Source organism: Micromonospora sp. WMMA1363 (assembly GCF_030345795.1).
Taxonomy (GTDB): domain Bacteria; phylum Actinomycetota; class Actinomycetes; order Mycobacteriales; family Micromonosporaceae; genus Micromonospora.
On the sequence record NZ_JAUALB010000001.1, the window covers coordinates 1,930,378 to 1,988,048 of the forward strand.

The following is a 57,671-nucleotide window of genomic DNA, read 5'->3' on the forward strand; positions in this document are numbered from 1 at the left end:
GGGCGGCACGGTGAGCGCGACGCTGTTCCCGCTCGGGCACACCATCCGGAGTCACCGCGGCGGTCGCGGACCGGGCCAGCGCGGCCAGGTGCCCGTACCCGACGCCGGTCAGCACGCCCGGATCAACCCTGGCGTAGGCGTCACGCAGGGTCCGCTCGTCAGGAACCCGGTACCGGCCGGTCAACGGGTTGAACGGGCAACCCAGCCGGGCCAGTTCCCGCTGTTCACAGCGTCGGACCCACTCCGCGATCGCGGTCAGCGAGTTGTGGCCGGCCGCGCTCATCGCGCACACCCCGATCGCCAGCAACGTCGCCAACCGGTACCGCACACCACGAGGATCACGAGGGTCGGCGACCTGCGCCAACCGGTCCAGCAAGCCCGCAGACGGTGAATCGGCACCGATGGCGGCAGCCGCGGCGTGCCCCGCCCCGGCGATGAGCGATGATGACACAGCGAGCACGACACCCTTGGTGAGTCTTGAAGCGTAGACAACTTCATGATCCACAGGTGTCGTGCTCGCTCCTCATCCGGTCACGTCCCTCAGGACAACGTCAGGCCAAAAGGGACATTCGCGGACTACTCCGGGGCCCTGGCCGTCATGCCGGCCCCGGGTTCCAGGATGCCGTCCGGTGACCTTGCGCGCAGGTCACCTACTGGTGGTCGACGTCAATGGTGGACTTGTCCCGTGCATGCGCCTTCCCCGCGGACCTGCCGGGAGGAGTCGCCGCGCGTCGGGCCGACAAGCCGCACCTGATGCTCGGCCCGAGTTGGCCCGAGTAGTTGACGGTGACATTCTTGGCGGTGATGGTGCCGCACCGCCAGCCGGTCGTCTGGCCGGACCGGCACACCGCGGCGCCCACCGCCGCCTCCTGAGAACCTGTCACGGTGACCGTGCCACCGTTGTAGGTGGACACCCACGGCCGTGATGTCCAGTTGGCGTTGGTTTTTACCCAAGCGTAGTCGTCACCGGGGAATGACGAGCCACGGACGGTCCCCTGCGGGGCGCCATAGCCGGTAGTGGTCGCGCCGACACCGCCGCAGTGTCCGGCAGTGACGAACCCGCCAGCGACGGCGAAGCCAACCGAACAGATGGCCCGATTGTCGATGACGTACCGGTCACCGCCGCGGATGTCGTCCACCGGGCGATAGGCCTCGTCGCTCACGACCACGGACACCGCGTCGTCGGGCAACCCCGCGGTGCGGGCGAAGCCGGTCGCCGTCGCAGCGCTGGCGGCCCGAATCGTGACGGTGTTGCTGGCCGGCGCGACGTACCACGCGTGCACCCCCGCGCCAGCCGCCGCCCGGCGGTTCAGTGCAGCGGTGAGCCGCTCCAGTTCGGCAAGGCTGCGGACGACCTTCCGGGGCTCCGCTCCGGAAGGTCGGACGCGGTTGGCTTGCGCTGGATCGGTCACACCCACCACCACGGTACGCCCGTCAGCGGCGATCCAGGTTCCGGCGTATGCGTCGGCCAGTTCGTCCCGCATCTGCCGCTCGATCGATGGTGCGGTGGCCTCGACCGCGAGGCGCGCGGTCAACGTGTTGGCGTCGAGGTCGAGGTCTCGACGAAGTGCAGCGAGTTGACCCGCCGGGAGTGTTGTCGGATCAGTGACGACCAATGCGGCGGGTGGCTCCGCGGCGGTGAGCGTTCCGGAAGGTGTCAACCTTTTTGGGGCGGTCGGTTCAGGGGTTCGTTGACTGAGTCGTGGTGTCCTCGGGCTTGTTGATCCACGCGGTGGTGGGCAGGGCGGGTGGTTGCGGGATGCCGCGGACGAATCGTTCGGGGTTGCGGGTGTAGGCGGCGGTCAGGACGTCGGCGCGGACATCGCGGACCTGCCGGGCGTGGCCGTGGTGGACGTCGTGTGGGGTGTGCCAGCCGATGCCGGAGTGCCGGTGGATGGTGTTGTACCAGGTGAAGAAGGCGCGGCAGTGAGCTCGGGCGTCCTGGACGCTGCCGAAGCGGTCGGGGAAGTCGGGCCGGTACTTCAGGGTCTTGAACTGGGCCTCGGAGAACGGGTTGTCGTTGCTGCACCTGGGCCGGGAGTGGGACTTGGTCACGCCGAGGTCGGCCATCATCTGCGCGACCGTCTTGGACGCCATTGAGGTGCCGCGGTCGGCGTGGATGGTCAACTGCTCACGCGCGACGCCCTGCTTGGTGATCGCGTCGGACAGCAGCCGTTCGGCCAGGGCGGCGTCCTCGCGCTCGGCGAGCAGCCACGCGACGGTGTAACGGCTGTAGATGTCGATCACGCTGTAGAGGTGGTAGAAGTCCCGCTTGGCCGGGCCGCGCAGCTTGGTGATGTCCCACGACCACACGCGATTGGGGGCGTCGGCGATCAGTTCGGGCTTGACCTTCGGCGGGTGCACCGCGTGACGGCGGCGCTCCCTGACTTCGCCGTGGGCACGCAGGATCCGGTACATGCTCGACACCGACGCCACGTACACGCCCTCGTCGAGGAGGGTGTGGTAGACGGCCGCGGGGGCCATGTCGGCGAAGTCCGGGCTGTTGAGCAACGCCCGGACGCTGTCACGCTCGGCCGCGCTCAGGGCACGTGGCTGCGGCCTGGGTTCACGCCCCGGCCGCGGTGGCGCAGGCGTCTGGCGGTGCCGGCGGTAATGGTTGGCCTGCGGCCGGCCGGTGGCTCGGCACGCCGCCCGGATGCCGATCAGCGGCGTCAGTTCGGTGATCGCAGCGTCGATCATGGTGTCGGCTCGCTCCCGCTGTGCTGGCTGTCGGTCGCGAGTTGCCCCAACAGCGCGGAGAGTTTTCCCTGCACCTCGATCACCTTGCGGGCCTTGTCCAACTCGGCGCGCAGCCGCTCGTTGTCTGCCCGCAACCGGGCTGCCTCCAGCACCGCCGGATCGGTCTTCGGCCGCCCGGCCGGCTTGGCCAGGGCCTCGCGGGCGCCGGCGTCACGCTGATGCTTCCACGCCGCGAGCAGCGACGTGTACAGGCCTTCCCGACGAAGCAGGGCGCCCTTGCCGGCCTTATCGAGGGTCTCGTACTCGGCCAGGATCCGCGCCTTGTACGCGGCGGTGTATGTCCTTGTTCGGGGCTTTGCTGGTACCTCGGGGTCGGGCACCGGGTGATGCGATGTCACGGGGGTGGATCTCCTTGCACGCCCTCACGGGTCAGAGTTTCAGCAGGTCAACCTGCCTTCCCCAAGGATGACACAGAGGGAACACGGAGCGGTAAAAAGACTCAGTCGGCAGGTAAGTGGAGGGCACCGGCCGGACACTTCTTAGTGTGACAGCGATACCACACCGAGATCCGCCCGAGCCCGAGGGCAAGACATTCAACGACCTGTGGCAGCGACACTCCGCCCGGGTCATGGCGTACGCCCTGCGCCACGTCGATCCCGACACCGCCCAGGAGGTGGTGTCGGAGACCTTCCTGATCGCGTGGCGGCGGTTGCGCGACGTTCCCGGCGAGCCGCTGCCCTGGCTGCTGGTCGTCGCGCGTAACACGATCGCCAACCAGCGCCGCTCCGGTCACCGCCGCAACATGTTGCAGGCTGAGCTGCAGCGGCTAGAACTTGTCGCCGAGGCGGCCCCATCGGCGGAAGTCTCGGCCCTACAGCGGGCGGAGACGCTGACCGCGCTGGCCGCGCTGAGCGCCGTAGAACGCGAAGCGCTGCTCCTGGTCGCCTGGGACGGGTTGAGCGCGGCACAGGCCGCCCGAGTGGCCGGCTGCTCCCGCGCGACGTTCCACCTACGGTTGCACCGCGCCCGGCGGCGGCTACGCACCACGATGGCCGATCCACCGCTGAGCAGCGCGGCGCAAACGCCTGATCGTTCCGCCGGGTCGTCGCTGCACATGACCCGGCCCACCTCGTCGCTGGAGGAGCCGACATGACCAAGCCCACCGATCCGCTGACCACCTTGACCGCGCTGCGTCCGCGTACCAGCATCGAGCACCTTTGGCCGTCGGCCAGCCGCGACGCCAGCCTCGCCGCCATCACCGCCACCGATCCCGCCGCCGCGGCGACCGCTCCCCGCCGGCGGCCCCGCCGCACCCGTCGACTGGTCCTGGCCGCGGTACTGAGCGTGCTCGCCATACCCGCCGGGCTGGGAGTGGCCAGTGCCACCGGCATCGTGCCCGAGGCCTTCCGCGACCTATGGATGTTGGAGCAGGACACCGGCGTGGACCTGGCGAACATCAGCCGGGTAGCCACCGCCCCCGGGCCCGAGGGTTCGGTCTTCGCGGTGTGGATGGCGACGAACCCCGACAACGACTACATCTGCCTCGTCCCGATCTTCGAAAAGCCCGACGGTGTCACCAAGCCGGAGCCGTCGGTGCTCCAGGACGGCGCCGCCGGATGCCATCAGCACGATCCGAAGATGAAGCTGGGCGAGAACATGTGGGTCGGCAGCTCCCAAGACGAAACCGGTCGCCTCGACCTCGCTGTCTACGCCGTCAGCGCCGGCCGCACCACCCGTGCCGAGCTACGCATGCCCGACGGTTCCACACTGCCGGCACTACGCGTGAAGGACCGCTACGTGGGCTGGTTCCCCTACTCCCCGAACGCACCCAAGCCTATCCTGACCGCCTACAACGCCTCCGGCGACGTCGCGGCACAGGTCAACGTACCCGACTGAATCATCGCGACGACCCGCAGCCGCGCTGCCAGACGGGTGCGCCGACAGCGGTCAACGGCTCTGGGCCACCTCTCCCGGGGGCGCAGACACGACCTTGTCGCCACCAAGGACACGATCCTGTCGCTCAACACCTGGCCATCCGGCCAGCGACCCACCACAGGGCGAGCAGGCAGCAGGCCCGCACAGGGACGCTCAGGGCGTCCAGAGGCTCGGCCACGACGCGACGCCGGCGGCAGCGAACTTCGAGGGCAAGCCGGCGGCAGCCGGTGCGGCAGCTGGGCGCCGCAACCCACAACGGCGCCCAGCCACCCGCGGCGCCCGTTCCGGCCCAGCCACGATGGAACGCCCGCCCGGAGCCGCGGGCGGAACGCGGGCGTTCCGGAACGACGCGCGCGTTCCGGAACACCCCGGACCGTTCCGGCCGGGGCCGGCGGTCACCGTTCCGGAACGGTGACCGCGTCGCCGGCGGCCACGCCGGCGCGCAACCGCCGGGGGGGGGTAACGGGCACCCGTCGACGCCACAGGGGACGGATCACCACCCGCCGGCGGATCGGCTGGGCGAGCAACACCCGGTCCGGCGGCGGTAAAGATGCAGAGGAGCGCGGTCAGGTGTGCAGAGGACTACAGAATCTGACATCTGCGCGAGGCCCTCGCCGCGTGCCGGGCCGGCGATCAGTTGGTCGTGACGAAACTGGACCGGCTCGCCCGCTCGGTCATCGACGCGCACGACATCGCGAAGGAGTTGACCGCCCGGCGGTCAAGCTCAACCTCGGCGGTTCCATCCACGATCCGACCGATGCGATGGGCAAGCTGCTGTTCACGACTTTGGCGATGATCGCCGAGTTCGAGGCGGACCTGACCCGGCTGCGGACCCGGGAAGGCATGAAGATCGCCAAGGCGAAGGGTCGGCTGCGTGGCAAGGCACCCAAGCTGAGCGCGAAGCAGGAAGCTCATCTGGTGGCCTTAGACCCTGGTAAATAAGGGTGTCGGGTGGATGGCGGTCAGGGCGGGCATCGATGTCAGTGCCCGCGGTCAGCGTGGCGTCGTGACATGAGGAAGGGCCTCCGGTACGAGCGAAGGCGACTAAACCAGCACGACCGAAGGCCCAACCCTGTCTGTATACCTCGCCGCCGGGGCCGCCACGTCAGCGACCCCGGCCAGCCTCGCCGATCACTTGACCACCGCCCGGCCCAGGTACTACCCGTCGGACACCAGCGACGCCGAATGGCAGGTCCTGGCGCCGCACATCCCGGCCGGGACCGGCCGCGGGCGTCCGATCGTCTACCCACGCCGCGACATCGTGGACGCGATCCGCTACCTCGACCGCACCGGCTGCCAGTGGGACGCACTACCCGCCGACTTCCCACACCCGAAACTGGTCTACCACTACTTCAAGACCTGGACCGCCGACGGCACCCTCACCCGGATGCACAACCACCTGCGCGAACAGGTCCGCCAGCAGTGCGAGGACCGTGACGTGCAGCCCACCGCTGCGTTGCTGGACTCCCAGTCGGTGCGCGGCGCGGAGACCGTCGCCCGGTCCGGCCGTGGCTACGACGCGGGGAAGAAGGTGAACGACTCTGCTGCCGAATTCGTGACACGCCGTCGGGATCGTTCGTACTGGCCGGTCACGGGGTCATGATCCCTGTTCGCGGTCGTGTTCCTTCCGTCGGTGGCTGCGGGATGGGGTGTACGGGTGTCGATGCAGCCGCGGTCGCGGGTCCAGATTCCTGATCAGACGGTGCTGGTGGCCCGCGCGGCGTTCCCGAACGGCAGCGTGGCGATATCAGCGCGTGACCACCTGGGTGAGGTGTTCACCGACGAACAGTTCGCTGCCGCGTTCGGTGTCCGGGGCGCTCCGGCCGAATCGCCGGGCGCCTTAGCGCTGGTGACCGCGTTGCAGTTCGCGGAGAACCTGACCGATCGGCAGGCCGCGCGGATGGTCGCCCGGGCGATCGACTGGAAGTACGCGCTCGGCCTGGAGCTGACCGATCCCGGCTTCGACGCCAGCGTGCTGTCCAAGTTCCGTACCCGGCTGGTCGAGCACGGCCTGGAAGAACAGGTCTTCACCGCGATGCTGACCGTGTCGACCGGCAAGGGCCTGATCGCGGCTGGTGGTAAGCAGCGCACCGATTCCACTCACGTGATCAGCGCGGTGCGAGACCTCAACCGTCTGGAGGTGGCCGGCGAGTCGGTACGGGCCTGCCTGGAAACGTTGCCGGTGGCCGCACCGGACTGGCTGGCCACCGCTATCGACGTCGGCGAGTGGGCGCACCGGTAGCGGGCCACGCATCGATTCCTGGCGGCTACCCGCCTCGCAGGCCAAGCGGGACCGCCTCGCCCAGGTCTACGGCACCGACGCCGTCGCCCTGCTGCGCGCGGTGTTCGCCCCTGCCGCCCCGGTCTGGCTGGCCGAACTGCCCGCGGTGCGGACGCTGCGCACCGTGCTGGTGCAGAACTATCTGATCACCACCGACAGCAGGGGGCGGGAGGTGATCCGGCGGCGGGAGGCGGACACGGACGGTCTCCCGCCCGCCAGATCCCGGATCACCTCCCCGTACGACACCGACACCCGGTGGGCCGCAAAAGGCGACGACCTGTTCTGGAACGGCTACAAGGTCCACCTGACCGAGACCTGCGACCCCGACACCGAGCACGGCACCACCAGCGACCACGACGGCCAGACCGGTCCCCGGCCGACACCGAACCTGATCGTCAACGTGGCCACCACGGCGGCCACCGTCCCCGACGTGAAAGCCACCACCGGCATCCACCAGCACCTGCACGACCGCCGGCTGCTGCCCGCCGAGCACTACCTCGACTCCGGCTACCCCTCAGCCGACACCATCGCCACCGCGCAGACTTTCGGCGTCACCATGGTCACCCCGGCCCTGCTCGACCAGTCCGCCCAGGCCCGTGCCCGCACCGGCTACGACAAGACCTGCTTCACCATCGACTTCGACACCCGGCAGGTCACCTGCCCCCAAGGACACACCAACACCTCCTGGAGCCCCACGGTCCAACGCGGCACCGAGGTCATCGTGGTCAAGTTCCCCACCACCACCTGCGGCCCGTGCCCCGCCCGCGCCCAGTGCACCACCGCGAAACGCGGCGGCCGGCAACTCACCTTCTACCCCCGCGACCTCCACCACGCCCTCACCGCTGCCCGCACCCGACAGACCAGCGACAGCTGGCACGACAAGTACAAGCTGCGCGCCGGCGTCGAAGGCACCATCAACCAGGCCCTCGACATCACCGGCATCCGCCACACCCGCTACCGCGGCCTCGCGAAAACCCGCCTCCAACACGTGTTCTCCGCGATCGCCCTCAACCTCGTCCGACTCCACACCTGGTGGACCGACCACCCCCTACCAACAGCCCGGACCAGCAACCTCCAACGCCTCGATCACGCCCTCGCCGCCTGAACCCCGAATTGGGCAGCAGAGTCGCTCGTCGGTGTCGGTGTCGGGCGCGTCGCGTGTTCGGTCATCCCGCGTTCACCGAGGTCTCCAGCCGTCATCTGCATCTGCTACGAACCGACCGGACGAGAGCAAAGCCGGCCGACTCATGCAGCGCCACCGCCGCCGTCAGGCTGGCCGGTGTCACGACGGCGACCGCGCTGGCCGCGCTCGACCAGGGCCGCGCACGCGCCGAGCACGGCGTCGCGCCGTAGCCGTGGCCGCGGGGGTCCACATGGCTGCTGACCGGCTCAAGCAGTCCGCACCGACCCACACCGGCGAACCATCCGGTCGCGGCGGCAGCCGCTCCTCGTCGGGAGTGCGCACGATCGTCTCCACGGCCAGCTCGCCGGCCGGTGACTGGTTCATCCTGCGCCAGCCCTCGACGGTGAATGCCGAGTTCGCGAAGGCCGATCGTTGCACCAGGACCCGACGGCGTCGTCGGCCTCGCCGACCGTCTGGGGCCCGGCCGGACACCGGCCGCGGTGCCCACGACAGAACCACCCACGGGTCCGGATCGCGTTCCCGCCCCCAGGCAGGCGTCGCACGCGTTGGCGCCGGGTCTGAGCAGCGTCTCGGCATCGGCGGGGAGCGCGTCGGGATCGACACCGAACGGGGCATCGGCGGGCGTCCACTCACTCAGCACGCGCCGGGCGGTCGTCGAACACCTCTGTGGCCCGATCAGCTTGAGGGGCGCATCCTCGAGCTGTACCGGAGGCTCTCCGCCGCGGTCGGCGCCGCGTCGGCCGAAGCCGCCCATGGCGCTCGGCCGGAGGATGGCCGCCTGCCGGGGCCCTTCGATGCCGTGCTTCTCACCTCTGCGCTGACAGGTGACTTGGCGCAGCGGATCGGGCAGATCTCCGCATCCAAGATCGAGCCGCAGGTACGCGAGGCGATCATTCTCACGGTCGGGGGACGGTGGGGGCCGATTTCGAGATCCATGCCCACACGGCGGGCCGCGAATGGCAGGGCTCAGCGAAGCGGCCATCGCCCACCTACTCGCAGGCGTCTGAGCCGTGGCCCCACGGCGTCGAGGGTGCGATCGAACTCGTCGTCCACCCCATCGGTTTGCCGTTCGGCAACGTAGCTTGCTCATTCAGCCCGTGGTGCGGAGTATTCCGATGTAGCCGACGACCTGGGGAGAACGCCGGTCGGTGCGGCGATGCTGAACGCGCTTTGGGGGAACCGATGACGCACGACTTCGACGATCAGTACTGGCAACGCCACTGGCACCAGGTGCGTGGCGGGCAGCCGCGGTGGCTCCTCAGCCCCAACCCGTATGTGGTCGACGCGGCCGGCGGCCGAACGCCGGGGCGGGCCATGGACGCCGGGTGCGGCGAGGGCACCGAGGCGATCTGGCTCGCCCAGCAGGGGTGGGAGGTCACAGCCGTGGACATCGCGTCGACGGTCTTGCGGCGCGCCGCCGCCCGGGCGACCGAGCACGGCGTACCCGACGTGCGTTGGGTCGGGGCCGACCTGACCGTCTGGAAACCGGACGACCTGTTCGAGCTGGTCACTTCGCACTACGCCCACCCGTCCGGGTCGCAGCTGGCCTTCTACGAGCGTCTTGCGCGGTGGGTCGCACCGGGCGGAACCCTGCTGATCGTCGGGCACCCGCACCACCATGGGGCCGGACAGCCGCGCGGTCATCAACCTCCGGCTGAGGCGTCAGTCACCGCTGCGGACATCACCGCCCACCTCGACGGCACGGTTTGGGCAGTCGACACGGCCGCCGAAATCGCCCGTGCCATGACCGGCCGGACCGGCCAGCAGGTGCTGCTGAACGACGTCGTGGTGCGGGCCACGCGCCGCTGACCCCTTTCCCACGCCGTGGCGGGACTGTCGCCCGCGCCAGAACCTACGCGTCGATTCGAGGGGCAACCGTGAGTGTCAAGTCCTCCCCGCTGCCGGCCGGCGCCGGTGCGGTCACGATCGACGATCCGCGACGGCGCCGGGCGGTCATGCTCGGTGTGTGCCTGGCGCTGATGGCGGTCACAGCCTCGGTGTCGGGGCTGAACGTGGCCCAGCCGGACATCGCCGTCGACTTCGACATCTTGCAGAGCATCGTGCTGTGGATCATCAAAATATCTTCCGTACTCTCAGGCGGTGCTGGGCTGGTCCGGACTGCTGTCCACCCTGGCGATCCTGCCGATGGCGCTGCTCATGATGCTCACCTCCGGGCTGGCACCCAAGATCGCCGCCGCTGTCGGTGGCCGCACGACGATGGCGCTGGGCATCGCGCTGGGCGGGGTGGGCCTGGCGCTGATGGCCAGCCTCGTGTCCGTCGAGGGCGGATACCTGTCGGTGCTGCCGGGCATCGTCGCGATGGGGCCGGGCATGTGCCTGGCGATGACACCCTCCACCGAGGCCATCACCTCCTCGCTGCCCAGTTCGCGGCAGGGCGTGGCGTCCGCGCTCAACGACGTCACGCGAGAATTCGGCACCGCGCTCGGCGTGGCGCTGCTGGGCTCGGTTCTGCCACGCGGGCTACCGCACGACGATCACCCCTCGGCTCGAAGGAGTTCCTGCCGACACCGCCCGAGACCGCGCGCGAGGGTGTGTCCAACGCCCTCGCCGTAGCAGACACGGCCGGCGCCAACGCCACAACGGTGGTGACCGCCGCCAAGGAATCCTTCGTCGACGGCTGGCAGCAGGGCATGTGGGCCGGCGTCGGCGTCATGGCCGTCCTGCTGGTCGTCATCCTGATCAGCGGACTGCGCAAGCCCACGACCGGCGACTCCCCGGTGGAGCAGGCGCCGACTCGCCCGCTGAGGCGAGCGTCCCAACCGAATCGCGGTGACGGTCGCGACCACGCACTGTTGCACGGAGGGCCAATTCTCACGGCAGCAGATCACGACGAATTCGGGGAATGTGTCGACCTCCGCACCGCACGGTCGGATTCACGTGAGGAGCCGAATGACTACCGCCGCTGCCGTAGTTGCCGGGTCAGGTTCTGGATCAGCGCGGCAGCGGCTGGAAACGGGTCCGCTGAACGTGTGACAGCGCAGATGCGCCGATGGAGCCCTGGCGGGTGGGCGATGTTGTGGTAGTTGACGCCCGGGGTGGGTATGGCGGCGATCGCGGGTACGAGGGCGACGCCGAGTCCGGCACCCACGAGGGCCAACAGAAGGTGGTAGCTGTCGGCGCGGAATGCGATCGTCGGTAGAAATCCTGCGGTTTGCCCGGCAAGTTCGGTAACTGCCTGGAAACCCGTTGAGGGGCGGGTGGAGACCCAGGCCACGTCAGCAAACTGGCGCAAGTCAATCTTCTGGTTCACGGCGGGAGCACGCTTTGGTGGCGCGGCAAGCAGCAGCGGCTCATCGTGCAGGCCGGTTTGGTGCAGTCCCCGCATATCTGACGGCGGGACGTGAGCGTAGTGGTGTGTGACAGCGAGGTCGATGTGGCCGTCTCGCACCGCGGGCAGGGCTTCTTCCGGTTCCATCTCGGTGAAGGATAGGTCGACGCCGGTATGACGGCGGCGAAAAGCGGCCAGAGCCGGGACGACGATGGTGCATGCGGTCGCGAAGGCCGCCACGCGCAGGCGTCCGCCGGAGCCGTCGGCAACAGCGGCAACGGCCCGCTCCGCGGTGTCGAGTTGTATCAGTATCCGCTCGGCGTGCTCAGCGAGTACGCGACCTGCTTCCGTCAGCCTCACGCTGCGAGCTGAGCGTTCCAACAGCGGCTGGTTGACTTCGCGCTCCAGACGCGTGAGCTGTTGCGAAGCCGCCGCCGCAGTGCAGCCTAGCTACTCGGCGGTGCGGGCGATGGTTCCGGTCCTGGCAAGTACAGCCAGAACCTGCAACTTGTCAGCATCAAGCATAAGCACAGTTTATGCTCAGGCATGCATTGCTGAGCTTGTGGTTATGCTTGCCTGCTGGTCAGACTGGCGGTAACCCTATGGAAGAGGCAGCTTTGGCGAGCATCGAGCGTGTCGTCCCCGAGCCGAGCGTCGCGGATCTACTCCAGGCCGCTGCGGCCGTGCGTTCCTATCTCGATCCCACCCCGCTGGTGGCCACGACCGCTGACAACGGTGCGCTGCTGAAGCTGGAGTGCTGGCAACCGACTGGCTCGTTCAAGGTGCGCGGTGCGATCGCGGCGCTGGCGGCGTTGCCCGAGCATGCCCGGAGGGCAGGCGTCGTAGCCGCCTCGGCCGGCAATCACGGGCTGGGCATTGCGTATGCCGCAATGCGGTCCGGCATTGCGGCGACGGTCGTCGTTCCGGCGACGGCATCCCCGGCGAAGGTCGACGCGCTGCGTAGGTTCGGCGCCAACCTGGTGCGGCACGGCGACGACTACGACGCCGCGGAGGTGTACGCCCTCGATCTCGCAGCCCGTGGGGCGACGTACGTGTCCGCCTACAACGACACGCATGTCATCGCCGGGCAGGCCAGCATCGGCTACGAACTGAACGAGCAGATCGACGAACCGCTGACCGTTGTCACCCCGGTCGGCGGGGGCGGGCTCGCCGCCGGGCTCACCCTCTGGGCAGCCGGCCACTCGAACGTGCGCGTGGTAGGAGTGGAGGCCGAGGCATCACGTGCCGTGTCGGCAGCAGCTGCCGTCGGCCAGACGGTCACCGTACCGGTCGGCGCGACGCTCGCCGATGGGCTCGCCGGTAACATCGAGCCCGGCAGTATCACCCCTGTGGTCCTTGCCTCACACGACACAGCCATGATCGCGGTATCCGAAGCAGAGATTCGGCACGCCATGCGGTTTCTTGCCGGCCAGCACGGCCTTGTCGTCGAGGGGTCGGGCGCCGTCGCCGTCGCAGCCCTGCTCTTGCGCAAGATCGAGGTCGTTGGCCGGGCTGTCGCTCTGGTCACCGGGCGCAACATCGCGCTGCCCACCTTCGCCGACGCCGTCGGCGGGGACCTGGCGTGACCGGCATGCGCGTCCTCAACCTCGACGAGATCCATCAGTTGATGGAATGCCCACGAGCAGCGGAATCGTCACAGTGTTCGATGCGACCACCGGGCAGCCCGCGCTAGTTCTTCTCGATGACGGCTACCTGACCGACCTGCGTACCGCCGCCACCGGAGCGCTCGCCAACGGTGCCCTAGCCCGCAAGGACATCACGGCCGTCACCATGATCGGCACCGGCGGCCAGGCACGTCACCAACTCACCGCCCTGCTCGAAGTCCGCCAGCCTCGCCGCCTGGTGATCTACGGACACACCGCTGCCCACGCCGCTGCCCTTGCAGCCTGGGCGCACCGACTGTATCCGTGGGAGATCATCATCGCCGACACCATCCCTGACTCGCTGTCCGGCGCAGACCTGGTCATCACTGTTACACCGTCGGACACCCCACTCATCCACACGGACTGGCTGCCCGAGGGCGTACACGTTACCGCCGTCGGTGCCGACGGCCCGCACAAACGCGAGCTGCATCGCACCGTGCTGACCCGCGCGAACCGCATCGCCGTCGACGACCTAGCGCAAGCCCGAAGCTTCGGCGAACTCAAAGACCTCAGTGATGACGCCGCGGCCGCCCTGCCCGTCGTCACCCTCGGCGCGCTCCTGAGCGGCGACGCTCCGGGACGCGGTAGCGACACCGACATCACCATCGCCGACCTCACCGGCCTTGGCGCCCAGGACGCGGCTCTCGCCGGCTACATCGCTCGCCATGCGCTCAGCTGATCGGCACAGCCGCTTGACCTGCTGGATGAGGTTCTCGGCGAGCACACGGTCACGCGGCGTCGTAGCGACGCACTCCATCGGCGTCGGCGACCTTCAACCGCCCCTGCGCCACGAGCAGGTCGAGGTGCGCGGCCGTCTCGGCCACAGCGAGCATCTGGTTGAACAGGTCGAGGTCGGCGAAGGACCGCTCGCGCCTGGTCCAGGTCAGCCGACCAGCGATCTCGTACGCGGTCGCCCCGTCGTGCACGAGCCCGCAGGCGTGGTCCAGCCGCCTTGCGTGATGGTGCAGGAGCTCGTCGACGCGCGCGTGGACGCTCGGGCCCACCGGGCCGTGCGCCGGCAGCAGTCGTTGGTCGGGCAGCGACCGGACCAGCCGCAACGAGTCGAGGTAGTCGCCCAGCGGCAACGCGGCGGCCACCGCCTCGAAGCCGACGGCCGGCGTGATGTGTGGAAGAACGTGGTCGCCAGCGAACATCAGCTGCTCGTCGCGGTCGATGAAGACAACATGACCACGGGTGTGCCCAGGGGTCGCCACCACCCGGAGCGTCCTGGTCGGCAACCCGACGTCCGTCCCGCCCGCCAGCCAGTCGTCCGGCCCCGCCCAGTCCGCCGGATCATGGGGCACCAACTCGGCCCGCGCGCGGAGCGCGTCGACGATCTCGCCTGCGCCACATCGCACCAGCGCCTGCCAGTGCACGGACATCGGCCGGTGCCCGGGCGTGGACAGGGCGAGGATGGCCGGCCGCTCCCCCTCGCCGAGGCTCACCGCTGTGCCGAACTCGCGCCGTACCGCCACGGCCATCGCGTAGTGGTCCCGGTGCACGTGCGTCACGAGAAACCGGCGTACGTCCCCCAGGCCCGCGTCCAGGGCGGCCAGAGCGGCATCCAGCGTCTGTCGGGCCTCGGCGATGGCCCAGCCGGAGTCGATCAGGACGAGGCCGTCGTCGCCGGTCAGGGCGTAAACGTTCACCGATCGCAGACCGTCGTGCGGTAACGGCAGCGGAATGCGGTACACCCCGGCGGCCACCTCGAACACGCCCGGGCGCGTCCAGTCCGAGGTCACGTCATCGGGTTCGACCCGCATTGCTGCTGCACCTGCCATCTGCCGTCCTCCACCCCGAGCCTGATCGACACGACTCTGTCACGTGCGCTTGCGGATCTCGTCGACGGCCGGGGGCCGCCGGTGGTCGTGGGCCTCGACGAGAGCGTTGGAGCGCTTCGCGTTTCCGTGACGATCGAGTTGCTCACCGTTCCACTGGCCGCTGCCGCCGGTGCGCCACTTCACCCGCCACCTGATGACCTTGCGGTCCTTGGACGGCTGCCGCTCTGACGTCGCCACTGTTCCTCCACGTGAGCAGGCGGGCCATGAGCGTCGTTCCGGGGCCCGCCGCCCAGCCGCGCCTATACGCGCGACGATGCAACGGTAACCGTCTCGTTCGGCCAGGCACAATGACCGGCCGATCTTGGCGCTAACGATCTTCGTGCGGGGCGATGCTCCCGAGACGTTCCCGGCACGCATCGCACCCTGGATACGACGGAGGCCGCCTTGCTGGGTCGGTCCAGCTCACGGCCACGTTCGGTGGTTCTCGAGATCCTGCGGAGGGATGATCGATACCGGAACCCGCACGAAACGGTGCCACTATCGAAATCGCCACGGTTTCATGATCGACGGCGCCGGAACCACGGTAGGGGCCGATCGCTCAGCCAACCATCTGGCACGGGCTCAACCCTCCTCGGCCTCGCTCCCATGGACACCCGGGATCGGCCACGCCAGCACCTCACCGACAGCGGGTGCCGCTGACCCGCGTTCTGACCGCAGTGGACCGGGCCCGGGGGCAGGGCGTTGTCGCCGGGGTACCGGAAGGAGCAGCGGGACTCGTTCGAGTTCGGCCCGCGAGCCGTCCTCGACGGGTCGAAGCCATATCTGCGCGCGAGCAAAAGACAGCGGCGCGCCCCTCTTCAATCAGCTCGACGACACCGCCTACGGCATCCTCAGCGGCGGACTACGGTCCCGGTCCGGCCCCTGCCAACAGGCGAGCGGAACAACCCATGTCGCACTGCCGGGTAGACGGCGGGAGTCTCACCCGCCGTCCCCCACAGATCCGGACGTAAGCCTCTCGGCTTATCCGGCTCGTGCCGTTCGGTTATCAGGTCGTGTACCGCAGTGTCCAGTGAGCGAATAGGTTCGGTGTCCGTTGTCGGACTCCCATCAACCATGCCCGCGCCCGGTCGTCACTGCGTTTGAGTCGCTTGTACTTCCACTTCCCCCAGCGCATCAGATGGCGGTCGACACGCTTGCCGATCGGGTTCACCGCGCTCGGGTAGAACACGGTGAAGTAGTTCAACCAGCCCCGTAGGGCCGGGTTGATCTCTTCCGCGAGGTCGGCCAGGTTTTCGGTCGTGCGCCGATGTAGCCGCCAGGACGCGACCTTGCGGCTCATGTCGGCCAGCTTCCCCGGAGCCACCGCTGGCAGGAACCCCGTTCGGGACTTCCCCCGGACGAAGGTCTTGCGGGGACGAAACGCGTATCCGCAGAACGTGAACGTCACCTGGCCGTAGTCCAGGCGACGCCGGTCGTCCTTGCAGTACACGATGCGCGTCTTGTCGGGATGCACCTGCAACCCGATGTCCGCGAACCGGCGATCGATCGCCTGCCGCATCTGGTGCGCCTGACGTTCGGTCACGCAGTGGACCACCACATCGTCTGCGAACCGCTCGAACCCGACCCCGGGAAACTCCCGGGACATCCAGGTGTCGAAGCCGTAGTGCAGGAAGATGTTGGCGATCAACGGGGAGATCGGGCCACCCTGCGGTGTCCCCTTCGTCCGGCAGGCCAAGGTTCCGTCGGGCATCAGCATCGGCGCCTTCAACCAGCGCTGCACATACAGCATGACCCACGGCTGGGCCGCGTGTCGTGCCACCGCCTTGAGCATCAGCTCCCACGGCACCGAATCGAAGAAGGCTTTGACGTCCAGGTCGACGACCCAGTCCTTCTTGAAACACCGCTGCCGGCACACCCGCACCGCATCCACCGGGGACCGTCCGGGACGATAGCCGTAGGAGTCGTCGTGGAACACCTTCTCCACCTCCGGCTCCAGCACCAGCACCGCCGCCGTCTGCACCACCCGGTCGACCACGTTGGGTATGCCCAGAATCCTGGTTCCACCCTTCTTGGGGATCTCCACCGCCCGGACCGGGCCGGGAAAGTAGCTGCCCGACGACATGCGGTTCCACAGCCGGTAGAGGTTGTCAGTCAACCGCTCCTCGAACTGTTCGATCGTCACGCCGTCGGCCCCGGCCGCTCCGCCGTTACCCTTCACCTTCAACCACGCGGCCCAGACCAGCCGCTTGGGGATGTCGTGCGACTTACCTGTCAACCCTGACTGACTCACGCGGTTCCTCCCTCACGGTTGACCGCCCGCGCCAGCCTGAACGACCCCGCCCCTTCGCTCCCCGACCCACTGCGATACGCAGGCGGTTCACAGCTACTACGGGCGAGTCCGCCAGCGTCCCCGCATCGGTACTGGGGTTGACCCGGTTTGACGGACAGGGTCGGTAAGTTGATCTCACGCTACCTTGCTCGTTGGCCTGCGGGAATAGGCCGTCGCCTCATACTCGGCCGGGCTCATGTAGTCCAGGGTGGAATGGCGGCGGCGGGTGTTGTACCACCCCTCGATCCACTCGAAGATCGCCGCACGGGCGGCGGCCCGGGTCGGCCACGCCCTCCGGTCGAGCAGTTCGGTCTTGATCGTGGCGAAGAACGACTCCGCGACGGCGTTGTCCCAGCACTGACCCCGCCCACCGACCGACAACCGCACCCCGTTGCGGTCGGCCAGCCGGGCGTACTGCGCACTCGTGTACTGGCAACCCCGGTCGCTGTGGAAGATCACCGGCCCGGTCGGGCGTCGGACGGCGATCGCGTTGGACAACGCCTGAGCGGGCAGATCGGTCCGTAGGTGGTCGGCGGTCGCCCAGCCCACAACCCGGCGTGAGGCGATGTCGATGACGGTGGCGAGGTACAGCCAGCCCTCCCACGTGTGGATGTAGGTGATGTCGCCGCACCAGCGGGTGTCGACCCGGCCGGCGGCGACGTCGAAGTCCCGGCGGATCAGGTCCGCCGACAACGCCGCCCCCGGGTCGGGCACGGTCGTGGTGCGCCACCGCTTCGGCGTGCGGCCGCACAACCCGGCGCCCCGCATCAGCCGGGCGACCCGCTTGCCGGAGTGCCGCCGCCCCTGGGCGGCGAGTTCGGCGCGGACCCGGGGTGCGCCGTAGGTGCCGGCCGAGTCGGCGTGGATCTGCGCGATGCGGGCGGCGAGGTCTGCGTCGTCGCGTTCCCGCCGCGACGGCCCGGCACGGTGCTGGTAGTAGGCGGACCGGGAGACCTCCAGCAGCTCACAGGAACACTTCACGTTCCCGTCGGGCCGCGCCTTCTCCGCCTCGATGAACGGGTACACGTTCACCGGGTCTCCCTCACGAAGAAAGCCGTGGCCCGTTTCAGGATGTCGACGTCCTCGCGGAGCCGGCGGTTCTCCCGCCGCAGCCGCGCCAGCTCGTCGCGCTCGTCGCTGGTCAACCCGTCGCTGCGGGTGCCGGCGTCGATGTCGGCCTGCCTGACCCACTCACGGACCGCGGTCTCGGTCAGGTCGAAGTCCCTCACGACCTGCGCCACCGATCGGTCACCCCGCCGGCACACCTCGACGATCTCCGCCTTGAACTCCGGCGTGAACGCTCTGCGCGGCCGGCGTGGCTTCTTGCCCATGCCTTCCATGATGAACATCCTCCCGAGGAGCACACAGCCCCTCTGAGCTGGGATGTCCGTCAAACAGGGTCAGGCCCATACTCCGCTCCTCGCGGTTTCCGCCGCTTGGAGTTCTCCCTCTCGCCGCCGGTCACCCAACGGGCGGTATCGGGGTCCGCCTTCACACGTTCCATACGAGAGCCTGGACCGGGCTCATGCTGCCTATATGCCGGACACCACCTGGGCAGTAAGCGGCTATCCCCCAGGCTCTTCCCGAGACTCACCTCCGGCCTCGGTTTTGATGTCATCTGACTGAGTTTCGACACGTCAACGGCAGAGAACTCGACGTTCATCGCTCATCTTCCCGGTCCACACCTGACGCGATCATGCCGCGCCTTTTCCAACGACGCTCAGGACGACGGTCTTCAGCCAACGCCCCTCGTGGTGGTTTGAAGCCTGCTTCCGCACGCCGGCTCCGGAGGGCCAAACAACCTCCATCTCTCGTACAGCACCGCAGTCCACGAGGCCGCCATCCGTCTCTGCCTCGCTTTCCACGTTCGTGTTCGCAAGAGGCGATCTCAGCGAGAGGCGCGGGCTGGATCTGACCGACACGCGGGCGTACCGGGTCGAGTCGGACGGTGCTCGATACAGGTGTGAAGCCATCGATAGACAAGTTCTTGCGACAGAAACCGCGTCTTCGAGAGGGCTCCACGTGATTGCCTATCGTGGCATGGTCGACGTGCCCAGGGAACTGGTGCGCCACCTCGCCCGCCTGCTCGCCGCCGAGCGCCGTGCCCGGGGCACTCGACGCGGGACACGGGCGTTTACCTGCTTCTACCAGGCGTTGCTGGTGCTGATCTGGTTCCGCAAGGCCGAGGACAAGACGCTGCTGGGTACCGGGTTCGGCGTCTCGCGGGCCACCGCGTACCGATCCGTGGCCGAGGGCGTAGCGGTCCTCGCCGCGCAGGCACCCGATCTGCACGAGGCGTTGCAGCAGGTCGCCGACGACGGCTGGTCGTACGTGATCCTGGACGGCAAGCAGTTCGACCGCGACTGCGACCGCGTCGCGGAGACTGCGCTCAGCGTCAAGGGCGACACCATCGACGTGTGGTATTCCGGAAAGCACCGCGACGTCGGCGCGACCCATCCAAGCGATCATGCGACGGACGGACTGCCGACATGGACCTCCGACGCGATGCCGGGGCATCTGCACGACCTGACCTGCGCCCAGCAGCAGGGCATCACCGCCGCGCTGAATCGGTCCGCCGCCGAACTCAACCTGCCCGCCCTCTCCGACGCCGGCTACGACGGCGCAGGCCACGGCATCAAGACCCCGGTCAAGCAACCCAACGACGGCCGGCGGCTCGCCCCCGACAACCGCACCACCAACCGGCTGCTCCGCGGCCTGCGCTGGCACGGCGAACGCGGCTTCGCCATCCTCCACGGACGCTGGAAATCGCTACACCACACCACCAGCGGTCCCCGCGGAATCGGCGACATCGTCGCCGCGGCTCTACACCTGACCCACGTCGAATACCGACACCTACCCGAAGGTCGCTGAGATCACCTCGCTGAGCACCATCCACGAGACCATGGACAATTGAAGGGAAAGCGGCTACACGGAGGGTCATTCAAAACCCGGGTGCGGCGGTTCTGAAGATCTCCAGGGCGGTGGCGGTGCGTAACACGTCGGGGAAGTCGGTCATGATCCGGTGGTAGCCGGTCTTGAGGATCTTCCAGTTCTTCAGATGACTGATGGCGCGTTCGACGGCGGCGCGGAGCCGGTTGACGCTGTAGTTGTACGCCTTTTGCTGGGCGGTCAGTTCCCCACCGGGTGGTTTCTTGTGCGGGGTGATCGGGCCGGTGCCCTGGTAGCCGCCGTCGCCGATCATGCCTGGTCCGTCGGTGAGGTGGCTGGCCCAGCGTTCGGCGATGCCGGAGATGAAGAACGCCGCCGCGTCGTGGCGGGCGCCGTTGACGGGTTCGCCGACGTCGGCGACGCGGCCATCGAGGTTGGCGATGACCTGCACGTTCTGCCCTGACAGGTGTTTCTTGCCGGAGAACAGTCCGTGGTAGGACTCGCGTTCGCCGACCGGGGCGACGAACCCGTCAACCAGCACACCGTCACGGCGGGTCTGCTCCAGGCGCTGGTCGACCTCAGGACGGGTGACCCAGCGCAGGATCGGCTGCAGGATCTGGTGATAGCGGGTGATCGTGGCCTGCGAACAGCCGAACACCTCGCCGAGGACCTCGTCGGGCATGTTGTGCCGGAGTCCGAACAGCACCGCGATCACCGCCGTGGCCAGCGGCAACACGTGCGGACGCCCGACCGGCGGCTTCTCCCACTCATCGCCCACGATCTCGCGAACCCGGCCGATCAGGTCAGCGAGCCGGTCGGTCGGGAGTCCTGTCATACTTTCACAGCGCAGCGGCTGACCCTCGATCAACTTCCACACAAAGCTGATCTATCGGATCCCAGCCGCTGCGTCTACTCCGGACAGTCAACCCGGGTCACGGGCACCCTCGAACCTCACTCAACGTGACATCCATGGGTGTCGACCGAGTTTTGAATGGCCCTCACGGGCGACTCCACGTTCTCGAATTATTACGTCCGTTCTAACGCACGAGCTGGCGGACCCGCGACGAGGCCGAGAACGCGATCTTCGCCATTACGGCTGGTACAACACCCGCCGTATCCAACGCGAGCTGGGCCACCTCAGCCCGAACGAGTACGAGACCACCTGGCACACCCACCAGACGCAACCAGCCGAACCACCTATCGCCACCCCTGCGCCAGCCGGCAGCAGGTAACCACCGCTCCAGCAAAGCGGGGGAACTCAGACGTGGCCGCCCGAGCGCGGTTCCCCCGCCGGGGACTCAGCCGCCGGCCATCGCGCCCAGCACGATGAACGGCTCCTTGCCGGCGACCACCTCCTCGGGCAGCGGCGAGTCCGGCGACTCGTGGGACAGGTCCAACTCGCAGGCGTAGAAGCGGACGAACGGGCGGCGCTCGCCGCTGTGCCGGTCACGGATCGTGCCCAGCAGCATCGGGTAGGCGGTCTCCAGCGCCTCGAGCACCGTGCGCTGGGTGGGCGGCCCGGCCACCTCGACGCGGATCTCGCCGGTGACGTGCGCCAGGTTCTTCAGGTGGGCCGGCAGCACGACCCGGATCACGGCAGCACCTGGACCTCGACGGAGAGCACCGCGGGCAGGTCGCGCACGATCGGCGCCCAGTTGTCGCCGCCGTCGGCCGAGTGGTAGACCTGCCCGCCGGTGGTGCCGAAGTAGATCCCGCACTCCTCGTGCGTGTCGACGGCCATCGCGTCGCGCAGCACGTTGACGTAGCAGTGCGACTGCGGCAGCCCGTTGGTCAGCGGCTCCCACTGCTCGCCGCCGGTGCGGCTGCGGTAGACGCGCAGCTTGCCCTCGGGGGGGTAGTGCAGCGAGTCGCTGGTGATCGGAACCACGTAGATCGTCTCCGGCTCGTGCGCATGCACCGCGATCGGGAAGCCGAAGTCGGTCGGCAGGTTGCCGCTGACCTCCCGCCAGTTCGCCCCGGCGTCGTCGGTGCGCATCACGTCCCAGTGCTTCTGCATGAACAGCGTGTCCGGCCGGGACGGGTGCTGGGCCAGGCGGTGCACGCAGTGCCCGACCTCGGAATCCTGGTCGGGGATCTCCCCCGAGCGCAGCCCCTTGTTGATCGGCAGCCAGCTCGCGCCGCTGTCGTCGCTGCGGAACGCCCCGGCCGCCGAGATCGCCACGTAGATCCGGTCCCGGTCAGCCGGGTCGAGGATGATGGTGTGCAGGCACATCCCGCCGGCGCCGGGCTGCCAGCTCGGACCGGTCGGATGCTGGCGCAACCCGGTCAGCTCGGACCAATTCTGGCCACCGTCGGCGGAATGGTAGAGGGCGGCGTCCTCACCGCCCGCGTAGACCTCGTCCACGCCGTGCCGGGACGGTTCGAGGTGCCAGATCCGCTTGAACTCCCACGGCCGGGGGGTGCCGTCGTACCAGAGGTGCTCACCGACGTCGCCGGTGTAGGCGAAGTCGTTGCCCACCGTCGTCCAGCTCCGGCCGCCGTCGTCCGAGCGCTGGATGAGCTGCCCGAACCAGCCGCCGGACTGGGACGCGTAGAGCCGGTCCGGCTCGACCGGGGAGCCGGTCAGGTGATAGACCTCCCAGCCGCCGAAGTGCGGCCCGTCGACCGTCCAGTCGGCGCGCCGGCCGTCCGAGGTCAGGATGAACGCGCCCTTGCGCGTGCCGACAAGTACTCGTGTTGATGTCACGTCTCGTCCTCCGTTCGACCGTTCACCAGGTCCGACCTGCACCGCGCCGAAACTCATCGCTGTCGTACTCGCCGGGTACGACAATCGGCGTCCGACCCGGTGGCGGCAAGGCCGCCGCGCCGGTCGCGGCGGCGGCACAGAACGGCCGGGACCGGCGGGACATGGTCGCGCAGGCGGAGCTGAACGCCGCGAGACGGCGGCCGTGGTTCCCGCTGGCGTTCCTGCCCGACGAGCTGCCGGCGACGCCCTGGGCGGACATGGACTTCGACCCGGCGCCAGTGTTCGCCCGGCTGACCGGCCCGGTGCTGCTCGGCTACGGCGAGACCGACGGGTGGACCCCGACCGAGGAGAGCCTGGCGGCGTGCGGCCCGCGACGCCGAGCGGACCGTGGCCCGGCTGGCCGGCTTGCGACCACGCGCCCACGCGCGACGGGCGCGAGGAGCTGGCGGGCGTCAGCCCGCACTACGAACCCGTCCTGCTCGACTGGCGGCTGCCGCCGGCCCGGTAAACGCGTCGCCGGCGGCCGGCGCCGCCGCTACGCTGCCGGCCATGACCGCAGCCGAGCTACCCGCGTTCGAGTTCGCCTTCCCCGGTCCGCTGCGCGACCAACTGGTCGCCGCCGTGCTCGACGGCACCAAGACCAGCACCACCGGGCTGCTCCAGGACTACGAGATCGACGGCGAGCCGCTGCCGGAGGTCGGCACCCGGTTCGCGGTGATCGACTCCGCCGACCGGACGGTGGCCGTGATCGAGCTGGTCGAGGTACGCGTCGCCCGGATCGGCGACATCGACCTGGACCACGCCTGGGACGAGGGCGAGGAGTACGCGTCGGTCGCCGCCTGGCGCGCCGGTCACGAGGATTACTGGCACGGCGACGACTACCGGGGATGGCTCGGCGATCCGACGTTCACGATCGACGACGACACGCCGGCCGTGCTGGAGCGTTTCCGGCTCGTCGAGACGCGGTGAGGGCACTCTCGAGCCGCTTCGGGTGCGGTTGTGGTCGCCCTGGCAGCAACGAACGCATCCGAAGCCGGCGGCCCACTGCGCGGCCGTGCTTGAGGGGCAATTCAGGGGTTGTTCGCCAAACCCCTAAGCAATAGCGCATTCCTTGCCGGGCCCACAATTCCGCGGCTACTTTTCTCGACGTTGCGCTCACGCACCGCCGCGAAGGAGAGCACCCGTGGACCTCACCCTGACCTTTGACAACGCGTACGCGGCGCACGCCGCGGTCGTCATGTCGACAGTCGCCGAGTCGAACCCGGGCGAGGAGCTCCGGTACTGGCTGGTCGCCGCCGACGACGTGCCGGCGAGCGCCCGTACCACGCTCACCCGCGTCGCCGGGCCGAACGCCACAGTGGAGTTCCTTCGGGTGGACGCCGCCCAGGTGAACCTGTCCAAGGACAGCGACCCGCTGATGGCGTACCTGTCGCCGGCGATGTACCTGCGGCTGCTGGTCCCGGCGGCGCTGCCGGCGGACGTGCACCGGTTGCTCTACCTGGACTGCGACACCATGTGCCTGAACAGCCTGCGGCCGCTGTTCGAGGTGGACATGGGCGGGGTGCCGCTCGGCGGGGTGCGGGACCCGTTCAACCGCCGGCTGCTGCACATGGGCGGCATCCCGGGTCTGGCCGACTACGACCACCTCGACCCGTACGCGCACTACTTCAACTCCGGCGTGCTGCTGATCGACGTGCCGCGCTGGAAGGAGTGCGAGGTGACCGAGGTGTCGCTGAACTACCTGCGCCGGCACGCACACGAGTCCCGCTACCCGGACCAGGACGCGCTCAACTGCGCGGTGCACGGCAACTGGCTGCGGCTGCCGTACTGGTGGAACGACCTGATGGCCTGGCGGCGGGAGCCGGTGTTCGGCGGCAAGCTCACCGACTCGTCGATCATCCACACCGCCGGCCCGGTCAAGCCGTGGCAGCCCGGCTTCCCGCAGGGCGCCCGGCGCGACCTCTACTGGCAGCACCGACGACGCAGCGGCGGCGGCCTCGGGTCGACGCTGCGCCGCTGATCCTCGCGGGCACGACGAACGGCCCCGCCACCGGGGCCGTTCGTCGTCGGGCACCTGGCTAGGGACCGGGTACCGCCCAGCGCAGGCCGGCCGGGTCCCGGAACACCACCCCGACCGGCGGGCCGCCGTTCGGGGTTCGGGCGTCGCGCCGGCCGCCAGCGCCCGCTGCACGAGCAGGTGCGGATCGGCCGAGGCGAGCGGCAGAGGGCCGCCCGGACCGTCGGACCACTCGCTCACCGTCAGCCGGGGCCGTCGACCACCAGTTCGGCGTGCAGGAGGCGGCCGTCCAGCAGGCACTCCCGCTGCACCCGCACCGCCTCGAAGACCGCCGCGTAGAACGCGGTCACCGTGGCCACGTCGGTCACCGTCAGGTGCGCGTCGTTGCGCTGATCCCCGATGCCCATCGCGTTACCGCCTCTCGTTCACTCCGCGATACGGGTACGGCCGGTCCAGCGAAACACCGCCGGCGCGCCGTCGACGACGCCGGCCGGATCCCGCTCGAAGTGCTCGTAGCCTCCGTAGTGCCGTACCTTGATCTTGGATTCCACCGGGGACACCCGATGGTTGCGCAGCTCGACCGGCAACGTCGCCGGCCCGCCCCTCCAGCACCGCCTCGACGGTGCCGGTGGCGTCCGTGCCTATCTGGTGGGCCGTCAGCGGCCAGGGGGTCCGGTCGTCATCGTCGACGAAGGACGTCGCCGTCCGGACGGCCGGGGCGGGATCGGAAGAAGCTGTCACGGCACGACCTCCGTCGTTCGCCGTTCCGCCTCGCCGTGCGCGCGCCGCGGGCGCCACGCGCGAGCGCGGGCGGATCACCGCCGGTTCCACCGGGACGGAACCCGAGGCAGTCTCCCGTGCGACTCGAACGCAATCCGGATCACACCGCCGAAGTACCCTTAGCCGCCCCCTACCGAGGCCTACTCCCAACGGAAGAGGCGGGTGGCGAGCAGGCAGCCCAGGACGGCGGTGCCGGCCAGCACGAGCAGCTGCGACACGGCCGGGTTCTGCCCCGCCCACGCCGCGGAGATGGTGTCCACGGTGGCGCCGAGCGGCGAGTATTCCCCGACGCGGGCCAGCCCGGTGGGCATCTGGTCGCGCGGCAGCCACGCCCCGGCCAGGAACAGCAGCGGGAAGAACAGCGTCGGACCGATGGACTGCGCCGACCGCGCCGACGGGGCGAGCGCGGCGATGAGCAGGCCGATCGCGAACAGGCAGGCCACCCCGAGCAGGAACGCCAGCACGAAACCGGGCACGTTGGCCGGCGCCGGCTGGTCCAGCAGCAGGCGTACGCCGAGCGCGGTGACCACCGCGCCGGCCACACCCATCGCCAGGTTGACCACCACCTGGGCGATGAGCAGCAACGCCGGGCTGACCGGGGTGGTGGCCACCGGCGCAGCACCTTCCGTTCCCGGTAGATGCCCAGCGCCATGGGCAGTGTGAAGAGCGCCAGCATCCCGATCGTGAGGGAGAGCGCGATGGACGGCAGGAAGGTCAGCTCGCCGTGCTGCCCGGGGGTCGCCTCCTGACGGGCGCCGCGCTGGGGCAGCCCGAACACCAGCATCAGGCCGAGCGGCAGCGCGAAGACGAAGAACAGCGAGACCGGCTCCCGCAGGAACAGCTTGGCCTCGACGGCGACGAGCTTGGACAGGGCGTTCACGATGACCTTCCGTCGAGCGCCGGCGGGGTGACCGGTGAGGGAGACGAACGCGTCGTCCAGGGTGAGCTGGTCGACCCGGAGGCCGGCGTAGCGGATCTTGCGTTCGGTCAGCGCCGACAGCACCGCCTGCAGCACCTCCTCGCGGCCGGTGACGGTGACCTCGTCGCCGTCGCGGCGGACGGAGCTGACCTCGGGCAGCGCGGTCAGCAAGGCGTCGTCGAGGTGGCCGAGGGGGCGGAAGTGCACCCGGTGCTCGGCGTCCACCCGGGACATCAGCCCAGCCGGTGTGTCGATGGCGACCACCCGGCCGGCGTCGATGAGCGCGAGCCGGTCGCAGAGCCGCTCGGCCTCGGCCATGAAGTGGGTGACCAGCACGACCGTCACGCCCCGGTCGCGGATCCGCTCGACCAGGTCCCAGGTGTCGCGGCGGCCTTTCGGGTCCAGCCCGGTGGTCAGCTCGTCGAGGATCGCGATCTCGGGACGACCGACAAGCGCCAGCGCCACCGAGAGGCGCTGCTTCTGACCGCCGGAGAGCTTGTGGAAGGCGGTGTCGCGCTGCTCGGCCAGCCCGAGATCGGCCAGCAGCTCGTCGATGTCGGCGCGGTTGCGGTAGAAGGACCGGTAGAGGTCCAGCGCCTCCCGCACCCGCAGCTTGTCGGGGAGCTGGCTCTCCTGGAGCTGAGCGCCGACGCGCTGGCGCACCTCGGTGCGGTCGCGGATCGGGTCGAGTCCGAGCACCCGGACCGTGCCGCCGTCGGCGCGGCGCAGGCCCTGCACGCACTCCACGGTGGTGGTCTTGCCGGCGCCGTTGCGACCGAGCACGCCGAAAATCTCGCCCTGCTCCACGGTGAACGAGACGTCGTCGACCGCCACCTTGTCGCCGTACCTCTTGTGCAGGTGTGGTGCCGGTGCCCCGGACGCCGGGCCGGTGGAACGCAACCACGTGCTGCGCGACTCCGCCGCCCAGGTGCTGCTGGCGACGCCCGGGACCGCCGCCGTCGACGGTCCCGCCGCGCCGCCGGCCGTGCCGGTCGACCTGACCCGCCGCTCGGACACCGCCATCCCGAGCCGGACCCGGCGAGCACCGCGCTGATCCTCTACACCAGCGGCACCACCGGCGCGCCGAAGGGCGCGGTGCTGTCCCGCCGCGCGGTCGCCGCCTGCCTGGACGGGCTCGCCGACGCCTGGGCCTGGACACCGGACGACGTGCTGGCGCACGGGCTGCCGCTGTTCCACGTGCACGGGCTGGTGCTCGGCGTGCTCGGCCCGCTGCGGGTCAGCGGCCGGCTGCACCACGTCGGCCGGCCGCGCCCCGACCGGTACGCGGCCGCCGCCGGCTCGCTCTACTTCGGCGTACCCACGATCTGGTCGCGGATCGCGGCGGAGCCGGTGGCGGCGCGGGCGCTGCGCGGCGCTCGGCTGCTGGTGTCCGGCAGCGCCGCGCTCCCCGAGCCGGTCTTCACCGCGCTCGCCGACCTGACCGGCCACCGCCCGGTCGAGCGGTACGGGATGACCGAAACCCTGATCACGGTGAGCGCTCGGGCGGACGGGCACCGGCGGGCACCGGCGGGTGGGCGCGGTCGGCGTGCCGCTGCCCGGCGTGCGCACCCGGGTGGTCGACGAGCGGGGCACGCCGCTGCCCGCCGACGCGGAGACCATGGGCGAGCTCCAGGTCCGCGGCGACACGCTCGTCGACGGCTACCTGAACCGGCCGAACGCCGACGCGGCCGCCCGGAGCGCGGACGGCTGGTTCCGCACCGGTGACGTGGCGATGGTCGGCCCGGACGGCGTCCACCGGATCGTCGGCCGGGCCGCCACCGACCTGATCAAGAGCGGCGGGTACCGGATCGGCGCGGGGGAGGTGGAGGACGCGCTGCTGGCACACCCCGGGGTCCGGGAGGCGGCCGTGGTCGGCACCCCGCACCCGGACCTGGGCCAGCAGGTCACCGCGTACGTGGTCGGGGACGGGCCGGCCGAGGCCGAGCTGATCGACTTCGTGGCCCGGCGGCTCTCCGTGCACAAGCGACCGCGGCAGGTGCGGCTGGTCGACGCGCTGCCCCGCAACGCCATAGGCAAGGTGCAGAAGAGCCGGTTGTTCTAGCGTGCCGACGCCGCCGGGACGGTGACGGCGGTGAGCACCAGACCCCGCTTCACCAGGAACCGGCCGTCGAACGCGGTCAGCTCCACGCCGTCGAGCCGCGGCCCGGGCACCAGCAGCCGGGCGGTGAACGTGCCGGCCGGGTCGACGACGATGTCCGCCTCGGCGAAGTCGAGCCAGCGACCGGTCAGCGGGAACCACGCCTTGTAGACCGCCTCCTTCGCGCTGAACAGCAGTCGGTCCCAGCAGACCCCGGGGTGGGTGGCACGCAACGCGGCGGTCCGGGTGCGCTCGGCGGGCAGCGCGACGGCGCCCAGCACCCCGTCGGGCAGCGGCGCGTGCGGCTCCGCGTCCACGCCGACGCTGCCGACCGTGCCGGCGCGGGCGAGGGCGGCGCCGCGGTAGCCGTCGCAGTGCGTCATGCTGCCGACGATGCCGGCCGGCCAGCCGGGCGCGCCTCGGACGCCGGGCAGGATCGGCGCGGGCGGCAGGCCCAGCCGGGTCAGCGCCTGGCGGGCGCAGTGCCGGACGGTGGTGAACTCCCGCCAGCGCTTCGGCACCGAGTTCGCGACGACGTGCTCCTCGTCCGGGTGCGGGCGCAGCCCGGCCGGGTCGGTGAAGCACTCCTCCACCACCACCGCCGGCGGCAGGATCCGTTCGATCACGCCCCGGATACTAGTGGGGGCTGGCGAGGTTGCCGGTGACCGCGGACTCCGGCTACGGCGACTGCGCGCTGTTCCGCCTGGGGCTGACCGAACGCGGCCTGCCCTACGTGGTCCAGGTCGACCCGAACGCCACCGCCCACCCCGGCGACGCCGTGCCGGTGACACCGACCTACTCCGGTCGGGGTCGTCCGCCACGGCCTGCCTACCCTGATCCACCGGTCACCTTCAAGCGCCTCGCCCTGGCCGCTGGCCGGGACGCGACCCGGCCGGTGACCTGGCGTCACGGCAGCCGGCGCACCCGCGGCAACCCGACCGCCGCGATGCGCTCCCGCTTCCTACGCCTACGGATCCGCCCCGCCAACCGCGACATCCCCCGAGCCGACGACGGCACCCTGCCCGAGGCCTGGCTGATCGCCGAGTGGCCACCAGACGCCACCGAACCAGTCAAGTACTGGCTATCCAACACGGACACACGCACCTCCCTGAAGACCCTGGTCCGGCTGGCGAAACTCCGCTGGCGGGTCGAACACGACTACCGAGAACTCAAATCCGGTCTCGGCATCGACCACTTCGAAGGCCGCACCTTCACCGGCTGGCACCGCCACGTCACCCCCACCGTGCTCGCCCAAGCCTTCTGCGTCCACCTCCGCCTCGACCCAAAAGCGGATGCGCCGGCCTGACCCTCTACGCCGTCATTCGGCACCTCCAACAACTTCTCGTGGCCATGGCCGGCGCATGCCACACCTGTAACCGCCCATACAACGACACAACCTAACAAGGCACTACTAGTCACCGGGCCAACTCGTGTATGCCCAGCTCAAGCCCCAGATTCGCGGACTATATCGACGCAAAGCTGCGAAACGCAGGCTCATCTTCCTGCGTGCCGAAGTGCGAGCATGCGCGTCGATCGTCCCAGCGGCCATTGCCGCAGATCCGTTCGGCCTTGTCCACTGATGAATCCACCCCGCCAGAGGTATAGCCCTGGCGCGCCTCAGCGGCCGAGCTGCCGGTTGAGCTCTTCAAGCACGTCGATGCTCTCCAGTCGGCTGGCGCCGGCCGGCATGACGCGCGTGGTGCCGTAGGCGAGCTCGACCAAAGCCGATCGCACGGCGGCGAGCTCGTCGGCGGTGACGTCCAGTTGATGCCAGGATGCATTGGCCGCGGGGACGACCTCCTCGCGCAGCCGCACGGCAACCGCCCGTGCCGTATCGGCGTCCGCGCCCGTCCGAGTCTCCCATTCGTTGTCGCCGAGGTCGTCCAGAGCGATGTCGAGGACGCTCGCCAACAGCTGAAGCATCTGCGGATCGCCGGCGAGTCGGACGCCGGTCGGGACGGCCCGGACGACGGTGCGAACAATCGGCACGTCGTCCAGGCCGGCGTGGCGCTCGCCCAGCATGAACTGTACGTTCTGGCGCTGCCAGCCGCGGGCCAGTTGCAGGGCCGTCATGCCGTCGGCGCTGACCGCGCCGATGGCGGCACCGGCCAGCAGCAGGGCCGTGATGACCCGTTGTTCGTCGCGTTCGACCGCGTGCATCAACGCCGTCCGTCCTCGCCCGTCGCGGGCGTCCACGTCGGCGCCGGCCTGCAGGAGCACGTCCACCGCGGCGTGATCGCCGCGTCGGGCGGCCACGACGATCGCCGGCGTGCCGTCGGAACGCCGTTGGTTGGCGTTCGCACCGTACGTGAGGAGAAGGCGCAGCACCGCCGGCGCGACGGGCGCATCACCGCGGTGATGAGAGCTGGCTCCTCGCTCGGGCCCGGGGCCGCCCCTGCTTCCAGCAGGACTCGTAGCGTCGCCAGAGCTGCCGGAGTCGGGCGGAACGCGGTGTAGGACACGGGCTCGGTCAGCACGCTCGACCTGCTTGCATGCTCCGCCGCCAGCGCCCCATGGGCTACGAGGGACTGCACCACCTCCGCGTGCGACTCAAGCACGGCGGCGCGCAGCGGCGACGCGGTGTAGGGATCGGCGGGGCCAATGCGGGCGCCGGCGTCCACCAGCAAACCCACGATCCCCAGCCAGCCGCCGCGCGCAGCCGTAGCCAGCACCGACCCCCGGAATCGGCCAACCGTGACGTTCGGGTCCGCGCCATCGGCCAGCGCCTGCCCGACGGCCACCTCGTCACCGGCCTGCACCGCCTCGACCAGACGCTGATCGGCTACATGATTCATCGATCATCACCCGTCAGGTCGGTAAACGCCCGCAACTGCAGCCGCTCTGCCACATTGCCAGCGAACCAGGAGAAGAAGTCGCTGTCCGGGTCGAGGCCAGCGCGAACCATGTCACACCAGTCCTGCCGATCCAGCACCGCGAGGTACTGCCGCACCAGGTGGTCTCGCTGCTCGGCGGTGCATCCGGACCGATCAGGGGCCTTGTCTGCCAGGTGACCGACCGCCGCGTCGACGTACCTGCTCACGGTCGGCGCCTGCCGACCGAGGTGAGCCACATGCGCGGCAAGCACGGCCGATGCGGGCGGGTAGTGCTGAAGGGTCATGCCCATGCCACCGCAGTCAGCCATGATTTTCAGTAGTCGCCCGGTGTGACCGATCAGGTCATCGTCGACCTCGGTGCCGACGATCGCTTCGTGTAGGTGGGCTGCGGTGGCGACTTGGCCGGCGAAGTAGCCGTTGAGATAGTCGCCGTCGCAGGCATGGCGCAGCAGCCACCGGCGGGAGGCGTACACACCGCGTCCGCAGAGCGCCTCGATGACGTAAACGCGTCCCCAACCGGCAGCCCGCTGAGCCAGCCACAACAACGCTTCTTCGCCGCCGCGGCGGCGTCGCAGCGCCTCGGCGGCCAACGGCCCGAACCGGTCCGACAGCAGGCCGATGGTCTGAATCAGCGGAATGTCTTCCTCCGCCCAATCCGTGGCGAGCAGCGCCAGCCCGACTGTCGTGGAGCATCGATCAGTGCTGTGCCGCACCAACCAGCAGCCGGTCTGCCGCACCCGCTGCCGGTCTGCGCGCAGCGCCGCGGCAGCGATGTGCTCGTTGTGGTGGATCGGGACGTCGACGTCATGGAACGCGTCGGCGAGTTCGCTCGGTGGCGCATCGGCCTTGCCGAAGTGCATGTCGAGGATGCCAGCAGCGTCAGCGCCGTCGAGCCGCCGGTCTTTCCGGGTCCGCGGTCGCTGCCGCCGGCGGTGGTGGAGGTCGCCGTCCGGATACGGCTCGCCGTCACGCGGGAGAGGAGAGTCCCCGTGTTGCTGATGCAGGCGCAGCGCGTGTTCGAACAGGGAGATCTGGGGTCCGAGCGATCCAGGCTCGGTCGTCACGCTCACCGGCGGACGGAGGACTCGATTCTCTCGATCATGGCCGGGATGATGCCAGCCCGAACCCGCCAAGGCAAGTAGCGTACGCGGCGTCAAGCACCCGACCCTCGGGTTGACGGCCCAGAGAAGTGCGGACATGCCGGCACCGCTGAAGACGGCCACCTGACAGCACCTTGGCGAGGACGTGAAGAGACGTGGTGGGACGTCGGGTTGAATGACATGGTGATCACAATGCAGGCGGTCATCGAGGTTCCAGCGTTCGCCGCCGGACCGCCGCGACCATGGCCGGTGGCCCCGATGGCGCCCGGCTCGTGGTTGGCGCTCAACGCCGGATGCACCGATGAGCAGGTCGGGCTGTTCGTGGCCGCTTCGGCCTGCTCCCGTGACGGAAGGTGTCAACCTTTTTGGGGCGGTCGGTTCAGGGGTTCGTTGACTGAGTCGTGGTGTCCTCGGGCTTGTTGATCCACGCGGTGGTGGGCAGGGCGGGTGGTTGCGGGATGCCGCGGACGAATCGTTCGGGGTTGCGGGTGTAGGCGGCGGTCAGGACGTCGGCGCGGACATCGCGGACCTGCCGGGCGTGGCCGTGGTGGACGTCGTGTGGGGTGTGCCAGCCGATGCCGGAGTGCCGGTGGATGGTGTTGTACCAGGTGAAGAAGGCGCGGCAGTGAGCTCGGGCGTCCTGGACGCTGCCGAAGCGGTCGGGGAAGTCGGGCCGGTACTTCAGGGTCTTGAACTGGGCCTCGGAGAACGGGTTGTCGTTGCTGCACCTGGGCCGGGAGTGGGACTTGGTCACGCCGAGGTCGGCCATCATCTGCGCGACCGTCTTGGACGCCATTGAGGTGCCGCGGTCGGCGTGGATGGTCAACTGCTCACGCGCGACGCCCTGCTTGGTGATCGCGTCGGACAGCAGCCGTTCGGCCAGGGCGGCGTCCTCGCGCTCGGCGAGCAGCCACGCGACGGTGTAACGGCTGTAGATGTCGATCACGCTGTAGAGGTGGTAGAAGTCCCGCTTGGCCGGGCCGCGCAGCTTGGTGATGTCCCACGACCACACGCGATTGGGGGCGTCGGCGATCAGTTCGGGCTTGACCTTCGGCGGGTGCACCGCGTGACGGCGGCGCTCCCTGACTTCGCCGTGGGCACGCAGGATCCGGTACATGCTCGACACCGACGCCACGTACACGCCCTCGTCGAGGAGGGTGTGGTAGACGGCCGCGGGGGCCATGTCGGCGAAGTCCGGGCTGTTGAGCAACGCCCGGACGCTGTCACGCTCGGCCGCGCTCAGGGCACGTGGCTGCGGCCTGGGTTCACGCCCCGGCCGCGGTGGCGCAGGCGTCTGGCGGTGCCGGCGGTAATGGTTGGCCTGCGGCCGGCCGGTGGCTCGGCACGCCGCCCGGATGCCGATCAGCGGCGTCAGTTCGGTGATCGCAGCGTCGATCATGGTGTCGGCTCGCTCCCGCTGTGCTGGCTGTCGGTCGCGAGTTGCCCCAACAGCGCGGAGAGTTTTCCCTGCACCTCGATCACCTTGCGGGCCTTGTCCAACTCGGCGCGCAGCCGCTCGTTGTCTGCCCGCAACCGGGCTGCCTCCAGCACCGCCGGATCGGTCTTCGGCCGCCCGGCCGGCTTGGCCAGGGCCTCGCGGGCGCCGGCGTCACGCTGATGCTTCCACGCCGCGAGCAGCGACGTGTACAGGCCTTCCCGACGAAGCAGGGCGCCCTTGCCGGCCTTATCGAGGGTCTCGTACTCGGCCAGGATCCGCGCCTTGTACGCGGCGGTGTATGTCCTTGTTCGGGGCTTTGCTGGTACCTCGGGGTCGGGCACCGGGTGATGCGATGTCACGGGGGTGGATCTCCTTGCACGCCCTCACGGGTCAGAGTTTCAGCAGGTCAACCTGCCTTCCCCAAGGATGACACAGAGGGTGACTGGCACATCACCACCAGGTCATCGCAATAGCGGACCAGCACCCCGTGTTCCACGGTGTTCCACACCCGGTCCAGCCGGTGCAGATACACGTTGCAGAGCAACGGCGATGCCGGACCGCCCTGCGGGGTTCCGGACACCTCACGGCGCACCGTCCCCTCCTGCATCACTCCCGCGCGCAGCATCACGCGCAGAAGCTTCAGGACCGCCTGGTCGCTGACACGTTCCTCAACCGCTTGCATCAACTTCTCATGCGGACTCGCCGTAAAACAGTTGGCGATGTCCGTCAACCACCCACCGCGAGCCCCGCCAGGACTCATCTATCAGCACCTGCAAGGCATCGTGCGCCGAGCGCCTCGGGCGGAACCCGAAACTGCACGGAAGAAAATCCGCTTCAAAGATCGGGCTCGAGCACGATCTTCACCGCGGCCTCCACGACACGATCACGGACCGAAGGAATCGACAACGGACGCTGCTCGCTCGTACCGGGCTTGGGTATCAACACCCGCCGCGCCGGCAACGGCTGCCACCGTCCGACCTTCAACTCCTCGGCCACCTCATCCAGGAGCCGTTCAACGCCGTACTCCTCGACATCGGCCAGGGTGGTTCCGTCGATACCCGCAGCGCCACCGTTACGGCGCACCGCGACCCACGCCCGCCACAAGACGTCCCTGCGATAGACCTTGTCTCGCAGCGCATGAAACCGTCGTCCCGGATCAGCCTTGGCCGACCGGTACAGCGCATGCTGCAAGGCACGAACCGAGTCCCTCGTGGACCCCGACGCGGTGGAACTAGCCTGATCGGCACTCACCGGGCCCTCCTTCCAGACACCACGCGTGAACGAAGCAGCGGCCCTTCCCTCACCGGCGGTTATGTTGTCCGCTCGGCTCGATCGGTACTACGACCGCCTCCGACTCCCTCCCGGCACCCGATCCACTTCCCGGCTCCACACCGGTTATAGGACAGGCCGTCCGCGCCAATCACAGAGCGCTTCGGCCGGGGAGGGTCTCTCCAGTTCCCGCCGCTACTGTCTCAACGTTCCGCGCCCTCTTACGCCGGGGAGTCCTTCACGGCTGCGCCTCCAGGCTCTTCACCGCTTCCATGGGCCTTCACCGCGAACCGCCCGGCTCCACTCTCCCTCAATGTCTAACGACGCGGCAGGCTTCGCTCTCCGCTACGGACCGCTGATTCGCTCCCCCAACTGGGCTTTCGACGCTGGGCTTCAACCCGACCCGTTTCCAGACCAAGCCGCCAGCCTGCTACCGGGCCTCCTGGCAGCTACCCGGACCGGACTCACACCGGCAAGCAACGACGAGCTTCAGACCAAGACACAACCGCTGGACGATCACCTCTCAATCACTGGACGCACCGGCGGCACGCACTAAATGGCCCAAGTCGGGTCTGAAGCGGCCACCGCGTCCTCTCTTCCTTCTCTGACTTGGTCGTCTTGAAGGATCGACACGATGGCCATCTCTCATCTACGCAACGCGCCCAACACGGGCAAGTCGTACACCACTCCCGTGGACGCAACCCGCTTCCGCCACGCCGCCCTTTGAGGAACGGAGCAGCAGTTACCTGTCGAGTACTACTGGAAGCTCGCGGAATCCTCGCAGTCCGTGGCGGTCAGCCCGAATCGGCGTGCCGCTCAGCGCGATACGCGGATAGCGAGCCAGCAGTCGGCTCAACGCGGTGACACCCTCCAGGCGGGCCAACCCAGCAGCGATGCAGTAATGCGCCCCTCCTCCAAAGCTCAACGGCTGATTGTCCGGGCGCGCGGGGTTGAAGGTATCCGGATCGGGGAAACGCAGCGGATCACGGTTCGCTGATCCCATCAGCATCACCAGCTCGGCCCCGACCGGGATCGGCACCCCGGCGAGCTTCATCCCCGGCTCCCCGGCCGAGCGGATCATGTGCTGCACCGGTGGGTCGAAGCGCAGCACCTCTTCGATGAACTGTGCGTACGTGTACGTCCCGGCGAGCAGGCCTTCGCGAACCTCTGGATGATCGAAGAGTAGCGCCAATGCGTTGCCCAACAGATTCGTGGTGGTCTCGAAGCCGGCGACCAGTAGGAGCTCCAGGTTCGCCAGCAGTTCACGCGAATCCAGTTGGGCATCCTCGCCGTCGGCCTCAGCCAACAGAACGCTGATCAGGTCGTCCCGCGGATCGGCGCGGCGGAGCTCGACCAATGCACTCATGTACTCATCGAGTTCCGCTGCCGCGGCGTCGGCAGCGGCCAGCTGCGCGTCGTCGATGAGCATCTCAAGCGTGGCGTTCAGATCTTCGGCGAGCGGCCGGAACCGGCTCCAGTCCTCCCGAGGAACCCCCATGAGATCACACATCACCGCCAACGGCACGCGGACCGCGAAGTTCTCCATGAAGTCCACCGCCCCGCCCGCAGCGGCGCACTCGACCAACCTGTCCAGCAATAGGTCCGTAACCTGCTGAATCTTGCCCTCCATCGCGGCGATCCGCCTTGGAGTGAACGCGGCCGACAGTACCTTGCGCATCCGGCTGTGGTCCGGGGCCACGGGCACGGCAAAGTCGGAGAGTGCTCGTGTGAGGACTTTGTGTTGTGGTCCAGAGTGGATTTGACGGGGCGGGCACGGCTCCGGTGATCTTGAGGTTGTCTACGCCTTCGGATCACCCTGTGGAGTACCGTGCCCGCGCCTGCATCATTGCTGATCAACGCTGTCCAAGACCAGCCGGACGAGCAGACACGACCGGTCCTGTTGGGCCGTAACAGGCAGGAAAGCCTGGTCGCGGCGCTGTCGGAGGTTTCTGATCCGCGGGACGCGCGAGGGATCCGGCATCGGTTGCCGACGGTGGTCGGGTTGGCCCTGGCGGCGGTGCTGGCCGGCAATACGTCGGTGTACGCGATCGGGCAGTGGATCGCCGGGTGTTCACAGAAGACCCTGAAGGTGTTCGGCGCCCGGGTGGCTCCGGCGACCGGCCGGTATGTCGGTCCGGATGAGAAGACGGTGCGCGGGTTGTGCGCCCGGCTCGACGGTGACGTGCTGGACGCGGTGATGGGTCGGTGGCTGCAGCGGCGTGCCCTGGCGGCGCAGCGGGCGAAGGCGCGGACCGGGGTACGGCCCCCGCGAGGTCGTAAGGCCCGTCGCCGGGCCAAGGCCGCTGGCCAGCGCCGCTGGCGGGCCAGTACACGCGGTCGGCACCGGCCGCGGCTGATCCAGGTCGCGGTGGACGGCAAGACCAGCCGCGGTGCGAAGAGCGCCGGCAACCCGGCGCCGCACCTGCTCGCCGCGTTGTCATGCGTGGGGGTGGTACTCGCCCAGCGCCAGGTCGACGGCAAAAGCAATGAGATCACCGCGTTCGTACCGCTGTTGACGCCCCTCGAGCTGGCCGGCCAGGTGGTGACGGCCGACGCGATGCAGACGCAGCGTAAGCATGCCCGATGGCTGCGCCAGGTCAAGGACGCGCACTTCATCTTCCCGGTGCTGGACAACCAGCCCACCCTGTTCGACCGGCTCGACGCTCTGGACTGGGCCGGGGTGCCGGTCACCGCGTGGAGCGTGGACGACGACCGGGGCCGGCACGAGCGACGCACCATCCAGGTCATACCCGCTCCGCCCGAGGTGAACTTCCCGCACGTCGCGCAGGTGTTCCTGATCGAACGGACCGTCACCGTCAAAGGCAAGACCAGCTACCAGGCGATGCTGTATGTCACCAGCCTCACCGCCGAGCAGGCCGACCCCGCTGACCTGCTCGCGTACGTGCGCCAACACTGGGGAATCGAGGTTCTGCACTGGGTGAGGGATGTGACCCTCGGCGAGGACGCCTCCCGGGTCCGGACCGGTAACACGCCACGCGTCATGGCAACCCTACGAAACGTAGTGGTCAGCCTGCTCAGAATCCACGACACCACCAACATCGCCGCCGCGCTGCGATACAACGCCCGCACGAACCGCCGGATCCTCAAACTCCTGGACCTTCTACCAGCCTAAACACCCCACCCGCCGACTTTGCCGTGCCCGTGGGTCCGGGGCGTCCTTGAGTAGAACCGACTCGTCGAAGAGCTGGATAGACCGGTGAGCACGGCGCACGGCCCGCTGGCTCTCGTCCACTCTCGAGTAACGGTCCTTAAGATACGCCGAGGAACGCATGGCCTCGCGCACCTCGACGTACGTGCTAACGAGGAACCAGTCCGGCGCTATCTGCGTGACGGGGCCCAGCTCTCGCGCCTTCTGGTAGATCGGATAGGGATCCGATTTTCCCTCGGCGCTCATCAGCGCCCCGATTATCCTTCCTGCGGTCTTCATGTGCTCCACCTTGACAGTCTATTTCCACCACAGTCGCACGATGGCCCGCCGATCACAGCACGCGCCGCAGCCAGCCGCGTCGATCCTCCACCCGCCCGTACTGGATGTCTAAGAGTTCCGCGCGCAGGGCCGTGGTCTGCTCACCTGGCTTCCCCGTGCCCACGGTGAATTCGTAGCCGTCGCCCTTGAATCCGACGACGGGAGTGATCGCCGCAGCTGTCCCAGTGGCGAAGGCCTCCGTGATCCGGCCGTCCGCCGCGCCACGGCGCAATTCTTCAAGGGGAATGGGTCGCTCCACGACGGTCAGCCCGAAATCGGCGGCCAGCGTGAGGATGGTGTCGCGGGTAACACCCTCCAGGATGGTTCCGAGCGCCGGAGTGATGAGATCTCCGTCCGAGGTGACCAGGCACAGATTCATAGTGCCCGACTCCTCCAGATATCCCTCACCGCCCGTCCGGTCCAGGTACATGACCTGGTCACAGCCGTGCTGCTTGGCCTCGATCTGAGCAGCCATGCCGGCGGCGTAGTTGCCGCCGCACTTTGCTCCGCCGGTGCCACCTAGCGCCGAGCGGGTGTAGCGGCTGCTCACCCAGAGTGTCACCCCGCTCTGACCTGCGGCGAACAGCGACCCGGTCGGCCACGCGATGACCGAATAGGCCACGACCTCAGCCGGCTTTGCCGCCAGATACTCGTCGATAGCGAACATGAAGGGCCGCACATAGAGGCTCTTTTCGACCTCAGGGATCGGGACCCACCGCGCGTCCACCCGAACGAGCTCTTCCACGCTCGCGATGAACTCCTCCTCCGGCAGCCGGGGCAGCGCCAGGCGCTCTGCCGAGCGAGCGAAGCGCTTCGCATTGAGCTCCGGCCTGAAGAGGTGAATTCCGCCGTCGGCATGGCGATAGGCCTTGAGGCCTTCGAAAATCTCCTGCGCATAGTGCAGAACGGCCGTACCGGGGTGCAGGCTGAACGGCTTTATTGGTCCGACCCCGCGGTCATGCCAACCGTCATCGGGCGTCCAGGTAGCCGACGCCATGTGGTCGGCGAAATGTCGACCGAACTCCGGCGAAGCCAAGATCTTGGAGAGCTCCGCGTCGGACGTCGGGGCCTGGGTTCGGGTCACAGGATATCGGGGACTCATGACGAGCTCCTAGCGTCTGTGGCACCACTCAGTCGGCGGTACTGCGGACCTTGACCTGGGCAGTCTGGAATTCCGGGGTTTCCGTGAGCTCCGCGATCGTGGGATACATGAAGAGCGACGGGACCGCGATGTCGACTCCGAGTTCGTTATTGAGCGCGGAGATCAGCTGGATCACCAGAATGCTGTTGAGCCCCAGTCCGAACAGGTCGTCCTCGACGCCGATGGTGGCGGGCTCCAGGCCGATGATGCCCGCGACGATCTCCTGGACCCTGCCCTCGAGCGCGGTACGCGGCGCGACGCCGTCGGAGTCGACGCCGGACCGCAGTGCATGCAGCGCCTTGACGTCCAGTTTGCCGTTGACGGTCATCGGGACCACATCCACGTGGACGAGCTCGGTCGGCACCATGTAGGACGGCAGCGCCGCTCCCATATGGCGCAGCAGCTCGTCGACGTTCACCTGTTCAGCGGCGACATAGAAGCCGACCAGGGAGGTCACCTCAGCTGTGGGCTCCCCGTGCCTCCCGGCCTGCGCGGGGAGCACGGCGCTCTGCGTCACCCCCGGATACGCGTTCAAGGTGGCCTCGATCTCGGCGGGTTCCACCCGGAAGCCGCGGACCTTGATCTGCGAGTCGTTCCGGCCGACGTACTCCAGCGCCCCGTCGGACCTCCGGCGCGCGAGATCCCCGGTGCGGTAGAGCCGCGCGTTGCGCCCGTCCGGACCCCAGGCGGCGTCGGCCTTCTCCGCTCCGCTCTGGAAGGGGTTCGGGACGAACCTCTCCGCGGTGAGCTCGGGCATGTTGAGATAGCCGCGGGCCAGCCCGGGGCCGCCCAGGAAGACCTCTCCGACGGCACCGACCGGGACGATGCGCCGCGCTTCGTCGAGGATCAGCACCAACGAGTTGCTCTGCGGCCGGCCAATCGCCAGGTCGTACTCCCGGGCCGCGTGCGAGGTCGTCGAGATCGTGGCCTCGGTCGGCCCGTACTCGTTGAACACCGGGACCTTGTTGACGCGCGTCATCTCCCGGAAGCACGCGGCGTCGAGCGCCTCGCCGCCGATCACCATGCGCTTGAGGCTCGGCACCTCGCCGAGCCTGATGTGCTTGTAGAAGGTCGGCGTGCCGTTCATGTGGGTGACGCCATTGCCGCGCAGGTACTCGGTGAACTTCTCCGCTTCGAGCCACAGCTGGTCGGGGACGTGCAGCAGCGAGTTCCCGGTCAGCAGGGCGAGCACCATTGGCACGACGCCGCCGTCGAACGCGTAGTTGAGAACCTGCAGCATCACCTCCTGGCCCGGCTCTCCGGCGAAGTCGTAGAGGTCGCTGATGACGCACACGTGATTGACCACCGAGCGGTTCTCGATCATCACGCCCTTGGGCTTGCCGGTCGTGCCCGAGGTGTAGATGACGTAGGCCAGACTTCCGGCGTCCGCGCCCGTCTCCGTCGGTGCCGCGGCCCCGCCCGCACGCACGGCCCGACCCCACAGGCCGTCCACCGCGCGGACGGCCGTGCCGGCTGCCGCGATCCGCTCCATCCGTTCCTGGTGCGCGCTGCCGCAGAGCACGACCGGTGCAGCTGTGTCATCGAGCATGTAGCGCACCCGCTCGTCCGGCGTCTCGGGGTCGATCGGCACGTAGGCGGCACCGGCCTTCCAGACCGCGATGATGGCGACGGTCATCTCGATGCCGCGGTTGAGGCCGAGCGCCACCAGCTGACCGGGCCCCGTTCCGTGGGCCGCGATCAGCTCGCCGGCCAGCCGATCCGACCATTCGTCGAGCTCCCGGTACGTCAGTGAGGAACCGTCGAAGACCACCGCGCGGACGTCCGGCGACGCCGCCGCCCGCTCGCGGAACACCTGGGCGATGGTGGCCTCCGCCGGGAAGGACAGCTCCGGCCCCTTGCTCTCGTGGAGAAGCCGCTGCTGCTCGTCGTCCGGCAAGAGGTTCAGATCGGCCAGCTTCATTTCGTCCTCGCAAACTGCATCAGGATGGATCGGTAGGTGGACGCGAAACGCTCCACGGTGCCGTGATCGAACAGGGCTGTGGCATAGGTGATGGTTCCGGTCATCGACTCGCCCGCGTCGTTCAGGACCAGGCCGAAGTCGAGGTTGGCGTTGATGGTCGACCCGCCGTCGGGAGTGTGTCCCTCGAGTGCGTGGGTTCGCAACAGCGCGGCGGGAGACGGCTCGTGTCCGGCGAGCCGGTCCGCGTCGGTCTCGGCGAACGAATTGACGTCGAACCAGATCTGGAATAGAGGGTGCCGGGCGGAGTCGACGGAAAGATCCAGCTCCGCGACGAGGCGCTCGAAGGGCAACTCCTGGTGCTCCTGAGCTTCGACCACGCGCGCGCCGACCTTTTTGATCAGCATGTCCACGTCGTCGTCGCCGTCGATGTCGAAGTCGAGCGCCAGGGAATTGGTGAAGCAACCGATGAGCTCGTGAGTCTGGACGTGTGTCCGGTTGGCCACCGGGATGCCGACGAGCAGGTCGGAACGGCCGGTGTATGCCCGGAGCGTCAGGAGGAAGGCGGCGAGTAGCACGCTGAAGACTCCGACCCCGCTCTCGTGTGCCAGCCGTCGAGCCGCCGCCGACGTTTCAGGGTCCAGCTCGAACGACACGCCGTCGCCGCTGTAGTCGATCTTGGCTGGCCGGATCCGGTCGGTGGGCAGTTCCACCGGTCGTCGACCGTGCAGGCGGCCCTTCCAGTACCCGAGCAGCTCCGCCAGCCGGGTGCCGCCGATGTGCTCCCGTTCCCAGGCCGCGTAGTCCTTGTACTGAATGGACGGTTCTGGCAGCTCCTCCGCCTGGTAGAGCCGGCTCAGCTCGTCCAGCAGGATGTCGGCTGACCAACCGTCGAACGCGATGTGATGGACGACGATGCCGACGAAGGTACGGCTCGGCGAGCCCTCGGCAGCCTCCTGCCGGTAGATGGCGACCCGCAGCGGCGCCTCATTCGCGAGGTCGAACTGGTGCATACCCTCGGCGCCGAAGCGCGCGGCCAGGTCGGCCTCACCCGTCACGGTGATGTGCCGGACGTCGAGTGGCGTCGTCTCGTGGTCCAGCACTACCTGGTGAAGCCGGCCGTTGGGCGCCCGGCGGATGACCGTCCGCAGCACCTCGTGACGTCGGCCCACTTCGCTGAGGCACCGCTCGAGCACATCCACGTCGACGCCGGGCAGGACCTCGTAGCAGAGTTGGATGTTGTACCCGAGGTTTCCGCTCTCGTACTGGTCGATGAACCAGAACCGCTCCTGCGCAAACGACGCCACCTGCTCGGTCTCCGCACGTGCCTCGAGCCGCGGGATGGCGACGGCTTCCCGCTGCGAAGTCCCCAGACCGCCGACCAGGCCCGCCACAGACCGGCGCCGGAAGATCGACGCGATGCTGACGTACGTGCCGAGTTCGGCGCTCAACCGGCTCGCCAGCTTGATCGACAGGATGCTGTTGCCGCCGAGCTGGAAGAAATCGTCGTGCACGCCGATCGCCTCGGGGTCGACGCCGAGCACCTCCGCCAGGATCCTGCGGGCCAGGGCCTCACGCGCGTCATGCGGACCGACCAACTCGCGGGCCAGGCTCAGCTGCGGCGAGGGAAGAGCCTTGACGTCGAGCTTCCCACTGATCTTGCGTGGCAGTTCGTCCACTTGAACCAGCGCCGCGGGGATCATGTAGGTCGGCAGCTTCGCCTCCAACTGCTCGAACAACGGCTCGGAACCCATGTCGGCCTCGGCGACGTAGTAGCCGACCAGATGGGTGTGTCCGCCGCCGTCGCCGGTCCTGCGCACCACGACAGCGCTCTGGAGCACGCCCGGCACGTCGGCCAGAACCGCCTCGATCTCCCCCAGCTCGATCCGGTGACCGCGGATCTTGACCTGCAGGTCGTTGCGACCGACGAAGCGCAGCGTCTGGTTCGGCGCCCAACGCACCAGGTCGCCGCTCTTGTACAGACGGTTGTTCCACTCCGGGTCGGATCCGGTGGCGAAGGGGTTGGCGACGAACTTGCGGGCCGTCAAGTCCGGCTGATTGAGCAGTTCGGCGGCCAACCCCGCACCGCCGATGTACAGCTCACCGACCGCGCCCATCGGCAGCAGCCGCAGCTGCGCGTCGAGCACGTACCCGGCGACGTCCGGGATCAGCGAGCCGATGTCGGTCGAACCCTCATCCGTCTCGGTGTAGAGCTTGTAGCAGGTGAAAACCGTGGTCTCCGTCGTGCCATAGCCCATGGCGAGCTGTGGACGGTCGTGGCTGTATCGCTCGAACCACTTGGTCAGTAGCGACACGTTGAGCGCCTCGCCGCCGAGGAAGACGTACCGCAGGTCGTCCAGACGGTCTCCGTCGTCCTTGCCGAGCGCGACATTGACGAACTGGTAGAACGCGGTGGCGGTCTGGCAGAGCATGGTGACGCGCTCGGCGCGGCACAGCGCGTAGTACAGCTCCGGGTCGCGCGTCTGCTCGAACGTCGGCACCACCAGACGGCCGCCGTACAGGAAGGCGCCCCACATCTCCCAGACCGTGAAGTCGAAGACGTAGTTGTGGAACAGTGCCCACACATCGTTCTCGCGGATGTCGTAGACACCCTCGAGCGCCGCGAACAGGCGGGCCACATTGGCGTGGGTCTGCGGCACGCCCTTCGGCCTGCCGGTGGTGCCCGAGGTGTACAGAACGTAGGCGAGATCCCCCGGAGCGACTCTCACGACCGGGTCCGTGTCCGGCATGGCGCCCAGCACCTCCCGCGCACGCGGGTCGTCGACGGCGATCACGTCGACGTCCTCCGGCCGCGAAATCAGCCCCTCCATCGTGGCCCGGGCCAGGATGCCGGTGATTCGCTCCACATATCGACTGTGGGTCACGATCGTGTGCGCACCCGCGTCGGCGAGCATGAAGCCGATGCGGTCGTCGGGATAGGTGGGGTCGACCGGAAGGTAGGCGCCGCCCGCCTTGAGTGTGGCCAGGATTGAAACGACGATGTCCTCACTGCGGTCCAGGCAGAGCAGGACGACGGTGCCGGGTTCGACCTTGCCGCCGCCGAGCAGACGATGCGCGAGCCGGTTGGCCTCCGTGTTGAGCTCTCCGTAGGTGAGCCGGCGCTCCTCCCGGACCAGCGCGACCCGATCGGGCGAGCGACGCGCGTGCTCCTCGACCGATTGGTGCAGCAGCCTCGCGGAGGGGAACCGTCGCTGTGGCGCGCTCCATTGGTCCACCAACTCGCGGTACCGAGCACCGTCCACGTACTCCACGTCGGAGATGGCGGTCTGTCCCTGCCTGGTCTCGCTCCCGGCCAGGTCCGCGAACTGGCGGAGGATCGTGAGGTAGGTCTGGGCGAAACTGTCGACGGTGGCGCTTTCGAACAGGCTCGTGGCGTAGTTGATGTGTATCTCGAGAGATTCGAGCGAGTCGTCGATGAACGTACTCAGGTCGAACCTCGCTGCCGTGTACAGCTCCCGGGTCTCGGGAGACGTGCGCAGGACAGCCTCCGACGAGCCGTCGGTGCGGCGCGAGGGCGCGCCGAAACTCTGGACCCCGAAGGTGACCTGGAAGATGGGGTGCCGGCTGACATCCCGCTCGATGTCCAGGATCTCGAGCAACTGTTCGAACGGAAGTTCCTGGTGGCGGAGCATGTCGAGGACCTCACCGGCGGTCTCGCGCACATAGTCCGAGATCCGCGCCTGCCCGTCGATGCGCGAGCGCAGGGGCAAGGTGTTGACGAAGAAGCCGACGAGACGGGAGAGCTGGGGATGGTCACGGTTCGCGACCGGCGTGCCCACCACGATATCGTTCTGGTCGCTGAAGCAGCGCAGGGTGAGGAAGTGGGCGCTGAGCAGCAGGCTGAACAGGCTGACCCGCAGCTCCTCCGCCAGTTGCCGCAGATGCCGGGAGACGTCGGCCCCGACCGCGAGGCGGATGTCCGCACCACGGTAGTCCACGCTGTCCGGCCGCGGCCGGTCCGGAACGAGATCGAGGTTCTGGTAGTCCTCGAGCTTGTCCTCCCAGAACCGCCGCAGCCGCGCGAGCCGCTCGCCGGTCAGATAGTCGCGCTGCCACACGGCGAAATCCCGGTAGCGCAACTGCGGCGCTGGCAGTCCGGCCAGCGGATCGGCCCCCCGCGGCGGGTGCGCGACGAGGTCGTAGGCCGTACGGAGATCCTCCAGCAACACGTCGGTCGACCATCCGTCGAACGCGACGTGATGGATGATGAACAGCAGGCGACGGCCGACGTCCGGCACCTCGTAGAGGCGCACGCGCACGGGAACCTCGGCCGCGAGGTCGAAGATCCGCTGCAGGTCCCGGCGGATTTCCGCGTGCATCGCCTCCCGATCCGGCATCCGCACCACCTCGATCCCGACCGGGGTCTCCGCCTCGAGGACCTCCTGGTATCCGGTGCCGTCCGGTGTCTCCTTCAACAGAGTGCGCAGCACATCCTGCCGAGCGATCACGCCGCGTACAGCCATCAGCAGGGCGTCCGTGTCCACGTGGTCGGCGACCTCGAGGACGAGGGGCAGGTTGTAGGCGCTGGTGCCGCCTTCGAACCGCTCGATGAACCAGAGGCGTTCCTGCGCGAAGGACAGCTTCTGGTCTTCGAACTTGGCGAACGTCGCCGGGGAAATGGTCGCCCTCTCGCTGCGGGACTCATCGAGGTTCTCGACGTATTCCCGGATCGTCCGGTGCGCGAGAAGGTATCCGACGGTCGTCGAGATGCCGAGTTCGCGCTCCACGGCCGAGACTAGCTTGATGCTGAGCAGACTCGTGCCGCCGAGCTGGAAGAAGTCGTCGTCGATGCCGACATCGACGGGGTCCAGACCGAGCAGCCGCGCCATCAATGCGCACAGGTCCGCCTCGGTGCCGGAGCGCGGCGGCACGTGGACCCGGGTGCCGACAGCGCTCGGCCGCGGTAGCGCCGCGCGATCCACCTTGCCGTTGATGGTCAGCGGCATGCTCCCGAGGTGGATGCACCGGGCCGGCACCATGTACCCCGGCAACGACCGCCGCAGGTGCTCGTTGAGTTCCTCCGCGGGGATCTCCCGGTCCGCGACGTAGTAGCCCACCAGGACCGGAGTGCCGAGCTCCACGACAAGAACGACAGACTGCCGCACCGCGGGGTGGCTGGCGAGCGCCCCGTCGACCTCGCCAAGCTCGATGCGGTGTCCGTCGATCTTGACTTGGGCGTCGTTGCGCCCGATGAACTCCAAGGCGCCGGACGGCAGCAGACGTACCAGGTCACCGGTGCGGTAGAGCCGGACCGGCCGCGCGCCGCCGGCCGGACCGGGCGGGACGCTGACGAACCGCTCGCGGGTCAGGTCGTTCTTGTTGAGGTATCCGCGCGCCAGCCCGTCACCGCCGATGCACAGCTCACCGACTGCGCCGATCGGCAGCGGCCGGAGCGCGCCGTCGAGGACGTGGACCGACTCACCGGCGAACGGCGTGCCGATGCTCACCGGAAGCCTGTCCAGCCCGTCGGCGTGCCGGTACAGCCGTGCGGTCGACCAGATCGTCGTCTCCGTCGGCCCGTAGACGTTGACGAGGTCGATCGACCTGGCCAGCACGCGTTCGAGCAGTTCCTTCGGCAGCCTTTCGCCGCCGACCAGCAGCAGCAGCTCGTCCGGCACGTTCACCAACCGGTCGAGCATCACGTCGCAGACGCTCGGGGTCATCTGGACGAAGTCGAGGCCGCCGCAGTCCAGGCTCATGGGGAGGTCGGACGCGAGTTCCACGCTTCCGCCGGTCCACAGGGGCAGGCCGTACTCCAGGCCGAAAATGTCGAACACGTGATTGGTGAGGCTGTACGTGCTCACGGTTACGCGGTCGGCAAAGTACCGGGCCCGCACGGCGGCCATGGTCCGGTCGTACGCCCGGTGCTCGATCATCACGCCCTTGGGAGCACCGGTGGTCCCCGAGGTGTACAGGACGTACATCAGCGCGTCCACCGACGCGTACGTCCCGGGAGCGGTCGGGCTCGCCGTCGCGACGGCGTCGCGGGCCTCCGGTGCGTCGAGCGCGAGGACCGTCGGGGCGCGGGCCGGGTCGCCGAGTGCCGAGAGCCGGTCGAGGTGCCGGCCGGTCGTGATGACCAGCCGAGCGGCCGTGTCCCGCAAGATGTAGGAGATACGGTTGTCGGGATAGGCCGGGTCCGTCAGGACGTAGGCGGCTCTCGCCTTGAGCACCGCCAGGATGCTCACGATGAGTTCAAGCCCCTTGTCGAGGCAGAGGACGACGAGTTCCTCAGGCTGTACGCCGTGGGCGTCGGTGAGCAGGTTGGCGAGCCGGTTGGCCTGTTGGTCCAGTGCGCCGTAGGTGAGGGTGGCGCCCTCGAAGGAGACGGCGTTGCGCTCCGGATGCCGACGCGCCTGCTCCTCGAACGCCTCCACGAGCGTGCGGGCCGACGGGAGCCCCTCGGCGGTGGGATTCAGCATGGCGGCCAGCTCGCGATGCTGAGCCTCGGAGAGCAGGTCGACCTCTCGCCAGGGGCGTCCCTCGTCGGCGAGCACCTCGTCCAGCAGGTGCCGCTGCATGTCGAGCATGTCCGTCATGTAGCGGGCGTCGAACAGCTCTGCCGCGTACACGAGGCGGAACTGGATGCTGCCCGGAACCTCGGACACGATCACGGACAGCGGGTAGTCCAGCTTCTCGTACTCCCCGCCCACCTGCACCGCGAGTCGCGACTGCCAGCCGTCCGGACTGATCTTGGGCCAGTTCTCGTAGATGAAGAGCGTGTCGAACAGGCGATCGGCGCCCTCGTGCAGCTCGGCCAGGTTGACCGTGCTGCGGGCGTTCAGCTCGTTGATCCGCCGCTGTACCGCCTGGATTCCGTCGCGGACGGATTCGTCACCGGTCCCGTCTGGCACGATGAGAGGCAGGGTATTGATGAACAGGCCAATGCTGGTGTCGATGTCGTTGACCGGAATGCCCCGGCCGGACAACACGACGCCGGTGATCGTCTGGTTCGCCCCGGTGTGACAAGCGAGAGTCTTGTGCCACACGTACAGCATCAGCGCGTTGAGCGTGACCGCCATGTCCTGGGTGAGCCGGCGCAGCGTTGCGAAGTGGTCGCCCGAGACGGTGAAACTCAGTTCCCGCATGTTCTGGATGCGTCGGGTCGTGTCGATACGCAGGCCGTCCGCACGCGCCTCCGGTCGGAGCAGCCCCTGTAGGTCCATGCGCTCGTCGTAGTGCGCGAGATGGTCCCGCCAGAACTCCAGGTGGTCGTTGCGATGTTCCTGCAGATACTTCTGCCCGGCCGAGTAGCTGCGATCAGGCATGGTGTCGGTCGGCAGCCCTGCGACAAGAGCTTCGTACAACTCGTGCACACGGCTCAGCAGCACCGTGTTGCTCCAGCCGTCGAGGATCGAGTGGTGGTGGCTGAAGAGGCAGCAGAAATGGACCGGGCTCTGTTTGACCAGGTATACCCTGAACAGCGGCCCGGAGCCCAGGTTGTACGGCTCGGTCCGGTCCGCCTCGCGCAGACGTCGTATCGACGCCGCCGCCTCATCGGCTGACCGGTCGGAGAGATCGACGTAACGCCAGTCCACGGTGGCATCCGCGTCGATGATCTGAACCAGTTCCTGCTGCCAGCCGAAGCGCAGCCGCAGCGCGGGGAACGCGCGCTGCGCCCGGTTCCACGCCTCGTGCATGGCGTCATCGTCGATCTCGGTGGCGTACTCCCACATCATCTGCACGGTGTAGGCATCGTCATCCCGGCCGTGCGTGACGGCCTGGTAGATGAACCCCTGCTGCAGACTGTTCGCCAGGTAGACGCCTTCGATCTCCCGCTCGGACTGAAGCTCGTCGAGGTACTCCCTCGAGACGACGTGGTCCACGTCCGCGGGCGTCAGGTAGGCGCGCGACGCGGCGGACAGTTCGCCGATCAACTCGACCAGGCACCGCTCGTACGCCTGGACCAGGCGGTCTCCGGTCTCCTGGCCGAGCTTGTTCGCGATGGTGAACGTGAGTCTGCCGTCGACGATCCAGCCGTTGATCGTCATGATGTTGTTGTCGCGGTTGTCCGGGTGCACGGCCTCGCCGAAGGACTCCCGGGTCAGCCGCCAACGCGCGCCGTCCGCCGTGGCCTTCTCGGCGTCGAGTCGGCCGAGGTAGTTGAAGTTGATCCGGGGCAGTCGGTCGTCGTGGTAGCCGTACCGGGCGCCATAACCGATACCCTTCGCCGGAATCCCGCGCAGGGTCTCCTTGGTTTCGCGCAGCGTCGCGAGCTGATCGGCGCCCGTATGTAGCCGGACCGGAAACATCGTGGTGAACCAGCCGACCGTCCGCCCCACGTCCAGTCTCGGATCGACTTCCTCGCGGCCGTGACCTTCGAGAGTGACGTAGTTGACCGACTCACCGGTGAGATCCGTCAATGCGTGGGAGAACGCGGCCAACAGGACGTCGTTGATCTGCGTGCGGTAGGTCCGGTGGCAGCGCAGCAGGCGCTCGGTGCTGTCCCGGTCGAGAACCAGCTGGGACACCGTCCTGGTGGCCTCGCTCGCCACGAGGCGCTGCAGGGCGGCGGCTCCGGTGTGCTCGTACGCCGACTGGACCTCCTGCCAGTAGTCGCGCTCCTCCGGATGCCGGGACGCGTATTGCTGCACCGCCGTCGTCCACTGCCGGTAGCTGCTCCCCACCGGTGGAAGGCTCCGCCCGTGATAGAGCGCCTCGAGGTCTTCGGCGAGCACCCGCCAGCTCACCGCGTCGACAATCAGGTGGTGGCAGGCTATGAACACGCGGGCGGTTCCGTCGGCCAGTCCGTCCAGGTAGCCGATCCAGTAGACCGGACCGTGCTCGAGGTCGAAGTCCGCCTGCCACTCGGTGAGCTGGGCCTGTAGGTCCGAGATGTCGGCGACCGAGCCCACCACCAGGTCCGTCGGCTGGTGGTCGTCGTCGTAGTACTGGACGATTTCGCCCGCCAGGTTGCGGCGGTAACGGAGACGGAAGGCGCCGTGTCGGTTCCCCAGCTCCCGCACACACTCCCGGAGCCGGTCCGCGTCCAGCTGGGGGGTCGCGATCAGGAACGCCTGGTTCCAGTGGTTCGGACGAACGAAGTCGCTGCGGAAGAACCACTCCTGAATGGGAAGCAGCGGCGCTTCGCCGACGGCGGAGTCCGCCTCGTCCCTCTGATCGCCGACCGGGCGCGGATGCTCGGCGAGCTGGCCGGCGAGGAACTCGCAGAACCGTTCGACGGTCGGACGGTTGAGCAGTTCGTGGACCGGGAGGTGGACACCGAAGCGCTGACGGAGCCGGCCGAGCAACTGGATGGCGACGATGCTGTCGCCGCCCAAGCGGAAGAAGTCGTCGGCGATGCCGATTGACCGCTCGTCCCGCCCGAGCATCTCGGCCCAGATTTCCGCGACCGCGCGCTCGAGGTTCGTGCGCGGCGCCACGTACTCCTCGGCCCGCGTCTGCTCCGGCTTGGGCAGCGCGGCCCGGTCCACCTTCCCGTTCGACGTCAACGGCAGTTCGTCGAGGAAGACGTACACCGAGGGCAGCAGGTACTCCGGCAGGATCTCCCGAAGGTGCTCCGCCAACGCCTCCTCCGAGCAGCCGAACTCCCCGGCCACCACGTACGCCACGAGCCCGGAGATCTCGTTCTCGGAGCCGACGGTGCGAGCCACGACGACGGCCCGGTCGACGTCGCCGTAACTTTCCACGGCGTGCGCGACCTCCCCGAGCTCGACCCGGAATCCGCGGATCTTGACCTGGTCGTCGTTGCGTCCCAGGTACTCGAGTTCGCCTCCAGGAAGCCAGCGCACCAGGTCCCCGGTACGATACATCCGCGCGATGCGGTCCGCGCCGTCCGGCCCAGGGCCGCCCTGCTCCTGCTCGCTCAGGAAGGGGTCGGCGAGAAAGCGCTCGGCAGTCAGCTCCGGCTGTTCCAGGTAGCCCTTGGCCAGGCCGAGGCCGCCGATGAACAGTTCGCCGACCGCACCGACTCTGACCGGCCGCAGCTCGGCATCCAGGACGTACGCCCGGTAGTTGCCGTACAACCGGCCGATGTTCGGCGTACTGCCTTCGGGCAACGGGTGCACGACAGCGACGCAGGTCCCTACCGTCGCCTCGGTCGGTCCGTACTCGTCATAGACGGTCAGCTCCTGATCGGCACGAGTCCGGATCCGCTCCAGGAGCGCGCGGCTGAGTTTCTCGCCACCGAGCACCACCGTACGCACGTTCGTCTCGCACAGCGAGGCGGCGACCAGACCGAAGTAACTCGGCGTCAACTTGACGGTGGTGACGCCCTGCTCGACCAGGAACCGCCGGTACGAGTCCACGTCGCGGGTCTCGCCGGTATGCACGGCGACGCGCCCGCCGAGCGCCAGACAGGCCAGCGTCGTCGTAACCGTCAGATCGAAGCTCACGTTCGTCGAGTAGCCGCAGGTGTCCTCGGCGGACATGCCCAGGCGGTCCGCCACATTGCAGATGTAGTTGACGACCGATCGATGTTCGACCATCACGCCCTTGGGGCGCCCGCTGGTGCCCGAGGTGTAGATGACGTACGCGAGGGAGTTCGAATCGGGACGCACCCCGACGACCGGCTGCGAGCAGTCGGTTGCCGGCCGCGGGTTGACGACACTCCCGGCCGGAAGAACGTCGACAGCGAGACGGGCCGCGTCGACGATGCCCGCCAGGCGCGTGTGATGTCGATCGTCGGTCAGCACCACGCGCGATCGGCTCTCCCGCAGGATCAGTTCGACCCGCCGGTCCGGACTGTCCGGCGCGATCGGCACGTACGCCCCGCCCGCCTTGAGCACCGCCAGCATGCTGATCAAAACGCGCTCGCTGCGATCCGACACCAGGGAAACCAGTGTGTCGGTGCCCACCCCGTACGTGCGCCGAAGCTCCAGCGCTAGCGCGTTGGCGCGGTCCTCGAGCGCCTGGTACGTCAGACTGACGTCACCGCAGGTGACCGCGACGGCGTCGGGCCGCTCCCGGACGCGTTCCTCGAACAGCTCGTGGACCAGTCGGTGGGTCGGGTAGCTCGTCTCGGTGCGGTTCCAAGCGAGGTATGGTTCATCGTCGCGCGGCGGGAGCATCAACATGGCTTCCTAGTGGAGGCGGGCAGGGGCGCTGGCGGATTAGCCGCCCAGGTTGGAGAAGTAGGACTGCAGGGTGCCGGTGCGCCGGATGTCGACCGTGCAGCAGTGGAAACTCCCGCCGAACGGGTAGACGTTCGCGAACGGGATGGCGATCACCCGGAAGCCGAACGACTTGAGGAACTCGATCATCGGCTTTTCCCGCTCCTCGCAGATGATCGTGTCCTCGTTCACGTTGAAGACGTTCATGGAGATCCAGTTGCTCACTTCCGCCGTACGCAGGAAGTTGCCCCGGACCGAAGGCGGCGCCATGACCACCTTCCAGTTGTTCTCCTCGAACAACGCAATGGTGCCGTCGACGGGCGGCCGGTCCGGGTTCATCATCACAAGCCCGGGACGCAGCGGCACCATCGTGGCGTCGATGTGCTGCGGGTGCGCGTCGGCGAACCGGACACGGTGGAGGCGGTACTCGCGGCCGAGGTGACGGGCCAGCCAGCGGGCGCCGAAGTCGTTCGTCACGATGTCGGGCTGGAAGAAGATGTCCCGGCCACACCGGGCGAAGCTGGCCGCGTCGAAGCAGGGCTCGGCGTCGCTCAATGCAGGATTGGTGTCGGCGTCGAAGCCGCCGCCCTCGGCCGAGAAGTCGCCGACGTACATCTCGTCGGACATGCTGGGCTTGGGAGCGGCCGCCCAACGGGCTCCCGCGTTGAAGTACTCGGTCACCAGCGAGCGGTACGGCAGGTACTCGAAAAACCGGCTCCGCATGGCCATCGGCGCTTCGATGATCTCGTCGCCGACCACGAGCAGGACGTCCCGCGGGCAAGTGCTGGAGTTCTGGCTCCGCACCTGGAACGTGGGCGTGCGCACCTCGGTGAAGAAGTCCATCGGCGCGGGTCGGCGTACCACGGCGCCTTCCTGCCTGAGTACTTCCGCCAGCGTTTCCAGTTGCTCCTGGGCCACCTCAAGTTCGTCCTCGCCGCGGCGGACGGCCCCGAACTCGCGGTCGGCGGGATCCGGGAAGTACGGGCGCAACGCGGGCTCGAATCCCGGCCGGGCCCCGTTGGCCACGCTGCCGACGATGACTTCTTCCAGGGGGTCCCAGCCGTTGTAGGAGTTGACGACGGGGGTCGTGCTGAGCATGGCAGTGCCTCCGGCCGATTGTGGGAAGGAATTGTGGCTGAACGGAATCAGGACATCGCCACGACGATTTTCCGCGCTCCCTTGAAGGGCCTGCGGCCGTGTGCGAACAGGAGGTTGTCCAGCACCATGATGTCGCCGCGCTGCCAGATGAAGAGCGCCTTCTCCTGCTCGTAGGCGTCACGTATGTGCTCCAGCACGTCGGGCTCTATGGGAGAGCCGTCGCCGTAGAACGCGTTGCGCGGTACGTTCTCCGTGCCGAACGTCTCGATCAGCGATGCCTGCTCGCCGGCGTCGAGCGCTGAGATGTGGAACAGGTGCGCCTGGTTGAACCAGACGGGTTCACCGGTCCCGGGGTGCGGCACCGTCGCTTGGCAGCGCTGGCTGGTGCGCAACGCCGGGCCGCGGTCTCGCCATTCGAACTCGATCCTGTGCGCCGCGCAGTACCGCTCCACCTCCGTGCGGTCCTCCGTCTGGAAGACCTCCTGCCAGCTCAGGTCGACGCCCTCGTTGAAGTTGCGCACGTAAAGCACGCCAGCGCGCTCGAATCGTTCCCGCACAGCGGGGTCGATGCGTCTGTAGACCCCGCGCGAATCGGCGATAGGTGTCTCCCCGCCATGTTCGGCGGCGACGAGACAAAAGAAGTAGATCCGATCAGGCCAGGCGTCGGTGTACGAGTTCTCGTTGTGCAGGGGGATGCTCCGGTCGGCCGGATACTCGGTGGCGGAATAGATCTTGCCGCCGATCTTGGTACGCGGGGTGGAGCGGTGGACGTAGTCCAGCAGATCGGGGCTGAAAATCTGTACCGCCCGGTTGAACGCGGACACCGAAGTGAACCCGAAGTCACGCAACAGCACGCCGCCGTGGGTGGCGACGATGTCATCGATGCGTGAGCGGTTCTCCGTCAACCAGGTGTGGGCCTGAAGCTGGGCGGCGGGCCGCCGCACGACCACAGGTCCGCGACCGTCCGGGGCCGCAAACTCGAACTTCTCGTCGGCTGCCGGCATGTTCACGTGCACTCCAGGGTTGTTGCGCGCGCCGATCCGACGCGGTCGGCGGGATTCCGGGGAAATCGACGACCGGGCGTCCGGGCTTGAGGTGAGAGGTCAGACGGCTGCCGCGTCGAAATACGTATTTCGTTCGACCACCAGGAGACCGGAGAAACGCCAGAAGTCGGCGAAACGTACCGCGAACGGGTCACCGGCATGCGAGGTCCCGCGGCAGCTGCCTCGAACGGCCACCGTGTCCGCATCCTCCACGATGGACTCCAGGTCGTGCCGGCCGCGGGATATCACCCGGACGCCGTGATAGAACGTGCTGATGGCCTGGAAGCCGACGAACGCGTCGTATCCGGGACGGCGGTAGACCGCGTCCGGCGCGAAGCAGGACAACGCCGCTTCGACATTCCGATGGTCGATGTTGCGGTAATATTCGCTGACCACAGCGGACAGTGGACCGGATCCTCCGGCAGCCGCACCGGTCACGTCCACGCGATAACCGTCGTGTCGTCCGTGAACCCGAGGATGCCCGAGAGCGTCACCCTGCGGGCATCCGGATCGCGCACCGGCTCGACGGCGTGCACGTGCCCGGCGTTCAACAGGTAGATGTCACCCGGCCGCACGTCGAGCAGCAACCGGTCGATGCCGGTCAACCAGTCGATCGCGTACGGAGAGCCGGTGTACCGAACGCCGAGCCGCGCCCTGGTCGCCTCGTCGGGGCGCAGGTTCCAGACCGTCAGCCCCCCGTCGGAACCGTTGTCCAGACAGATGTTGAGACCCACGATGTGGTGCCTCGTCACCTGCTGAATCTCGAACCCGACCTGCTTTGGGTCCTCGCACTGGCCCCGGTCCTCGTGCGGGTCCAACGCGAAATCCCGCTGCCCCAGCCAGGATCGGAAAATGCCCGCGCAGGCCTCGCGGCCCTGGTGGCGTGCGGGCCGGAACTCGATACCGGAGGGTGCGAGCGCCTCCCCGAGCTGCCGGTACAGCGCGCCCAGCGGTTCCGACGGCACATCCAGCGCCGCGTCCAGGTCTGCCCTGACGGCGTCCGTCTGGTCGAAGTACTCGTCGATCGTCTTGTTGTAGTGGTAGGCACCGAGGTACTCCCCCGGCGCGTCCGCCCCGCGCGTCCGGCGTCCAAGGCTCGTCAGGAAGTTGGTGATCAGCGCCTCGCGCGTATCGGCCGATACCACGTCCCGGAAAACGACCCCCAGTTGCCGTCCGCGCAGAACGTCCATGACCAGTGACGGCCGTATCTCCTCGGCCTCGACGAATCGGAAATACTCCTGCGACCCTTCCCAGCCGGTCACGTCGGGATGGCGAGAACCCCGATCCGACCGCAGGGCAGCACCAATCGCAACATGATTCATACGACACGTCCCCCGTGTAGTGAAAGCTGACCCCGGGATCCCGGTCACCGTAACGTCAGGCAGGCCAGCGTCCGTCTACCCGGGACACTAGGCGCGCGGCTTCAGGACTGTCAAGATTTTTCCGAGTCCAGTGGGATGGTCGCTTCGAGTCCAGTGGGATGGTCGCTCAGCCGGGCGGCGAGAGTGCCGCCCGGTGGCTTCTGTCGTGCCAGCCGCGGCGGCGGTTCTGGGTAATGCCACAGACCAAGGCCCCGTCGTGGCGCCGGCACAGGCAACAGGTGCACTTGCCGATCAAGGCTGATTGGGTACAGTAGCGGCCACGTAGCGAGTACCGCGGCTTGGGGGGGATCAGCGGGACAGGACACGGGGGCGAACCTTAATTCAGCCAGTTCTTGGCTATAAGCCTGCTGGCGCAGCTTGCGGTGGAGTCGACTCCACCACTTTCATCAGCGTTTTCGTGCTGCGCGCGGGCATGCTCGCGCGAGTGCGGAGCTCAACCGCACGACTCCGCCGGCTACGCCCACCCTAGGCGTGCATCGATTCGTTGGTCGGCCGGAATTCGCGCGGCCGGAGAATGCTTCGCGAGGCGTTAGCTCATTCTTTTGGCAAATCTTCAACGGCTCATCAGGATCACTGGACCGGTGTCCGAGTGGCAAAGGGGAACCTGTGCTCATCTGCGGTATCAAGGCGTCGCACGACGGCGCGGTTGCGGTCATAGAGGACGGTCGCCTCCGGTTCAGCGTCGAAACGGAGAAGCTTGATAACGGCGCCCGCTACAGTTCCCTGGATGACCTGCGACGCGTAGTCGATATTCTCGCCAGCGAGGGACTGTCACCGGCCGACGTCGACCAGTTCGTTGTGGACGGGTGGTACACGACCGGCGCGAGTGGCGCCCGCGCCGTCACGCTGCACGACGGAGACCGGCCGGTGGAGCTGGCCGTCGCGCCCTACGTGGAAAGCCCCGGCGACGAGGGACCGCTGCAGCGGCACCGGTTCGACGGCCCCTTCATAGGCGGCGTCGGACACGTCAGCTTCAACCATGTGACCAACCACCTTCTCGGCGCGTACTGTGCCAGCCCCATCGCCGCCCGTGGCGAGGACGCGCTCGCCCTGATGTGGGACGGCGGCATCGTGCCGCGGCTCTACCAGGTGCGGGCCGACAGCCGCGAGGTGACACTGGTATCTGCTCTGATGCCCATCACGGGCAACAGCTTCGCGGACTTCTCCGCCGCGTTCGGGCCGTTCTCGGCTGACGTCAGCGGACTGTCTGCAGACGAGGTGATACGTCATCACCTCTCCATTGCGGGGAAGGCGATGGCGTATGCGGCGCTGGGCAAGGCCGAGCCTGACGCGTTCTCCCTCCTCGACGAACTCATCTCCGGCTTCCCCGGCGTC

48 protein-coding genes and 6 pseudogenes (2 of these 54 only partly in view) are annotated in these 57,671 nt (G+C 68.4%); 20 read left to right on the forward strand and 34 right to left on the reverse strand.

What is annotated here, in order from left to right:
• The 3 genes and pseudogenes from QTQ03_RS08800 to QTQ03_RS08810 all read right to left on the reverse strand — a co-directional run.
• A pseudogene (locus QTQ03_RS08800) lies at positions 1-460 on the reverse strand (ISAs1 family transposase) (its annotated part extends 615 nt beyond the left edge of the window); the annotation flags it as partial.
• Between the two features lie 238 nt (positions 461-698).
• A pseudogene (locus QTQ03_RS08805) lies at positions 699-1,607 on the reverse strand (S1 family peptidase); the annotation flags it as partial.
• A gap of 73 nt (positions 1,608-1,680) precedes the next feature.
• Positions 1,681-3,098, reverse strand: a protein-coding gene (locus QTQ03_RS08810) for an IS3 family transposase (RefSeq protein ID WP_502889711.1) whose coding sequence is annotated in 2 segments (ribosomal slippage) — positions 1,681-2,768 and positions 2,768-3,098 — 1,419 coding nt in all. Because the reading frame shifts where the segments join, the coding sequence is not laid out codon by codon here.
• Between the two features lie 146 nt (positions 3,099-3,244).
• Here QTQ03_RS08810 and QTQ03_RS08815 point away from each other — a divergent pair.
• The 9 genes from QTQ03_RS08815 (at position 3,245) to QTQ03_RS08855 (ending at position 9,869) form a co-directional block, all read left to right on the forward strand.
• Positions 3,245-3,853: an RNA polymerase sigma factor gene (locus QTQ03_RS08815; protein WP_289277552.1), complete on the forward strand. Its 609-nt coding sequence runs from the start codon at positions 3,245-3,247 to the stop codon at positions 3,851-3,853.
• Positions 3,850-4,596 (forward strand): hypothetical protein, encoded by a 747-nt coding sequence (locus QTQ03_RS08820; RefSeq protein ID WP_289277553.1) that lies wholly within the window; start codon positions 3,850-3,852, stop codon positions 4,594-4,596. Before QTQ03_RS08815 ends, QTQ03_RS08820 begins: the two co-directional genes overlap by 4 nt.
• 682 nt (positions 4,597-5,278) lie before the next feature.
• Positions 5,279-5,431, forward strand: a complete 153-nt coding sequence (locus QTQ03_RS08825; protein WP_289277554.1) for a hypothetical protein — start codon at positions 5,279-5,281, stop codon at positions 5,429-5,431.
• On the forward strand, positions 5,398-5,577 hold the full coding sequence (locus QTQ03_RS08830; protein WP_289277555.1) for a recombinase family protein: 180 nt from the start codon (positions 5,398-5,400) through the stop codon (positions 5,575-5,577). The genes QTQ03_RS08825 and QTQ03_RS08830 overlap by 34 nt, the downstream gene beginning before the upstream one ends.
• A gap of 193 nt (positions 5,578-5,770) precedes the next feature.
• The gene (locus tag QTQ03_RS08835) at positions 5,771-6,238 is read left to right on the forward strand and encodes a transposase (RefSeq protein ID WP_289277556.1); all 468 of its coding nucleotides are present in this window, start codon (positions 5,771-5,773) and stop codon (positions 6,236-6,238) included.
• Positions 6,239-6,298: 60 nt separating this feature from the next.
• Positions 6,299-6,877, forward strand: coding sequence for a transposase (locus QTQ03_RS08840; RefSeq protein ID WP_289280739.1), 579 nt, complete (start codon positions 6,299-6,301; stop codon positions 6,875-6,877).
• Positions 6,878-6,977: 100 nt separating this feature from the next.
• Positions 6,978-8,021, forward strand: a complete 1,044-nt coding sequence (locus tag QTQ03_RS08845) for a transposase (protein WP_289277557.1) — start codon at positions 6,978-6,980, stop codon at positions 8,019-8,021.
• A 53-nt stretch (positions 8,022-8,074) separates the two neighbouring features.
• A complete protein-coding gene (locus tag QTQ03_RS08850; protein ID WP_289277558.1) occupies positions 8,075-8,269 on the forward strand; it encodes a hypothetical protein in 195 nt (64 codons plus the stop codon).
• A 973-nt stretch (positions 8,270-9,242) separates the two neighbouring features.
• Entirely contained in the window at positions 9,243-9,869 is a 627-nt protein-coding gene (locus QTQ03_RS08855; RefSeq protein ID WP_289277559.1) for a class I SAM-dependent methyltransferase, read from the forward strand.
• A 43-nt stretch (positions 9,870-9,912) separates the two neighbouring features.
• Here QTQ03_RS08855 and QTQ03_RS08860 read toward each other — a convergent pair whose 3' ends face one another.
• A complete protein-coding gene (locus tag QTQ03_RS08860) occupies positions 9,913-10,134 on the reverse strand; it encodes a hypothetical protein (RefSeq protein ID WP_289277560.1) in 222 nt (73 codons plus the stop codon).
• Between the two features lie 26 nt (positions 10,135-10,160).
• On the opposite strand from QTQ03_RS08860, the gene QTQ03_RS08865 reads away from it, so the two are divergent.
• Positions 10,161-10,634, forward strand: coding sequence for an MFS transporter (locus QTQ03_RS08865; RefSeq protein WP_289277561.1), 474 nt, complete (start codon positions 10,161-10,163; stop codon positions 10,632-10,634).
• Positions 10,635-10,974: 340 nt separating this feature from the next.
• On the opposite strand, the gene QTQ03_RS08870 is transcribed toward QTQ03_RS08865, so the two are convergent.
• Positions 10,975-11,709 (reverse strand): LysR substrate-binding domain-containing protein, encoded by a 735-nt coding sequence (locus QTQ03_RS08870; protein WP_289277562.1) that lies wholly within the window; start codon positions 11,707-11,709, stop codon positions 10,975-10,977.
• Positions 11,698-11,787, reverse strand: a pseudogene (locus tag QTQ03_RS08875) (LysR family transcriptional regulator); the annotation flags it as partial. The pseudogene QTQ03_RS08875 and the gene QTQ03_RS08870, both read right to left, overlap by 12 nt.
• 98 nt (positions 11,788-11,885) lie before the next feature.
• On the opposite strand from QTQ03_RS08875, the gene QTQ03_RS08880 reads away from it, so the two are divergent.
• Both QTQ03_RS08880 and QTQ03_RS08885 read left to right on the forward strand, forming a co-directional pair.
• Complete coding sequence (locus QTQ03_RS08880; RefSeq protein WP_289277563.1) at positions 11,886-12,935, forward strand: threonine ammonia-lyase; 1,050 nt, start codon at positions 11,886-11,888, stop codon at positions 12,933-12,935.
• Between the two features lie 46 nt (positions 12,936-12,981).
• Positions 12,982-13,692, forward strand: coding sequence for an ornithine cyclodeaminase family protein (locus QTQ03_RS08885; protein ID WP_289277564.1), 711 nt, complete (start codon positions 12,982-12,984; stop codon positions 13,690-13,692).
• A gap of 49 nt (positions 13,693-13,741) precedes the next feature.
• Here QTQ03_RS08885 and QTQ03_RS08890 read toward each other — a convergent pair whose 3' ends face one another.
• The 5 genes from QTQ03_RS08890 to QTQ03_RS08910 form a co-directional block, all read right to left on the reverse strand.
• Positions 13,742-14,776: an MBL fold metallo-hydrolase gene (locus tag QTQ03_RS08890; RefSeq protein ID WP_289277565.1), complete on the reverse strand. Its 1,035-nt coding sequence runs from the start codon at positions 14,774-14,776 to the stop codon at positions 13,742-13,744.
• A 57-nt stretch (positions 14,777-14,833) separates the two neighbouring features.
• Positions 14,834-15,031, reverse strand: coding sequence for a hypothetical protein (locus QTQ03_RS08895; RefSeq protein ID WP_289277566.1), 198 nt, complete (start codon positions 15,029-15,031; stop codon positions 14,834-14,836).
• Between the two features lie 808 nt (positions 15,032-15,839).
• Positions 15,840-17,084 carry a group II intron reverse transcriptase/maturase gene (gene ltrA / locus QTQ03_RS08900; protein ID WP_289277567.1) on the reverse strand — a complete coding sequence of 415 codons (1,245 nt, stop codon included), beginning with the start codon at positions 17,082-17,084 and terminating at the stop codon, positions 15,840-15,842.
• Positions 17,085-17,258: 174 nt separating this feature from the next.
• A complete protein-coding gene (locus tag QTQ03_RS08905) occupies positions 17,259-18,155 on the reverse strand; it encodes an IS3 family transposase (protein WP_289277568.1) in 897 nt (298 codons plus the stop codon).
• Entirely contained in the window at positions 18,152-18,472 is a 321-nt protein-coding gene (locus QTQ03_RS08910) for a transposase (protein ID WP_502889683.1), read from the reverse strand. Before QTQ03_RS08910 ends, QTQ03_RS08905 begins: the two co-directional genes overlap by 4 nt.
• A 673-nt stretch (positions 18,473-19,145) precedes the next feature.
• Here QTQ03_RS08910 and QTQ03_RS08915 point away from each other — a divergent pair.
• Positions 19,146-19,994 carry a transposase family protein gene (locus tag QTQ03_RS08915; protein ID WP_289277569.1) on the forward strand — a complete coding sequence of 283 codons (849 nt, stop codon included), beginning with the start codon at positions 19,146-19,148 and terminating at the stop codon, positions 19,992-19,994.
• A gap of 70 nt (positions 19,995-20,064) precedes the next feature.
• Here QTQ03_RS08915 and QTQ03_RS08920 read toward each other — a convergent pair whose 3' ends face one another.
• From QTQ03_RS08920 to QTQ03_RS08930, 3 genes are all read right to left on the reverse strand, one after another.
• Entirely contained in the window at positions 20,065-20,847 is a 783-nt protein-coding gene (locus tag QTQ03_RS08920) for a transposase family protein (protein WP_289277203.1), read from the reverse strand.
• 463 nt (positions 20,848-21,310) lie between these two features.
• Positions 21,311-21,607, reverse strand: a complete 297-nt coding sequence (locus tag QTQ03_RS08925; protein WP_289277570.1) for a MoaD/ThiS family protein — start codon at positions 21,605-21,607, stop codon at positions 21,311-21,313.
• Positions 21,604-22,719, reverse strand: coding sequence for a WD40/YVTN/BNR-like repeat-containing protein (locus tag QTQ03_RS08930; RefSeq protein WP_289277571.1), 1,116 nt, complete (start codon positions 22,717-22,719; stop codon positions 21,604-21,606). Before QTQ03_RS08930 ends, QTQ03_RS08925 begins: the two co-directional genes overlap by 4 nt.
• Positions 22,720-23,080: 361 nt before the next feature.
• On the opposite strand from QTQ03_RS08930, the gene QTQ03_RS08935 reads away from it, so the two are divergent.
• The 3 genes from QTQ03_RS08935 (at position 23,081) to QTQ03_RS08945 (ending at position 24,739) form a co-directional block, all read left to right on the forward strand.
• On the forward strand, positions 23,081-23,227 hold the full coding sequence (locus QTQ03_RS08935) for a hypothetical protein (protein ID WP_289277572.1): 147 nt from the start codon (positions 23,081-23,083) through the stop codon (positions 23,225-23,227).
• Positions 23,228-23,268: 41 nt separating this feature from the next.
• The gene (locus QTQ03_RS08940; protein WP_289277573.1) at positions 23,269-23,688 is read left to right on the forward strand and encodes an ASCH domain-containing protein; all 420 of its coding nucleotides are present in this window, start codon (positions 23,269-23,271) and stop codon (positions 23,686-23,688) included.
• 214 nt (positions 23,689-23,902) lie between these two features.
• Positions 23,903-24,739 carry a glycosyltransferase family 8 protein gene (locus QTQ03_RS08945; protein WP_289277574.1) on the forward strand — a complete coding sequence of 279 codons (837 nt, stop codon included), beginning with the start codon at positions 23,903-23,905 and terminating at the stop codon, positions 24,737-24,739.
• Positions 24,740-24,978: 239 nt separating this feature from the next.
• Here the strand turns inward: QTQ03_RS08945 and QTQ03_RS08950 are convergent, their stop codons facing one another.
• The 4 genes and pseudogenes from QTQ03_RS08950 to QTQ03_RS08965 all read right to left on the reverse strand — a co-directional run.
• A complete protein-coding gene (locus tag QTQ03_RS08950; RefSeq protein ID WP_289277575.1) occupies positions 24,979-25,143 on the reverse strand; it encodes a VOC family protein in 165 nt (54 codons plus the stop codon).
• Positions 25,144-25,161: 18 nt separating this feature from the next.
• Positions 25,162-25,287, reverse strand: a complete 126-nt coding sequence (locus QTQ03_RS08955) for a DUF5988 family protein (RefSeq protein ID WP_289277576.1) — start codon at positions 25,285-25,287, stop codon at positions 25,162-25,164.
• Positions 25,288-25,656: 369 nt separating this feature from the next.
• Positions 25,657-26,064, reverse strand: coding sequence for an ABC transporter permease (locus tag QTQ03_RS08960; RefSeq protein WP_289280740.1), 408 nt, complete (start codon positions 26,062-26,064; stop codon positions 25,657-25,659).
• Between the two features lie 362 nt (positions 26,065-26,426).
• Positions 26,427-27,335, reverse strand: a pseudogene (locus QTQ03_RS08965) (ABC transporter ATP-binding protein); the annotation flags it as partial.
• Here QTQ03_RS08965 and QTQ03_RS08970 point away from each other — a divergent pair.
• Positions 27,310-28,497 (forward strand): annotated as a pseudogene (locus QTQ03_RS08970) (acyl-CoA synthetase); the annotation flags it as partial. The pseudogenes QTQ03_RS08965 and QTQ03_RS08970 sit on opposite strands and share 26 nt — an antisense overlap.
• Here QTQ03_RS08970 and QTQ03_RS08975 read toward each other — a convergent pair.
• Complete coding sequence (locus tag QTQ03_RS08975) at positions 28,494-29,159, reverse strand: 4'-phosphopantetheinyl transferase family protein (protein ID WP_289277577.1); 666 nt, start codon at positions 29,157-29,159, stop codon at positions 28,494-28,496. The pseudogene QTQ03_RS08970 and the gene QTQ03_RS08975 overlap by 4 nt on opposite strands.
• Positions 29,160-29,179: 20 nt before the next feature.
• Here QTQ03_RS08975 and QTQ03_RS08980 point away from each other — a divergent pair, with 20 nt between their 5' ends.
• The gene (locus QTQ03_RS08980; RefSeq protein ID WP_289280741.1) at positions 29,180-29,839 is read left to right on the forward strand and encodes an IS701 family transposase; all 660 of its coding nucleotides are present in this window, start codon (positions 29,180-29,182) and stop codon (positions 29,837-29,839) included.
• Between the two features lie 311 nt (positions 29,840-30,150).
• On the opposite strand, the gene QTQ03_RS08985 is transcribed toward QTQ03_RS08980, so the two are convergent.
• The 7 genes and pseudogenes from QTQ03_RS08985 to QTQ03_RS09010 all read right to left on the reverse strand — a co-directional run bounded on the left by QTQ03_RS08985 (position 30,151) and on the right by QTQ03_RS09010 (position 36,879).
• Entirely contained in the window at positions 30,151-30,861 is a 711-nt protein-coding gene (locus tag QTQ03_RS08985) for an ankyrin repeat domain-containing protein (RefSeq protein ID WP_289277578.1), read from the reverse strand.
• 191 nt (positions 30,862-31,052) lie between these two features.
• Positions 31,053-31,328 (reverse strand): annotated as a pseudogene (locus tag QTQ03_RS30290) (ankyrin repeat domain-containing protein); the annotation flags it as partial.
• Entirely contained in the window at positions 31,325-32,437 is a 1,113-nt protein-coding gene (locus QTQ03_RS08990) for a hypothetical protein (RefSeq protein WP_289277579.1), read from the reverse strand. The gene QTQ03_RS08990 and the pseudogene QTQ03_RS30290, both read right to left, overlap by 4 nt.
• Positions 32,438-32,846: 409 nt before the next feature.
• A protein-coding gene (locus QTQ03_RS08995) for an IS3 family transposase (protein ID WP_502889711.1) occupies positions 32,847-34,264 on the reverse strand; the annotation gives its coding sequence in 2 pieces (ribosomal slippage) (positions 32,847-33,934 and positions 33,934-34,264; 1,419 coding nt in all).
• Between the two features lie 47 nt (positions 34,265-34,311).
• Positions 34,312-34,635: a reverse transcriptase domain-containing protein gene (locus QTQ03_RS09000; protein ID WP_289277580.1), complete on the reverse strand. Its 324-nt coding sequence runs from the start codon at positions 34,633-34,635 to the stop codon at positions 34,312-34,314.
• Positions 34,636-34,739: 104 nt separating this feature from the next.
• On the reverse strand, positions 34,740-35,156 hold the full coding sequence (locus tag QTQ03_RS09005) for a reverse transcriptase family protein (protein ID WP_289277581.1): 417 nt from the start codon (positions 35,154-35,156) through the stop codon (positions 34,740-34,742).
• Positions 35,157-35,916: 760 nt separating this feature from the next.
• Positions 35,917-36,879 carry a cytochrome P450 gene (locus QTQ03_RS09010; RefSeq protein ID WP_353890580.1) on the reverse strand — a complete coding sequence of 321 codons (963 nt, stop codon included), beginning with the start codon at positions 36,877-36,879 and terminating at the stop codon, positions 35,917-35,919.
• Between the two features lie 141 nt (positions 36,880-37,020).
• On the opposite strand from QTQ03_RS09010, the gene QTQ03_RS09015 reads away from it, so the two are divergent.
• Positions 37,021-38,307 carry an ISAs1 family transposase gene (locus QTQ03_RS09015; RefSeq protein ID WP_289276634.1) on the forward strand — a complete coding sequence of 429 codons (1,287 nt, stop codon included), beginning with the start codon at positions 37,021-37,023 and terminating at the stop codon, positions 38,305-38,307.
• On the opposite strand, the gene QTQ03_RS09020 is transcribed toward QTQ03_RS09015, so the two are convergent.
• The 8 genes from QTQ03_RS09020 to QTQ03_RS09055 form a co-directional block, all read right to left on the reverse strand.
• Entirely contained in the window at positions 38,296-38,631 is a 336-nt protein-coding gene (locus QTQ03_RS09020) for a hypothetical protein (RefSeq protein WP_289277582.1), read from the reverse strand. The genes QTQ03_RS09015 and QTQ03_RS09020 overlap by 12 nt on opposite strands.
• A 43-nt stretch (positions 38,632-38,674) precedes the next feature.
• Positions 38,675-39,763, reverse strand: coding sequence for a branched-chain amino acid aminotransferase (locus QTQ03_RS09025; protein WP_289277583.1), 1,089 nt, complete (start codon positions 39,761-39,763; stop codon positions 38,675-38,677).
• Positions 39,764-39,791: 28 nt separating this feature from the next.
• Positions 39,792-41,723 carry a non-ribosomal peptide synthetase gene (locus QTQ03_RS09030; protein ID WP_289277584.1) on the reverse strand — a complete coding sequence of 644 codons (1,932 nt, stop codon included), beginning with the start codon at positions 41,721-41,723 and terminating at the stop codon, positions 39,792-39,794.
• Entirely contained in the window at positions 41,720-52,777 is an 11,058-nt protein-coding gene (locus QTQ03_RS09035; RefSeq protein WP_289277585.1) for a non-ribosomal peptide synthetase, read from the reverse strand. The genes QTQ03_RS09030 and QTQ03_RS09035 overlap by 4 nt, the downstream gene beginning before the upstream one ends.
• A gap of 36 nt (positions 52,778-52,813) precedes the next feature.
• Positions 52,814-53,911, reverse strand: coding sequence for an amidinotransferase (locus tag QTQ03_RS09040; protein WP_289277586.1), 1,098 nt, complete (start codon positions 53,909-53,911; stop codon positions 52,814-52,816).
• 47 nt (positions 53,912-53,958) lie between these two features.
• Positions 53,959-54,915 (reverse strand): TauD/TfdA family dioxygenase, encoded by a 957-nt coding sequence (locus QTQ03_RS09045; protein ID WP_289277587.1) that lies wholly within the window; start codon positions 54,913-54,915, stop codon positions 53,959-53,961.
• A 99-nt stretch (positions 54,916-55,014) separates the two neighbouring features.
• Complete coding sequence (locus tag QTQ03_RS09050; protein ID WP_289277588.1) at positions 55,015-55,398, reverse strand: nuclear transport factor 2 family protein; 384 nt, start codon at positions 55,396-55,398, stop codon at positions 55,015-55,017.
• A complete protein-coding gene (locus QTQ03_RS09055) occupies positions 55,389-56,216 on the reverse strand; it encodes a hypothetical protein (RefSeq protein ID WP_289277589.1) in 828 nt (275 codons plus the stop codon). The genes QTQ03_RS09050 and QTQ03_RS09055 overlap by 10 nt, the downstream gene beginning before the upstream one ends.
• A 591-nt stretch (positions 56,217-56,807) precedes the next feature.
• On the opposite strand from QTQ03_RS09055, the gene QTQ03_RS09060 reads away from it, so the two are divergent.
• Positions 56,808-57,671, forward strand: the start of a protein-coding gene (locus tag QTQ03_RS09060) for a carbamoyltransferase N-terminal domain-containing protein (RefSeq protein ID WP_289277590.1). The gene runs 1,068 nt beyond the window's last position; only the first 864 of its 1,932 coding nucleotides appear in the window; the start codon lies at positions 56,808-56,810; its stop codon lies beyond the right edge, outside the window.

Coding starts and splice junctions, on each gene's coding strand:
- QTQ03_RS08820 (WP_289277553.1), top strand. CDS start 3,850: ATGACCAAGCCCACCGATCCGCTGACCACCTTGACCGCGCTGCGTCCG.
- QTQ03_RS08830 (WP_289277555.1), top strand. CDS start 5,398: ATGGGCAAGCTGCTGTTCACGACTTTGGCGATGATCGCCGAGTTCGAG.
- QTQ03_RS08840 (WP_289280739.1), top strand. CDS start 6,299: ATGCAGCCGCGGTCGCGGGTCCAGATTCCTGATCAGACGGTGCTGGTG.
- QTQ03_RS08855 (WP_289277559.1), top strand. CDS start 9,243: ATGACGCACGACTTCGACGATCAGTACTGGCAACGCCACTGGCACCAG.
- QTQ03_RS08860 (WP_289277560.1), bottom strand. CDS start 10,134: ATGATCCACAGCACGATGCTCTGCAAGATGTCGAAGTCGACGGCGATG.
- QTQ03_RS08880 (WP_289277563.1), top strand. CDS start 11,886: ATGCTCAGGCATGCATTGCTGAGCTTGTGGTTATGCTTGCCTGCTGGT.
- QTQ03_RS08885 (WP_289277564.1), top strand. CDS start 12,982: ATGCCCACGAGCAGCGGAATCGTCACAGTGTTCGATGCGACCACCGGG.
- QTQ03_RS08890 (WP_289277565.1), bottom strand. CDS start 14,776: ATGCGGGTCGAACCCGATGACGTGACCTCGGACTGGACGCGCCCGGGC.
- QTQ03_RS08910 (WP_502889683.1), bottom strand. CDS start 18,472: ATGTTCATCATGGAAGGCATGGGCAAGAAGCCACGCCGGCCGCGCAGA.
- QTQ03_RS08920 (WP_289277203.1), bottom strand. CDS start 20,847: ATGACAGGACTCCCGACCGACCGGCTCGCTGACCTGATCGGCCGGGTT.
- QTQ03_RS08940 (WP_289277573.1), top strand. CDS start 23,269: ATGACCGCAGCCGAGCTACCCGCGTTCGAGTTCGCCTTCCCCGGTCCG.
- QTQ03_RS08950 (WP_289277575.1), bottom strand. CDS start 25,143: ATGGGCATCGGGGATCAGCGCAACGACGCGCACCTGACGGTGACCGAC.
- QTQ03_RS08960 (WP_289280740.1), bottom strand. CDS start 26,064: ATGGGTGTGGCCGGCGCGGTGGTCACCGCGCTCGGCGTACGCCTGCTG.
- QTQ03_RS09025 (WP_289277583.1), bottom strand. CDS start 39,763: ATGAGTCCCCGATATCCTGTGACCCGAACCCAGGCCCCGACGTCCGAC.
- QTQ03_RS09030 (WP_289277584.1), bottom strand. CDS start 41,723: ATGAAGCTGGCCGATCTGAACCTCTTGCCGGACGACGAGCAGCAGCGG.
- QTQ03_RS09035 (WP_289277585.1), bottom strand. CDS start 52,777: ATGTTGATGCTCCCGCCGCGCGACGATGAACCATACCTCGCTTGGAAC.
- QTQ03_RS09040 (WP_289277586.1), bottom strand. CDS start 53,911: ATGCTCAGCACGACCCCCGTCGTCAACTCCTACAACGGCTGGGACCCC.
- QTQ03_RS09045 (WP_289277587.1), bottom strand. CDS start 54,915: ATGCCGGCAGCCGACGAGAAGTTCGAGTTTGCGGCCCCGGACGGTCGC.